General features: G+C 60.3%; 57 protein-coding genes and 1 pseudogene (1 of these 58 only partly in view). 31 read left to right on the top strand and 27 right to left on the bottom strand.

Features of this window, described 5'->3' with window-relative positions; all coding sequences use genetic code 11:
* The 12 genes from mdcE to pilG all read right to left on the bottom strand — a co-directional run.
* A protein-coding gene (gene mdcE / locus JJD74_RS22435; protein ID WP_200616853.1) for a biotin-independent malonate decarboxylase subunit gamma crosses the window boundary here: on the bottom strand, positions 1-53 show its start. The gene continues 733 nt to the left of window position 1, outside the view; 53 of the gene's 786 nt are visible here — the first part of the coding sequence; it begins with the start codon at positions 51-53; its stop codon lies beyond the left edge, outside the window.
* On the bottom strand, positions 50-901 hold the full coding sequence (locus tag JJD74_RS22430) for a biotin-independent malonate decarboxylase subunit beta (protein ID WP_200616852.1): 852 nt from the start codon (positions 899-901) through the stop codon (positions 50-52). Before JJD74_RS22430 ends, mdcE begins: the two co-directional genes overlap by 4 nt.
* The gene (locus JJD74_RS22425) at positions 894-1193 is read right to left on the bottom strand and encodes a malonate decarboxylase subunit delta (protein WP_150601960.1); all 300 of its coding nucleotides are present in this window, start codon (positions 1191-1193) and stop codon (positions 894-896) included. Before JJD74_RS22425 ends, JJD74_RS22430 begins: the two co-directional genes overlap by 8 nt.
* Entirely contained in the window at positions 1193-2065 is an 873-nt protein-coding gene (locus JJD74_RS22420; RefSeq protein WP_200616851.1) for a triphosphoribosyl-dephospho-CoA synthase, read from the bottom strand. The genes JJD74_RS22425 and JJD74_RS22420 overlap by 1 nt, the downstream gene beginning before the upstream one ends.
* Entirely contained in the window at positions 2065-3735 is a 1671-nt protein-coding gene (gene mdcA, locus JJD74_RS22415; RefSeq protein ID WP_200616850.1) for a malonate decarboxylase subunit alpha, read from the bottom strand. The genes JJD74_RS22420 and mdcA overlap by 1 nt, the downstream gene beginning before the upstream one ends.
* A gap of 293 nt (positions 3736-4028) precedes the next feature.
* Positions 4029-4394: a DUF6124 family protein gene (locus tag JJD74_RS22410; RefSeq protein ID WP_200616849.1), complete on the bottom strand. Its 366-nt coding sequence runs from the start codon at positions 4392-4394 to the stop codon at positions 4029-4031.
* 634 nt (positions 4395-5028) lie between these two features.
* Positions 5029-5499 carry a chemotaxis protein CheW gene (locus JJD74_RS22405; protein WP_200616848.1) on the bottom strand — a complete coding sequence of 157 codons (471 nt, stop codon included), beginning with the start codon at positions 5497-5499 and terminating at the stop codon, positions 5029-5031.
* Positions 5492-11404, bottom strand: coding sequence for an Hpt domain-containing protein (locus JJD74_RS22400; protein WP_200616847.1), 5913 nt, complete (start codon positions 11402-11404; stop codon positions 5492-5494). The genes JJD74_RS22405 and JJD74_RS22400 overlap by 8 nt, the downstream gene beginning before the upstream one ends.
* 11 nt (positions 11405-11415) lie before the next feature.
* Entirely contained in the window at positions 11416-13476 is a 2061-nt protein-coding gene (locus JJD74_RS22395; RefSeq protein ID WP_200616846.1) for a methyl-accepting chemotaxis protein, read from the bottom strand.
* A 154-nt stretch (positions 13477-13630) separates the two neighbouring features.
* Positions 13631-14170: a chemotaxis protein CheW gene (locus JJD74_RS22390; protein WP_042561531.1), complete on the bottom strand. Its 540-nt coding sequence runs from the start codon at positions 14168-14170 to the stop codon at positions 13631-13633.
* A 10-nt stretch (positions 14171-14180) separates the two neighbouring features.
* Positions 14181-14546, bottom strand: coding sequence for a twitching motility response regulator PilH (gene pilH / locus JJD74_RS22385; RefSeq protein ID WP_042561532.1), 366 nt, complete (start codon positions 14544-14546; stop codon positions 14181-14183).
* A 60-nt stretch (positions 14547-14606) separates the two neighbouring features.
* Positions 14607-15011: a twitching motility response regulator PilG gene (gene pilG / locus JJD74_RS22380; RefSeq protein WP_042561533.1), complete on the bottom strand. Its 405-nt coding sequence runs from the start codon at positions 15009-15011 to the stop codon at positions 14607-14609.
* Positions 15012-15236: 225 nt separating this feature from the next.
* Between pilG and gshB the strand changes: the two genes are divergently transcribed.
* From gshB to JJD74_RS22345, 7 genes are all read left to right on the top strand, one after another.
* Positions 15237-16208 carry a glutathione synthase gene (gene gshB / locus JJD74_RS22375; protein WP_042561534.1) on the top strand — a complete coding sequence of 324 codons (972 nt, stop codon included), beginning with the start codon at positions 15237-15239 and terminating at the stop codon, positions 16206-16208.
* 153 nt (positions 16209-16361) lie between these two features.
* Positions 16362-17261, top strand: coding sequence for an energy transducer TonB (locus JJD74_RS22370; protein WP_042561535.1), 900 nt, complete (start codon positions 16362-16364; stop codon positions 17259-17261).
* 173 nt (positions 17262-17434) lie between these two features.
* Entirely contained in the window at positions 17435-18007 is a 573-nt protein-coding gene (locus JJD74_RS22365) for a YqgE/AlgH family protein (protein WP_200616870.1), read from the top strand.
* Positions 18007-18444: a Holliday junction resolvase RuvX gene (gene ruvX / locus JJD74_RS22360; RefSeq protein ID WP_042561537.1), complete on the top strand. Its 438-nt coding sequence runs from the start codon at positions 18007-18009 to the stop codon at positions 18442-18444. The genes JJD74_RS22365 and ruvX overlap by 1 nt, the downstream gene beginning before the upstream one ends.
* Before the next feature lie 82 nt (positions 18445-18526).
* Complete coding sequence (pyrR, locus tag JJD74_RS22355) at positions 18527-19033, top strand: bifunctional pyr operon transcriptional regulator/uracil phosphoribosyltransferase PyrR (RefSeq protein ID WP_042561538.1); 507 nt, start codon at positions 18527-18529, stop codon at positions 19031-19033.
* A 27-nt stretch (positions 19034-19060) separates the two neighbouring features.
* Positions 19061-20065, top strand: coding sequence for an aspartate carbamoyltransferase catalytic subunit (locus tag JJD74_RS22350; protein WP_007913665.1), 1005 nt, complete (start codon positions 19061-19063; stop codon positions 20063-20065).
* Entirely contained in the window at positions 20062-21333 is a 1272-nt protein-coding gene (locus tag JJD74_RS22345) for a dihydroorotase (RefSeq protein ID WP_200616845.1), read from the top strand. The genes JJD74_RS22350 and JJD74_RS22345 overlap by 4 nt, the downstream gene beginning before the upstream one ends.
* Before the next feature lie 93 nt (positions 21334-21426).
* On the opposite strand, the pseudogene JJD74_RS22340 reads toward JJD74_RS22345, so the two are convergent.
* A pseudogene (locus tag JJD74_RS22340) lies at positions 21427-21861 on the bottom strand (NINE protein).
* A gap of 248 nt (positions 21862-22109) precedes the next feature.
* Here JJD74_RS22340 and JJD74_RS22335 point away from each other — a divergent pair.
* Positions 22110-22727, top strand: a complete 618-nt coding sequence (locus JJD74_RS22335; protein WP_042561542.1) for a C40 family peptidase — start codon at positions 22110-22112, stop codon at positions 22725-22727.
* Positions 22728-22833: 106 nt separating this feature from the next.
* On the opposite strand, the gene JJD74_RS22330 is transcribed toward JJD74_RS22335, so the two are convergent.
* Positions 22834-23868, bottom strand: a complete 1035-nt coding sequence (locus tag JJD74_RS22330) for a type IV pilus twitching motility protein PilT (RefSeq protein WP_007953348.1) — start codon at positions 23866-23868, stop codon at positions 22834-22836.
* 56 nt (positions 23869-23924) lie between these two features.
* On the opposite strand from JJD74_RS22330, the gene JJD74_RS22325 reads away from it, so the two are divergent.
* The 10 genes from JJD74_RS22325 (at position 23925) to JJD74_RS22280 (ending at position 30892) form a co-directional block, all read left to right on the top strand.
* Positions 23925-24611 carry a YggS family pyridoxal phosphate-dependent enzyme gene (locus JJD74_RS22325; RefSeq protein WP_200616844.1) on the top strand — a complete coding sequence of 229 codons (687 nt, stop codon included), beginning with the start codon at positions 23925-23927 and terminating at the stop codon, positions 24609-24611.
* A 23-nt stretch (positions 24612-24634) separates the two neighbouring features.
* Complete coding sequence (proC, locus tag JJD74_RS22320; RefSeq protein ID WP_042561544.1) at positions 24635-25453, top strand: pyrroline-5-carboxylate reductase; 819 nt, start codon at positions 24635-24637, stop codon at positions 25451-25453.
* A gap of 10 nt (positions 25454-25463) precedes the next feature.
* On the top strand, positions 25464-26054 hold the full coding sequence (locus tag JJD74_RS22315; RefSeq protein WP_042561545.1) for a YggT family protein: 591 nt from the start codon (positions 25464-25466) through the stop codon (positions 26052-26054).
* Positions 26051-26344, top strand: a complete 294-nt coding sequence (locus tag JJD74_RS22310; protein WP_042561546.1) for a DUF167 domain-containing protein — start codon at positions 26051-26053, stop codon at positions 26342-26344. Before JJD74_RS22315 ends, JJD74_RS22310 begins: the two co-directional genes overlap by 4 nt.
* A 186-nt stretch (positions 26345-26530) precedes the next feature.
* Complete coding sequence (gene metX / locus JJD74_RS22305; protein WP_200616843.1) at positions 26531-27670, top strand: homoserine O-succinyltransferase MetX; 1140 nt, start codon at positions 26531-26533, stop codon at positions 27668-27670.
* A 7-nt stretch (positions 27671-27677) separates the two neighbouring features.
* Positions 27678-28298: a methionine biosynthesis protein MetW gene (gene metW, locus JJD74_RS22300; RefSeq protein ID WP_042561548.1), complete on the top strand. Its 621-nt coding sequence runs from the start codon at positions 27678-27680 to the stop codon at positions 28296-28298.
* An 18-nt stretch (positions 28299-28316) separates the two neighbouring features.
* On the top strand, positions 28317-28751 hold the full coding sequence (locus JJD74_RS22295; RefSeq protein WP_200616842.1) for a DUF4426 domain-containing protein: 435 nt from the start codon (positions 28317-28319) through the stop codon (positions 28749-28751).
* Positions 28748-29344 (top strand): RdgB/HAM1 family non-canonical purine NTP pyrophosphatase, encoded by a 597-nt coding sequence (gene rdgB / locus JJD74_RS22290; RefSeq protein ID WP_042561550.1) that lies wholly within the window; start codon positions 28748-28750, stop codon positions 29342-29344. The genes JJD74_RS22295 and rdgB overlap by 4 nt, the downstream gene beginning before the upstream one ends.
* Entirely contained in the window at positions 29341-30546 is a 1206-nt protein-coding gene (gene hemW / locus JJD74_RS22285) for a radical SAM family heme chaperone HemW (protein ID WP_042561551.1), read from the top strand. Before rdgB ends, hemW begins: the two co-directional genes overlap by 4 nt.
* Positions 30547-30568: 22 nt before the next feature.
* Positions 30569-30892, top strand: coding sequence for a DUF3392 domain-containing protein (locus JJD74_RS22280; protein ID WP_007913629.1), 324 nt, complete (start codon positions 30569-30571; stop codon positions 30890-30892).
* A gap of 130 nt (positions 30893-31022) precedes the next feature.
* Here the strand turns inward: JJD74_RS22280 and trmB are convergent, their stop codons facing one another.
* From trmB to JJD74_RS22260, 4 genes are all read right to left on the bottom strand, one after another.
* Complete coding sequence (gene trmB / locus JJD74_RS22275) at positions 31023-31748, bottom strand: tRNA (guanosine(46)-N7)-methyltransferase TrmB (RefSeq protein ID WP_042561553.1); 726 nt, start codon at positions 31746-31748, stop codon at positions 31023-31025.
* A gap of 8 nt (positions 31749-31756) precedes the next feature.
* A complete protein-coding gene (locus tag JJD74_RS22270) occupies positions 31757-32551 on the bottom strand; it encodes a thiazole synthase (protein ID WP_042561554.1) in 795 nt (264 codons plus the stop codon).
* A 60-nt stretch (positions 32552-32611) separates the two neighbouring features.
* Complete coding sequence (gene thiS / locus JJD74_RS22265) at positions 32612-32812, bottom strand: sulfur carrier protein ThiS (RefSeq protein ID WP_162184594.1); 201 nt, start codon at positions 32810-32812, stop codon at positions 32612-32614.
* 80 nt (positions 32813-32892) lie between these two features.
* Positions 32893-33264: a DUF423 domain-containing protein gene (locus JJD74_RS22260; protein ID WP_042561555.1), complete on the bottom strand. Its 372-nt coding sequence runs from the start codon at positions 33262-33264 to the stop codon at positions 32893-32895.
* Between the two features lie 74 nt (positions 33265-33338).
* On the opposite strand from JJD74_RS22260, the gene mtgA reads away from it, so the two are divergent.
* The gene (gene mtgA, locus JJD74_RS22255) at positions 33339-34061 is read left to right on the top strand and encodes a monofunctional biosynthetic peptidoglycan transglycosylase (RefSeq protein WP_200616841.1); all 723 of its coding nucleotides are present in this window, start codon (positions 33339-33341) and stop codon (positions 34059-34061) included.
* 150 nt (positions 34062-34211) lie between these two features.
* On the opposite strand, the gene rpoH is transcribed toward mtgA, so the two are convergent.
* From rpoH to ftsY, 4 genes are all read right to left on the bottom strand, one after another.
* Positions 34212-35066, bottom strand: coding sequence for an RNA polymerase sigma factor RpoH (rpoH, locus tag JJD74_RS22250; protein ID WP_042561557.1), 855 nt, complete (start codon positions 35064-35066; stop codon positions 34212-34214).
* Positions 35067-35179: 113 nt separating this feature from the next.
* Positions 35180-36205: a permease-like cell division protein FtsX gene (gene ftsX / locus JJD74_RS22245; RefSeq protein ID WP_042561558.1), complete on the bottom strand. Its 1026-nt coding sequence runs from the start codon at positions 36203-36205 to the stop codon at positions 35180-35182.
* A complete protein-coding gene (gene ftsE, locus JJD74_RS22240; protein WP_042561559.1) occupies positions 36202-36873 on the bottom strand; it encodes a cell division ATP-binding protein FtsE in 672 nt (223 codons plus the stop codon). The genes ftsX and ftsE overlap by 4 nt, the downstream gene beginning before the upstream one ends.
* A complete protein-coding gene (ftsY, locus tag JJD74_RS22235; protein ID WP_200616840.1) occupies positions 36870-38378 on the bottom strand; it encodes a signal recognition particle-docking protein FtsY in 1509 nt (502 codons plus the stop codon). The genes ftsE and ftsY overlap by 4 nt, the downstream gene beginning before the upstream one ends.
* 343 nt (positions 38379-38721) lie before the next feature.
* Between ftsY and JJD74_RS22230 the strand changes: the two genes are divergently transcribed.
* The 5 genes from JJD74_RS22230 to JJD74_RS22210 all read left to right on the top strand — a co-directional run bounded on the left by JJD74_RS22230 (position 38722) and on the right by JJD74_RS22210 (position 44836).
* Entirely contained in the window at positions 38722-40077 is a 1356-nt protein-coding gene (locus tag JJD74_RS22230; RefSeq protein ID WP_115147105.1) for a M16 family metallopeptidase, read from the top strand.
* Complete coding sequence (locus tag JJD74_RS22225) at positions 40070-41560, top strand: M16 family metallopeptidase (RefSeq protein ID WP_200616839.1); 1491 nt, start codon at positions 40070-40072, stop codon at positions 41558-41560. The genes JJD74_RS22230 and JJD74_RS22225 overlap by 8 nt, the downstream gene beginning before the upstream one ends.
* The gene (gene rsmD, locus JJD74_RS22220) at positions 41560-42171 is read left to right on the top strand and encodes a 16S rRNA (guanine(966)-N(2))-methyltransferase RsmD (protein WP_042561563.1); all 612 of its coding nucleotides are present in this window, start codon (positions 41560-41562) and stop codon (positions 42169-42171) included. Before JJD74_RS22225 ends, rsmD begins: the two co-directional genes overlap by 1 nt.
* A 146-nt stretch (positions 42172-42317) precedes the next feature.
* Positions 42318-43568, top strand: a complete 1251-nt coding sequence (locus JJD74_RS22215) for a M16 family metallopeptidase (RefSeq protein WP_200616838.1) — start codon at positions 42318-42320, stop codon at positions 43566-43568.
* 263 nt (positions 43569-43831) lie between these two features.
* On the top strand, positions 43832-44836 hold the full coding sequence (locus JJD74_RS22210; RefSeq protein ID WP_200616869.1) for a hydrolase: 1005 nt from the start codon (positions 43832-43834) through the stop codon (positions 44834-44836).
* 60 nt (positions 44837-44896) lie between these two features.
* Here JJD74_RS22210 and JJD74_RS22205 read toward each other — a convergent pair whose 3' ends face one another.
* Positions 44897-45751, bottom strand: coding sequence for a sulfurtransferase (locus JJD74_RS22205; protein ID WP_200616837.1), 855 nt, complete (start codon positions 45749-45751; stop codon positions 44897-44899).
* 30 nt (positions 45752-45781) lie between these two features.
* Positions 45782-46453: a TetR/AcrR family transcriptional regulator gene (locus JJD74_RS22200; RefSeq protein WP_047303967.1), complete on the bottom strand. Its 672-nt coding sequence runs from the start codon at positions 46451-46453 to the stop codon at positions 45782-45784.
* Positions 46454-46600: 147 nt separating this feature from the next.
* On the opposite strand from JJD74_RS22200, the gene JJD74_RS22195 reads away from it, so the two are divergent.
* The 5 genes from JJD74_RS22195 to JJD74_RS22175 all read left to right on the top strand — a co-directional run bounded on the left by JJD74_RS22195 (position 46601) and on the right by JJD74_RS22175 (position 51245).
* The gene (locus tag JJD74_RS22195; protein ID WP_042561567.1) at positions 46601-48031 is read left to right on the top strand and encodes a coniferyl aldehyde dehydrogenase; all 1431 of its coding nucleotides are present in this window, start codon (positions 46601-46603) and stop codon (positions 48029-48031) included.
* Between the two features lie 32 nt (positions 48032-48063).
* On the top strand, positions 48064-48609 hold the full coding sequence (locus JJD74_RS22190; protein WP_200616836.1) for a twin-arginine translocation pathway signal protein: 546 nt from the start codon (positions 48064-48066) through the stop codon (positions 48607-48609).
* A gap of 91 nt (positions 48610-48700) precedes the next feature.
* Positions 48701-50296, top strand: a complete 1596-nt coding sequence (locus tag JJD74_RS22185) for a GMC family oxidoreductase (RefSeq protein WP_200616835.1) — start codon at positions 48701-48703, stop codon at positions 50294-50296.
* A gap of 115 nt (positions 50297-50411) precedes the next feature.
* Complete coding sequence (gene coaD / locus JJD74_RS22180) at positions 50412-50891, top strand: pantetheine-phosphate adenylyltransferase (protein WP_003229157.1); 480 nt, start codon at positions 50412-50414, stop codon at positions 50889-50891.
* Between the two features lie 102 nt (positions 50892-50993).
* Entirely contained in the window at positions 50994-51245 is a 252-nt protein-coding gene (locus JJD74_RS22175) for a YfhL family 4Fe-4S dicluster ferredoxin (protein WP_003195146.1), read from the top strand.
* Between the two features lie 150 nt (positions 51246-51395).
* On the opposite strand, the gene JJD74_RS22170 is transcribed toward JJD74_RS22175, so the two are convergent.
* From JJD74_RS22170 to JJD74_RS22160, 3 genes are all read right to left on the bottom strand, one after another.
* A complete protein-coding gene (locus tag JJD74_RS22170) occupies positions 51396-51719 on the bottom strand; it encodes a multidrug transporter (RefSeq protein ID WP_042561570.1) in 324 nt (107 codons plus the stop codon).
* A 70-nt stretch (positions 51720-51789) separates the two neighbouring features.
* The gene (gene mutM / locus JJD74_RS22165; protein WP_200616834.1) at positions 51790-52602 is read right to left on the bottom strand and encodes a bifunctional DNA-formamidopyrimidine glycosylase/DNA-(apurinic or apyrimidinic site) lyase; all 813 of its coding nucleotides are present in this window, start codon (positions 52600-52602) and stop codon (positions 51790-51792) included.
* A 12-nt stretch (positions 52603-52614) separates the two neighbouring features.
* Positions 52615-53427, bottom strand: a complete 813-nt coding sequence (locus JJD74_RS22160) for an HDOD domain-containing protein (protein WP_181818492.1) — start codon at positions 53425-53427, stop codon at positions 52615-52617.
* A 228-nt stretch (positions 53428-53655) separates the two neighbouring features.
* Here JJD74_RS22160 and JJD74_RS22155 point away from each other — a divergent pair, with 228 nt between their 5' ends.
* Positions 53656-54195, top strand: a complete 540-nt coding sequence (locus tag JJD74_RS22155) for a type 1 glutamine amidotransferase domain-containing protein (protein WP_042561573.1) — start codon at positions 53656-53658, stop codon at positions 54193-54195.
* A gap of 173 nt (positions 54196-54368) precedes the next feature.
* A complete protein-coding gene (locus JJD74_RS22150; protein ID WP_042561574.1) occupies positions 54369-55565 on the top strand; it encodes a class I SAM-dependent rRNA methyltransferase in 1197 nt (398 codons plus the stop codon).
* Positions 55566-56199: the final 634 nt, after the last annotated feature.

Below are 56199 nucleotides of genomic sequence, written 5' to 3'. Positions count from 1 at the left end.
CCAGCGCTCAACGCGTTGAACCAGTTCAAACCGCGCACGGAATAGCTACTCATGAGCGCTCTCCTTGATACAGATCGCGAACCACCGAAGGCTCGATTTGCTTGTCAGTGTCGAGGCTGGCCAGACGCTGCAGGAACCACTCGGCACGCTGACTGCGCTGTTGCGTCGGCAATCCTTGCTGCAGTAATTCGCCGACCTGCTGACGAATCTGCGCCACATCATCGGCGACATAACGATCCACCAACCCACTGGCGAAACGCTGCTCGCCACCGGTCAGGCTCCAGATAAATGGCCGGTCGCGAGAGTCGTATTCTTCGATCCCGGCTTCCTGCTCGATCACTTGCGGGCCGTTCAGGCCAAGGCGTGCTTCCTGGGTCACCAGCAGATAGCTGCACAGCGCAGCGGCAATCGACATGCCGCCAAAGCAACCTACGCTGCCCGCCACCACACCGACGACCGGTTGGTACTGCTGCAAATCGACAATTGCCGCGTGAATATCGGCAATCGCCGCCAAGCCGAGATTGGCTTCCTGCAAACGCACGCCACCGGTTTCCAGCAGCAATATGGCGCGGGTCGGGATGCCTTTGCGGTTGTCCTCGGCGGCCAGTTCCAGCGCGCCGGCAATTTTTGCCCCGCCGACTTCGCCGAGGCTGCCGCCCTGAAACGCGCCTTCGATGGCGGCGATCACCACCGGCAGGCCATCAACGCTGCCCTTGCCGATCACCACACCGTCATCGGCCTGCGGCACCACGCCCTGGCGTTCAAGCCATGGCGACATGACGCGCTGGAACGGGTCAAGCAATTCGCGGAAGGTACCGGCATCGAGCAAGGCTTTCGCCCGTTGCCGCGCGCCGAGTTCAACGAAGCTGTGTTTGTGCAAAAGCGCTGCGCTGTCAGTCATGGCCGATCTCCTCGAAACCTTGCTCCAGACGCAACCGCACCACACCCGGCGTCGCGCCGAAATCGTGGATATCGATGGCCATGGCGGGCGGCGTGGTGCCGTCGAACATCCGCGCAAACAAGTGCTGCCAGCGCTGCTGCGCGCCGTTGACCGAGGTCTGCACGTTGATCGTCAACTTGCCGGCCAGTCCCGGTTCAATCAGCACTTCCAGATCGCCCGAGCCAACACAACCGACCAGCGCGCGACCGCGTGGCGGCGGCCCGGCGGGGAATTCAAACGATAGGGTTTCCATCAAAACGCTCCCTGAAAGAGGCCGTCGCGCTCGATTCGGTCGAGCAGTAGCGTGGCGGCGAGCAAGTCGGCGGCGCCACCGGGCGAGGCATTCAATGCGATGAGTTGTTGATCCAGTTCGTGCAGTCGTCGGCGGCCGGTGAGGCTGGCGCTACCGCCGGCATCCAGCACCGCTTGCGCGCCTTGCTGCATGGCTTGCAACCCCGCTTCGCCGGCGCGATAGAGCACGCAGGTGTCGGCCAGGTCAGTCATGATCGCCAGCAAAGCGTCGAGCCGGGCGTTCTGTTCGCCGTGACCACGGGCGCGACTGCTTTTGAGTTGCGGCAAGCCGCGTTGCAGCACCGAAGGAAAACCCAGTTGCGCTTCTTCGCGAGCACCGCGTGCGCCGTACCGCAGTGCGACTTGTGCGCCGTGACTTAGCGGGCGCGGTGCGTAGCGATCATCGAGCAGCGCCAGACGTGCGGCCCTGACGCAAACAGCACCGGCCTTGCTGGATTTCGCGTCCAGTGCCGCCGCTGTCACGATCAGGCCCAACGCCCAGATCGCGCCGCGATGGGTATTCACGCCGTGAGTGGTTGCGAGCATCGCTTGCTCGCCTTCACGGCCAATCCGACCAACCGCTTCACGCAACGGCAAACCGACTTCGCCGATGTCGACAGCCGCTTCGGCCATCTCCTTGAACGCTGGCCACAATGACAGCGCCGAAGCGTGCATCAGGTCCAGGTGCAGATCGGTATGCGCGCCGTTGCCACGACGATCCACCAGTGCCGGTTTCGGTGACAGATCCGCTTCGTCGATCAATGCGTCGACCGCCAGATCCGCCAGTCGCTCGGCCAGGCTCAGAGGTTTCGTTTGCAGGTTGAATGCGTGCATTACCAGCTCCTGAACTTGGCGGGCGGGTTGTAGAGGCCGCCGGACCACTCGACCAGATCGGCCACGCTCTTCGCCGCCAGCAGTTCGCGGGTGGCGTCGGTGCGGCGGATGCCGAGGTCTTCGGGCAAGGCGATCAGGCCTTCGCGGCGCATGCGCTCGGTGTCTTTGGGGTTGTGGCGCAGGCCAATGGCGGTGACGCCCGCAACGGCTGCGATCATCGCTTGGCGCTCTTCCAGCGAACGCGCTTTATAGAGGTAAGCGATGCCTTCTTCGGTCAGCAGGTGGGTCACGTCGTCGCCGTAAATCATGATCGGCGCCAGCGGCATGCCGCTCTTCTTCGCCACTTCCACCGCATCGAGGGTTTCGACGAAGGTCGGTTTGCCGCCCTCCTGGAACGTCTCGACCATTTGCACCACGAGTTTCTTGCCGCGTTCGAGCATCGGTTGCAGCGAGTCGTCGTGGCGCATATCGAGCCATGCAGGCGTGCCGTGGCGGCGGCCACGCGGGTCGTGGCCCATGTTCGGTGCGCCACCGAACCCGGCGAGTCGGCCACGGGTAACGGTGGAAGAATGGCCGTCTCCATCGACCTGCAACGTCGCGCCGATAAACAGATCCACCGCGTACTGCCCGGCCAGTTGGCAGAACATCCGGTTGGAACGCAGCGAGCCATCGCGACCGGTGAAGAACACGTCTGGCCGCGCGGCGATGTAATTTTCCATGCCCAGTTCGGTGCCGAAGCAATGCACGCTTTCAACCCAGCCACTTTCAATCGCCGGGATCAGCGTCGGGTGCGGGTTGAGCGTCCAGTTGCGGCAGATCTTGCCCTTGAGCCCAAGGGATTCGCCGTAGGTCGGCAGGATCAGTTCGATGGCCGCGGTGTTGAAACCGATGCCGTGGTTGAGCGACTGCACGTTGTGTTTTTCGTAGATGCCGCGGATCGCCATCATCGCCATCAACACATGCACAGGCTTGATGTGACGCGGGTCGCGGGTGAACAGCGGTTCGATGTAGAACGGCTTGTCGGCCACCACCACAAAATCGACCCATGACGCTGGAATGTCCACGCGGGGCAGTTCGCTGACATCGTCGACCAGTTGATTGACCTGGACGATGACGATGCCGTCGCTGAACGCTGCCGGTTCGATCAGCGCCGGGGTGTCTTCGGTGCTTGGGCCGGTATAGATGTTGCCGGCACGGTCGGCCATGAATCCGGCCGAGAGCACGACGTTGGGAATCAGGTCCACCACCAGCCGTGCGTAGAGTTCGATGTAGGTGTGGATCGCGCCGACTTCCAGCAACCCGTCCTCAAGCAACTGACTGATGCGCAGGCTCTGGGTGCCGGCGAAGGAGAAATCCAGCTTGCGAGCGATGCCGCGTTCGAACAGGTCGAGGTGCTCGGAGCGGCCGACGCTGGGCATGATCATATGCAGGTTGTGGAGCTTTTCGGGATCAGCCTTGGCGAGAGAGCGAGAGAGGAAGTCCGCCTGCTTCTGGTTATTGCCCTCCAGCACTACACGGTCGCCGGGCAGGATCAACGCCTCAAGCGCCGCGACGATCTTGTCGGTGGGCAACACCACACCGTCGGCCAGCCCACGCACCTTGTCGAGACGGCGCTGCTTCTCATCGCGCCGCCGCGTCCAGCGCGAGTCGGGGGAAATTGTTGTTGTCATGCTCACTCCACGGGTTCGCTGTCGTGGAGCTAAGTTAGGCGTGTGAGTGGGGGGGCATCAATCAAGCAGGGTGGTGAAACGTTACGCTTGGCGTAATGATCAAGAGCCCCCTCTCCCTAGCCCTCTCCCGAAGGGAGATGGGACCGATTGGGGGATACTCAAGAAATATGCCGACCTGATTGTGCTTTACCGAATCCATAATCGACTCGGTTGTTCAGGTCGATGTAAAACGCGCTACACCTCGGTCGGCCCCCTCTCCCCCCGGGAGAGGGCTGGGGTGAGGGGCTTTTGGCTTACTCGGTTGGCACTAACGTGTCGAGCACCCGATTAACCGCCAGCTCCGCCAGCATCACCACTTGCGCGATGCCTTGCAGGGTTTTGCGGTGGGTGCCTTCGACCATCGCCACATGGTTGTGCAGCATGACGGTGGCCGAGCCGAGTGTTTCGCTGGCATCTGCCAGGAGAGACTCGGTATCAGCTTCGGGGGCGGTCATGTACAGCTTGTTGGGCTTGTAGGGTGCGGCCATGATTTCGGCGGTCGGTGGGCCGAGGTAATGGTCGAGGGCGCGCTCGGCGGCTTCGTGGAGTTTCTTGGAATCGGGCGATTCGTAGGGGGATGCCGGGTCTGTGACCGGCGGGTTAGGCGTTGGTTTAATCATCTTCAGGTTCCGGAATAAAGCTGGAACCGCTTCTCTGCTAAAAGAAGGGGTGGCAGCTGAACGCAGGTTAGCAGACCGGGGAACCTAAGGAAGCCGGCGCGCCGAAGCGCCCTGCGCACAGCCGCCATCGAACTCAGGCGTTGAGCCTGACTGATGATGTGTGTGCACCCTTAGATTAACCACGGGCTGCTAAACCCGATCACTGCGAATCAGTGACCCGATCCAAGTTACGCAGCCAGCCCTGGGCGCACAAGCCGGCGGATTCTGGTGCATGCGTAGGCAGCGGCGCAAGGATTTGTAGGCTCCCGGGCGTAACACCGAGTGTCTTTAAACATCTCGGATGCGAGTGGTTTATAGCGCTACAGAACTCAGGGATTTGCCTGTCAGATTTGGGTGATGCAGCTGCAGCCTTCGCGAGCAGGCTCGCTCCCACAGGGGATCTGGATCGTAAGCAAAATCGCTACAGAACTCAGGGAGTTGCCTGTCAGATTTGGGTGATGCAACTGCAGCCTTCGCGAGCAGGCTCGCTCCCACAGGGGATCTGAGTCGAAAGCAAAATCCGTGTTCACTGAAGATCCAATGTGGGAGCGAGCCTGCTCGCGAAGGCGTCAGTCAACACACCACAAATGCTGGATCAATGGACAAGCCCCGCCTCCACCAACAACTGCTCAAGTGCCAACAAATCCGGCACCTTCGCCACCTGCTCCCCCACCTGCACCGCTGCCTGCTCCAGCGCACACAACGGCACATCAACGTAACTCAACTGACTGTCGAGTTTGTAAGACCGAGGAATCCCCTGCACCAGCAGCGCAATGAACTTGAGCTCCGGCAACCCGCCCAGCGCATTGAGGATGACGATCCGCGCCCGCTCGCCAATCACGATTTTTTGCCCGCACGCAGATTCAAAACTCAACAGCGGAATCTGCCGCTCACGCCACATCACCCGCCCCAGATACCACGGTGGCGTATCCAGATCGAAGGCGCTGGCCTGATAGTCGATCAGCTCCGCGACTGCCACGTTCGGCAGGATCAAATTGCGATCCGCCAGTGGCAGCAGCAGCCCGGTAAGTTGGCTGGTGCGCGGGTTGTGCCGGCGCTCATGCATGTTTCTTGCTCCAGTGGGCAATGCTTTCGAGCAGCACCGATTCCTGGTACGGCTTGCCGAGGTAGTCGTTGACGCCGATGGCCATGGCGCGGTCGCGGTGTTTCTGCCCGGTGCGCGAGGTGATCATGATGATCGGCAGGTGTTGCAGGCGCTCGTCGTTGCGTACCTGGGTCGCCACTTCGAAACCGTCCATGCGCGGCATTTCGATGTCGAGCAGCATCAGGTCGGGCATGTGTTCTTCGAGCAGGAGCATGGCGTCGACACCATCCTTGGCGGTCAGTACGTTCATGCCGTGTCGCTCAAGCAAACGGCTGGTGACCTTGCGCACCGTCACCGAGTCGTCGACCACCATCACCAGCAGCGGTTTCTGCGACTCGCTGTCGATTTCCGGGCGCGTCGGATGCTGCGTAACGCGCGCCTGCATCGCGCGGATCGGCGCGAGCAAATCAAGAATCAACACGACCCGACCATCACCGAGAATCGTCGCGCCGGACACGCCCTGCACCGCCGCGAACTGCGCGCCGAGGCTCTTCACCACAATCTCGCGAGTACCCGCCATGGCATCAACCTGCACCGCAATGTGCCGGTCGTTGTAATGCACCAGCAGCACCGGTAACGGCAGATTCTGGCCGAGCAGTTTCGGCCGTGGCGCGGTTTTCAGCAGTTCGCCCAGATAGCACAACTCATAGCGTTGGCCGCCGTATTGATAGCTCGGCGGGTCGAGACGGAAATGCCCTTCGAGATCATTCGGCAAGACGCGGACGATGCCTTCAATGGTGTTCAGCGGAATCGCGTATTGATCCTCTGCGCACTGCACCATCAACGCGCGATTGACGGACACCGTGAACGGCAAACGGATGCGGAAGTGCACGCCCTGCCCCGGCACCGAGTCGATGCTCATGCTGCCGCCCAGTTGGCGGACCTCCTCGTGAACCACGTCCATGCCGACGCCACGCCCGGAAATCTGGGTAATTTTTTCCGCGGTGGAAAACCCCGGCTGAAGGATGAACTGCAACACATCGCGGTCGCTGATCTCGGCGTTGGGAGCCAGCAAGCCGCGCTTTATCGCCTTGCGCCGCACGGCTTCCAGCGGCACACCCGCGCCATCGTCGCGAATGTCGAAAACGATGTCGCCACCCTCGCGCGACAGGTCGAGGCTGATCTGTCCTTGCGTCGGTTTCCCGCAGGCCTGGCGTACCTCGGCAGATTCCAGACCATGGTCGACGGCGTTGCGCAGCATGTGTTCCAGCGGCGCGACCATGCGCTCGAGGACGTTGCGGTCCATCTCGCCTTCGGCATTGCCGACGACGAACGCAACGTCCTTGTCCAGCTCTTCAGCCACCTGACGGACGATGCGTTTGAGGCGCGGCAACAGACGTTCGAAAGGCACCATGCGTGTACGCATCAGGCCTTCCTGCAATTCGGTGTTGATCCGTCCCTGTTGTTGCAGCAGGTTCTCGGCGTCGTGGTTGCGTCGGTCGAGGGTTTCCTTGAGGTCGAGCAAGTCCGAGGCGGATTCGAACAGCGCTCGCGACAATTGCTGCAACTGCGAATGACGGTCCATTTCCAGTGGATCGAATTCTTCATAGCCAAGGCGCTCGGCATCGACCTGCTGCCGGCTGAGAATCCGTCCCTGGGTTTCGGTGTCGAGGCGACGCAGTTGATCGCGCATACGCTCGATGGTGGTTTCCATCTCGTTGAGCGCTATCTGCGCGTCGTTGACTTGCTGTTCGATACGCCCGCGGAAAATCGAGGTTTCCCCGGCCAGGTTGACCAGTTCGTCGAGCAGTTCGGCGGAGACCTTGACCATGTCAGCGCTGACGTCGACGGCAGGTGGCGCGGTCTCGCTCTTGACCGCAAGCGGCACCGGCGGCGGGGTTTCCAGCGCCGCTGGATGACTGAAATTCTGAATCGCATTGATCAGCCGATCCGCCGGCGGGCACGGTTGCCCGGCACGCACGGCATCGAGCATTTGCGCCAGTCGGTCGTGGCCGCGCTGGACCAATGCGAACAACTCGGTCGACGCTTGTAACGTGCCGGCGGAGAGACTTTCGTAAAGGTATTCCAGCTCATGGGCAAGGTCGCCGATCGGGCCGATCTCGACCATCCGCGCGCCGCCTTTGAGGGTGTGCAGATCGCGCAGCAGGGTTTCCACTTCCTGGCGATTGCCCGGTTCGGCCTGCCAACGCAGTAGCGCGGCGCCGGAGTTTTCGATGATGTCGAAACCTTCTTCGAGGAAGATTTCCAGCAACTCCGGATCGTGCCCGGCACCTTCGTGATCGACGGCAGGTTGCGCCGTTTCGACACTGGCGGACGAACCTTGGCGAAACTGCCGAATCGCCTCAATCAGATCCTGCGCCGGGTTCAGCGGCTGATGGTCTTGCAGCTGTTCCAGCAGCAGCGCCAAACGCTCATGGCTCTTGTGCAGCAAGCGACCGAGGGCTTCGCTGTGGCTGTGGCGCCGATCAACCAGGCCTTCGTAAAGGCTTTCCAACTCTTGGGCCAGATCCCCAATGGCTTCGACTTCAGCCATCCGCGCACCGCCCTTGAGGGTGTGCAAATCGCGCTGCAACGAGGACAGCGGCGCGGCGTTGTCCGGGTCGTTCAACCAGCGCTGCAAGGCTTGCCCGGCGCTGTCGAGAATGTCCACGGCCTCTTCGAGGAAGATGTCGACGATCTCGTCGTCAGGCGCTGGGATAGACGTGGATTGTGCAAGCTCAGCGGTCGCGGCGCCCAGTTCGCGGATGCTCAAGGTGCGGCTGCCGTCGCTGCGGATCAGGCCCATGGACGAGGGATCGAGACTTTCATCGAGCAAGTCGTGCAACGCACGAATCCGCGCAGGCTGCGGCGTGACTTCCTGGCCTGCGGCCAGCTCGTCGAGCATGTTGATCAGCGCTTCGTGGGCGTTCTGCGCCTCGTGGAAGAACCGGTCGCTGACCGCCAGGCTGCTTTCTTCCACAGCGCCATACAGGTCGAGCAAGGCTTCGCACAACACATCGACCGGCAGCAGATCCGCCAGGTGCGCGCCTTCGCCGAGGGTGGTCAGTTCATCCAGCAGCGCGCTCAATTCCTGCCGTTCGCCGGGGTGTTGCTGCCAGCGCTGCAAGAGGCTTTCGGCGTCGAGCAGGATGTCCATGCCTTGCGCAAGAAAGTTGTTGATCAGTTGCGGATCACGCTTGATCCGAAGGCCGGTGTTCGGCGCATTAAGGATCGATTCCAGACGCTCGGCGAGCAGCGCTTCGGTGCGTTTGATCAGTGACTGCGCGCCGACAATCGGCGCCAGCGGATCATGCTTGAGCTGACGTAATCCGACACGGAACAGGCCCTCGGCTTCGAGGAGCAATTCCACTTCATCGAGGTCGAGCGGCAGTTGATGCGCCTTGAACTCTCGGGCCAGTTGATCGAGCGGCGCGGCCAGTTCGGCAATCGGCAACACACCCGCCATCGACGCGCTGCCCTTGAGCGTGTGCAAGGCGCGCTGCAATTCGTCGCTGGCTTGCAGCGGCACGTGTTCAGCGGCCTGATCGAGAAAGCGGTTGAGGCTGGCGAGATGGGTTTCGGCTTCGTTGCGGAAGATCTCCAGCAACAATGGATCGAGCGCCGCGACGTCATCAACGTCCTCGGCGGAAAGTGGTTCGTCGCCCTTGGCCAAGGCATGGGCGCGCGCGGCGAGTTGATCGACATCGCTGCGCTGACGCTGGCGATTAGTGGCGAATTCGCTGATCAGTTCCGGCAGCAACAACACCGTGTCGGTCAGCAGTTGCTGGACCACCGAGCCGGGTTCGACGCTTTGTTCCAGCACGCGGTTGAGCAGGTTTTCCACGGCCCACGCCAGTTCGCCGAGAATCAGCGCCCGCACCATGCGTCCGCTGCCTTTCAAGGTGTGGAAAGCGCGGCGCAGTTCGGTCAGCGCGGCGTGATCCTGCGGATTGGCCGACCAGCGCGGCAGGTATTCGTGAAGGACATCGAGAACCTCGTCGGTCTCTTCGAGGAACACTTCGCGCAGTTCGTCATCCACCGGTTCTTCATCCGCCGGTGGCGGCATCAGGCTGCCGGGCGTGATCCGCGCGGGCGGGTTGAGCACCGACACCGGGCTGGCCAGGACCTCGGCCAGCGACTGTACAGTTTCAGGATCGTCCAGCGACTGCGCGTCCTGCATCACCAGTGCTTCGCTGGGACTGAGCACGTCGTCGAGCACCGGTACATGGACCTCACCGGGCTGCTCGCTGGGAAAGAAACCGAGGCTGGCGAGACTCTTCTGTGCGATATCCAGCAGTTGCTCGCCGGGCGCCAGCGGGTCGTCGGTCAAGCGTTCCAGATAGTACTCAAGACTGCTGATGACATCGGCCAGGTTGTCCAACTGCTCCCAACCCGGTTCATGCGGATCGAGCAACAGATGTTCGCGGATAAAACCGTTGCAGGCCTCGACCAGACTCGCCGCACGTGCAAGCGGAATCATCGCCAGTGCACCGCGCACTTGAGTCAGCAGTGCAGGCAGTGGTTGCAAGTGCTGGCGGTCCCAGTCGGCGTCGATGTAGTCGACGATCATGTCCTTGGCCTGTTGCAGGCAGATGCGTGCTTCCTTGATCACGATCTGATGAATCTGCGTGAGGTCGGTGGTCGGCAGGCGCGCGTCTTCCGGGCTTTCCGGTTCGACGGTGCCGACCATCCCGGCCAGGGTCGCTTCGACGTAGAGCAAGGCACCGGCGACGTCCATCAGAACGGCGTCGTTCGGTTCACGCTGGCCTTGGGCGATGCTCAAGACCACCGCCAATTGGTCGATGATGACTTTGCGCGGCTGGCCGAAACCGAGCACGGCCAGGGTATCGGCGATCTGCCGCAGTGGTGCCAGCAGACTTTCCAGATCGGACGTATGTTGGCGGTCGCTGCGCACGAACAGGTCGAGCCGCTCCTTGACCCGCACCAGTTCTTCGCACAGTGCCGCGAGCACCGAGCGCATCGCATCGCGGTCGGGACCGGCCAGGCGCGCGCGCTCTTCGTCGACCATCGCGCTGTCGGGCAAAGCATCATCCAGCGAGTAGCGATCTTTCATGGTCAGCATCTGCCCGGTGGGATTTTCGGCTTTGGCGATATAGAACAACAGGCTTTTGAGCAGCTCCGCAGGCGGCGGCTGATTGAGCCCTTGCAGGCCTTGTTCGAGCAGGCGCTTGAGCTCTTTGTCAGCATCCTTGAACAGGCTGCGTAGCGCCGGGCTGTTGGCGATCACACCCTCACGCATGCCTTCGACCAATGCCGATGCAACTTGCCACAACGGACTCAACGGCGCATCGCCGCTTAGCGCCTGGAGACGGCTGAAGACCTTGGCCAGATAATCGAGGTGAGTGTGATCATCCTGTTCACGCAGCAACCCGACCAGCGCCATTTGCAGCGTCTGGCGCAACTTGCGCAGTACGCTCGGCAGTTCGGCCGGTTCCAGCAGCGCCAGCGCCTCTTCACTCAGCGGCGCCAGTTCCGGCAGTTGCGGGCTGAACAGGCTGGTTTCCGAGAGCAGGCTTTCGCCGCGGGCGCTGCGCAAATCATTGATCAACGGCAAGACCACCAGCGGCAGATCGCGACGGGCGCTTTGCACACGCTCAAGGTAAATCGGCAATTGCCCCAAGGCTTGTAACAGCAGGTGCAGAGCTTCGTCGCGATGGCTGACGCGCTCGTGCTGGAGGGCTTCGACCAGATGTTCCATTTCTTCGGCGAGCAACGCCGCGCCGTAGAACTCGACCATCTGCAAACTGCCGTGGACCTGATGGATGTAACTCAAGCACTCGTCGAGCCCGGGAAAGGCCTGCGGATCATCGAGCACGGCTTCGATCGCCTGATGCGCCTGTTTCAGCGTTTCGGCAATTTCGCCCTTGACCCATTCGAGGGCCACGTAATCGTGCCGATCACCCATAACCGCTCCAATCACACTTTATCCGTCGCCGACGCGGACGCCGCCGGCAAGGTGAAACCGGACACCGAACGGCGCAACTGACTGGCCATTTTCGCCAGGTTGCCGATGCTTTCGGCGGTGGCCGTGGAGCCGGACGACGTCTGCGACGTGATCTGCTGGATCACGTTCATGGTCAGGGAAATCTGCCCCGCCGAAGACGTCTGCTGTTGCGCCGCGTTGGAGATGCTTTGAATCAGCGCCGCGAGCGTCTTGGATACGCCTTCGATTTCTTCCAGCGCCACACCGGCATCCTGCGCCAGTCGCGCGCCGCGCACCACTTCGGTGGTGGTCTGCTCCATCGAAATGACGGCTTCGTTGGTGTCGGTCTGAATCGCCCGCACCAGGGTTTCGATCTGGCGTGTAGCGGCAGATGAACGCTCGGCCAAGCGCTGCACTTCGTCGGCGACCACGGCAAATCCGCGCCCGGCATCCCCGGCCATCGACGCCTGAATGGCGGCGTTGAGGGCGAGGATGTTGGTCTGGTCGGCAATGTCGTCGATCAGGCTGACGATGTCGCCGATTTCCTGAGACGACTCACCGAGACGCTTGATGCGTTTGGCGGTGTCCTGAATCTGTTCGCGAATGTTGTCCATGCCGTGGATGGTGTTGTGCACCACCTCGTTGCCCTTGTTGGCGATTTCCACGGAACGCTCGGCCACCGCCGAGGATTCGGCGGCGTTCGCCGACACCTGATCGATGGACTCGGCCATATCGCTGATCGCCGTCGACGCTTCGGAAATCTGCTGGGCCTGATGTTCCGAGGCCTGGGCCAGATGCATGGCAGTGGCCTGGGTTTCCTGCACAGCGGCGGCGACCTGGCCGGCGGTGAGGTTGATGGTCGCCACCAGATCGCGCAGTTGGTCGACGGAATAGTTGATCGAGTCGGCAATGGTGCCGGTGAAGTCTTCGGTCACCGAAGCGGTCACGGTCAGGTCGCCATCGGCGAGATCTTCGATTTCGTCGAGCAAACGCATGATCGCGTTCTGGTTGCGCTCGTTCTTTTCCGCCGTTTCGCGCAGTTGCCGATTGGTCTCGCGCACCATCACCAGACCGATGAGGATGATCGAGGCCAGCGCCAGCAAGCCGAGCACGTAGCCGCCGATGGTGTCGGTGCTGCGCCCGCCGGCGAGGTTTTCGAAACCGTTGGCCAGGTGCGAGGCTTCGTCGAGCAGGGTTTGCGAGAGGCTGAAGATGTTGCTGGCCGACTCACGGACCTTGAACAGCTCCGGTGAGGTTTCGAGGATTTCATCCACAGAGCCGGAGACGAACTGGAACAGCTCGGAGATTTCACTCAGGCGAGCACGGGCGTCGCGGTCTTCGACCTGGCTGATTTTCAGCGCCGGGTTGCCCTGAAGCATGCCATTGAGCACCTGACCGAAACGCGTGGCATCGCGGCCGAAGGCGTCCGCTGCTTGTTGCGAATTTTCATCGCCAGCGAGCACGGTGTTGACCGCGCCGAGGATGCGCTCAGCCAACAGCGATTGACGCTGGGCCATCGCCACTTGCGCGGCGGGAGCGCCGCGCTGCAAGAGAATTTCGACGACTTTTTCGTATTCGATCTGCAACTGCGGCACGGTTTCGGCCAGGGTCGCGGCGACCTGATGCAGCGACAGCACGGTCTGTTCGCTGGAAAGAATGGCGTCGGTGTTTTTCAGCAGGCGTTCCCAATCGAGCTGCACGGCGCGCATTTCCGGGCGCACGGTGGACGGCGCCGGCGGCAGGCCGGTGGCCGGGTCGCCTTTTTTCAGATAACCCCAGCGCTGGGCGAAATCGTTGCGGGCGTCACTCAGCAATTTGAACGCGGCAGCCTTGCCGGCGGCGGCTTCGGTGGCGTTCTTGGCGATGCGTTGCGAGAGCACGCGCAATTCACCGGCATGGCCGATGTACTGTTTATCGTAATTCGCCTGGGTGTTGAGGTACGCGAAGTTGGCGAACAACAGCATGATGAACACGATCAATGCAATGAACAGCACGACGATCTGCGAGCGACTGCGCGATCCCTCTGCTGACTTGCCTGTTTTTGCTTTTGTCATCGGTCCTCGCCCTTAACCCACACCTTTGAGGCCTGCTGCAATCCCTGTGGGAGCGAGCCTGCTCGCGAAAGCGGTGGGTCAGCCAATATTTATCTTGCCTGACACGCCCTCTTCGCGAGCAGGCTCGCTCCCACAGGGGACGGTGCTGAATCTGTTATATCGCGACGCTCATGAACACCGGGGATCTGGCCAGCGCAAACAAACTGAACACCCGCCAGTTCTGCTCGCGCCGGAAATAACCTTTGACGAACTCGGCCTTCGAGCCCTGGCGTTTGCTGATCGACAGCGGTTCAAAACTGTCTTGTTCGAAGTGCTGCAAGCCGATGACTTCATCGACCATCAACCCGGCAAACACATCCTCATGCTCGACCACCAATACCCGCCGCTGTTTGCGTAGCGGTGACAGTTCATGCCCGAAGAAACCGCACAGGTCCATGATCGGCAGCAAGCGCCCACGCAGGTTGGCCACACCCTTGACCCACGGTTTGACTCCGGGCAGTTGGGTGAAGCGCGGTTCGTGCAGCACCTCGCTGACTTCGCCCATCGGCGCGACATACCAGTGTTCGCCGAGGCGAAACCCGATACCACTCCAGCGATCCTGGCGCGCGGGTTGCGACGGCAGGTCCGCCGCCAACAAGCGGCAGCGCTGGTCGATCTGCCAGAGCAGTTCGAACGCAGTCAGTGTTTCGCTCATGGCTGCGCGATCAACCGTTCAGCACGTTGTTCAGGGTTTTGATCAGAGTGTCTTCGTCGACCGGCTTGGTCAGGTAATCCTTGGCGCCCTGGCGGGTGCCCCAGACCTTGTCGGTATCCTGATCCTTGGTGGTGATGATGATCACCGGGATATGCCCGGTTTCCGGATCCTTGGTCAACTGACGAGTCGCCTGAAAACCATTGAGGCCGGGCATGACGATGTCCATCAGCACCGCGTCGGGTTTTTCCTGACGGGCCAGTGCGACGCCGTCGGCGCCGTTTTCGGCCTTGAGCACTTGATGGCCGTGCTTTTCGAGCATGCCGGTCAGTTTGTACATTTCAGTCGGCGAATCATCGACGATCAGGATACGTGCCATGGTCTTCCCCATTTTTCTTGTCGACACCCGGCCCGCTGGCCGAGCGTCTCAGTGCTTTTCTTACTGCGGCAAAACGGCGGCAAAGCCCGGAACATGGGCTTGGATCGCGCTGAGCAGTTCTTCCTTGCTGAAAGGCTTGGTCAAAAATTGATCGGAACCGACAATCCGCCCCTTGGCCTTGTCGAACAACCCGTCCCGGGACGACAGCATGATCACCGGCGTGGCCTTGAACGCATTGTTGTTCTTGATTAAAGCGCAGGTCTGATAACCATCCAGACGCGGCATCATGATGTCGACGAAAATGATCCCGGGGTGGTTGTCGGCGATCTTCGCCAAAGCGTCGAAACCGTCGATTGCCGTGATGACTTCGCAACCGACATTCTTCAACAAGGTTTCGGCGGTACGGCGAATCGTTTTCGAGTCGTCGATCACCATGACCTTCAAGGCGCTGGACTGCTGTTCCATAAGAGGGCTCTACCGTCGCCTTTGCGAATCAAATTGTCCGTTTTGCTATCAGTAATGGCCGGAAACCCTTGATGTTCAAGGGCCGGCACTGCATGGCAGCCTTTTTAGCACAGTCTCCAGATGCAATCTATCGACGGGTTTTCCCTTGACCGAAAACCCTGCCGGCGCCACTCTGGCGGCACTTTTTTCATACCGATCCGGTAGCCAATTTTCGAGGAAAACCCAATGAGCGTTCGCGTCGGGATTGTCATGGACCCTATCGCCAGCATCTCCTATAAAAAGGATAGCTCGCTGGCCATGCTGCTGGCCGCGCAGAAGCGCGGCTGGGAACTGTTCTATATGGAACAGCGCGACCTGTATCAAGGTGAAGGTCAGGCACGGGCGCGCATGAAGCCGCTGAAAGTCTTCGCCAACCCGGAAAAATGGTTCGAACTGGACGCCGAGCAGGACAACCTGCTGAGCGATCTGGACGTGATCCTGATGCGCAAGGATCCGCCGTTCGACATGGAGTTCGTTTACTCCACCTACCTGCTTGAACAGGCCGAAACCGCTGGCGTGCTGGTGGTCAACAAGCCGCAGAGCCTGCGCGACTGCAACGAAAAGCTGTTCGCCACACTGTTCCCGCAGTGCACGCCGCCGACCGTGGTCAGCCGCCGCGCCGATGTGTTGCGCGAATTTGCCGCGAAACACGGCGACGTCATCCTCAAACCGCTGGACGGCATGGGCGGCACTTCGATCTTCCGTCACCGCGCTGGCGATCCGAACCTGTCGGTGATTCTGGAAACCCTGACCGCCCTCGGCGGCCAGCAGATCATGGGCCAGGCCTATCTGCCGGCGATCAAGGACGGCGACAAGCGCATCCTGATGATCGACGGTGAGCCGGTGGATTATTGCCTGGCGCGGATTCCGGCCCAAGGCGAAACCCGTGGCAACCTGGCGGCTGGCGGCCGCGGTGAAGCCCGTCCGTTGACCGACAAGGATCGCTGGATCGCTGCTCAAGTCGGCCCGACGTTGCGTGAAAAAGGCCTGCTGTTCGTTGGCCTCGATGTGATCGGCGAGCATCTGACCGAAATCAACGTCACCAGCCCGACCTGCATCCGTGAAATCGACAACGCTTTCGGCACCGACATTGGCGGGATGCTCATGGATGCTATTGAAAAGCAGCTGCAAGCTATTAGCCGCAAGCCACAAGCCTGAAGCCAAGCGACAAGCTTCTAACTTGCAGCTTGTAACTAGTAGCTTGCAGCTGCCCCTGTGCATCTTGTCGCTTGAAGCTAGTCACTTGCAGCTAAAAACCAACATTGCGTTATCATGCCGTGCCTTTAAAAACGCGATGTTGGTTTTTCTGTCATGACCCTCCCGTCCGATCTGCCCGCTGAACTCGCCCATCGTGGCGTGCGCCCGGCCGATCGCCTCGGATTTACCCTATTCCTCGCCGCGCTGATTCATTTGGCGCTGCTGCTCGGCGTCGGTTTCACGATGGTCGAGCCGAAACAGATCAGCAAAACCCTGGAAATTACCCTCGCCACCTTCAAGAGCGAAAAGAAGCCCGAAAAAGCTGACTTTCTCGCTCAGGAAAATCAGGAAGGCAGCGGCACGCTGGACAAGAAGGCGACGCCGAAGACCACCGAGATCGCGCCGTTCCAAGACAATCAGGTCAAAAAAGTCACCCCGCCACCGGCCGCCAAGCCGCAAGTGCAGGAAGCCGCGCCCAAGGCTGCCGTGACTACGGTTGCGCCGACGCCGAAAAAGGCGCCGACCAAGAAAGAAGAAACCAAAACCGAAGTCAAACCATCGGTCGACGCGCCGACGTTCGACAGCTCGCAGCTGTCCAGCGACATCGCCAGCCTTGAAGCCGAGCTGGCCAAGGAACAACAGCTGTACGCCAAGCGCCCGCGAATCCACCGTTTGAGCGCTGCCTCGACCATGCGCGACAAGGGTGCCTGGTACAAAGACGACTGGCGCAAGAAGGTCGAACGTATCGGCAACCTCAACTACCCCGAGGAAGCACGGCGCAAGCAGATCTACGGCAATTTGCGCCTGATGGTGTCGATCAACCGCGACGGCTCGCTGTATGAAGTGCTGGTGCTGGAATCGTCCGGCCAGCCGCTGCTGGATCAGGCCGCGCAGCGCATCGTGCGACTGGCGGCGCCGTTTGCACCGTTTACCGGGGATCTGTCGGATATCGACCGACTGGAAATCATCCGTACCTGGAAATTCGCCCGGGGCGACAAGCTGTCCAGTAACTGAATACACCGCAGCACCCCTGTGGGAGCGAGCCTGCTCGCGAATGGGGGTGGATCAGCCACATCAATGTTGAATGACACACCGTATTCGCGAGCAGGCTCGCTCCCACATTTGATCTGTGCTGTTATCTGATCCTCAGCTTGTCAGTTCGCCCCTTGAACGCCACACTAGCGCACATGAAAAACGTCAGCCCCAGCTACCTCAAGCATCAATTCCTGATCGCCATGCCACACATGGCCGACCCGAACTTTGCCCATACCTTGACCTACATCGTCGAGCACACGGCCAATGGCGCCATGGGGATCGTGGTCAATCGACCGCAAGAGCTGAATCTGGCTGACATCCTCGAGCAATTGCGCCCGGACATCGATCCGCCGGCCCTCTGCCAGCACGTGCCGATCTTCATCGGCGGGCCGGTACAGACCGATCGCGGCTTTGTCCTGCACCCGGCGGGCAAGACCTTCCAGGCCACCGCCGAGCTTGAGGGCGACCTGGCACTGTCCACCTCGCAGGACGTGCTGTTCGCCATCGCTGACGGCATGGGGCCGGCAAAAAGCCTGATCGCGCTGGGTTACGCCGGTTGGGAAGCCGGGCAACTGGAGGCCGAAATGGCCGACAACGCCTGGCTGACCTGCCCGTACGACGCCGACATCCTGTTCAACACCCGCAGCGAACTGCGTCTGGAAGCGGCGGCCAGGCACTTGGGGATCAACCTCAACCTGCTGACCAGCCAGGCAGGGCACGCCTGATGGCCCTGCGCCTGATTCTCGGCTTCGACTACGGCACCAAGCAGATCGGCGTAGCGGTCGGCCAGGTGATCACCGGCCAGGCCCGCGAGCTGTGCACCTTGAAAGCGCAGAACGGTGTTCCTGACTGGAACCAGGTCGAAGCGCTTATAAAGGAATGGAAACCCGACGCCGTCGTCGTCGGCCTGCCGTTGAACATGGACGGCACCCCCAGCGACATGTGCGTGCGCGCCGAGAAATTCGCCCGCCGCCTCAACGGCCGCTACAACCTGCCCTTCTATACCCACGATGAACGCCTGACCACGTTCGAAGCCAAGGGCGAGCGCCTGGCGCGTGGCGGTCAGAAGGGCAGTTACCGCGACAACCCGGTGGACGCCATCGCTGCCGCTCTGCTGTTGCAGGGCTGGCTCGATGAAAACACTGCTTTATTTGAATCCTGACAAGCGCTACGGCGCTTTTCTTTTGGCTAAAACCTCGAGCCACCTCCGGCAGGACGGAGCTCGGGTCGAAGAAGGAGCAACCATGAGTCTGCCCAATCCCGCCGATCTGATCAGCCAGATGGCGATCCGCCTCAAGGCGCACCTTGCTCAACGCGGCATCAGCGAACCGCGTTACATCGGTATCCGTACCGGCGGCATCTGGGTCGCGCAGGCGCTGCTCAAGGAACTGGGCAGCGACGCGCCGCTGGGCACGCTGGATGTTTCCTTCTACCGCGACGACTTCAGCCAGAACGGCCTGCACCCGCAAGTGCGCCCGTCCGCCCTGCCCTTCGAGATTGAAGGCCAGCATTTGGTGCTGATCGACGACGTGCTGATGAGCGGGCGCACCATCCGCGCCGCCATGAACGAATTGTTCGACTACGGCCGCCCGGCCAGCGTGACGCTGGTGTGCCTGCTCGACCTGGAAGCTGGCGAACTGCCGATCCGCCCGAACGTGGTCGGCGCGACCCTGTCGCTGGCCGCTCACGAGCGCGTGAAGCTGTCCGGTCCCGAACCGCTGACGCTCGAACTGCAAGATTTCACCCTTTAATCCGCCCTATTGAGAGTCCCCCTCGCGATGACGCCTCTAGATACCAAGCGCCCGCTGCAGCTCAATGATCAGGGCCAGCTGCGCCACTTCCTCTCACTCGACGGTCTGCGCCGCGAGTTGCTGACGGAAATCCTCGACACTGCCGACTCGTTCCTTGAAGTCGGCGCCCGGGCGGTGAAAAAAGTCCCATTGTTGCGCGGCAAGACCGTGTGCAACGTGTTCTTCGAAAACTCCACCCGCACCCGCACCACCTTCGAACTCGCCGCCCAGCGGCTGTCGGCGGATGTGATCACCCTGAACGTGTCGACCTCGTCGGCAAGCAAAGGTGAAACCCTGCTCGACACCCTGCGCAACCTGGAAGCGATGGCCGCCGACATGTTCGTCGTGCGCCACGGTGATTCCGGCGCTGCGCACTTCATCGCCGAACATGTTTGCCCGCAGGTGGCGATCATCAACGGCGGCGACGGCCGTCACGCGCACCCGACGCAAGGCATGCTCGACATGCTGACCATCCGTCGGCACAAGGGCGGTTTCGAAAACCTCTCGGTGGCCATCGTCGGCGACATCCTGCACTCGCGGGTGGCGCGCTCGAACATGCTTGCCCTCAAAACCCTCGGCTGCCCGGACATCCGCGTGATCGCGCCGAAAACCCTGCTGCCGATCGGCATCGAGCAATACGGCGTCAAGGTCTACACCGACATGACCGAAGGCCTGAAAGACGTCGACGTGGTGATCATGCTGCGCCTGCAACGTGAGCGCATGACCGGCGGCCTGCTGCCGAGCGAAGGCGAGTTCTATCGCCTGTTCGGCCTGACCACCGCGCGCCTGGCCGGGGCCAAACCCGATTGCATCGTCATGCACCCGGGGCCGATCAACCGCGGGGTGGAAATCGAGTCGGCGGTGGCCGATGGCCCGCACTCGGTGATCCTCAATCAGGTCACCTACGGCATCGCGATTCGTATGGCCGTGCTGTCCATGGCCATGAGCGGGCAGACTGCCCAGCGCCAATTCGAGCAGGAGAACGCCCAGTGAAGCTCAGCATTCTCGGCGCACGCGTCATCGATCCAAGCAGTGGCCTGGATCAAATCACCGACATTCACATTGAAGCCTGCAAGATCATCGCCCTCGGCGCGGCGCCGGCCGGTTTCAGCGCGATGGAAACCATTGATGCCACAGGCCTGGTGGCCGCTCCGGGCCTGGTCGACCTCAACGTCGCCCTGCGCGAGCCGGGCTACAGCCGCAAAGGCTCGATCGCCAGCGAAACCCGCGCCGCAGCGGCCGGCGGTGTGACCAGCCTGTGCTGCCCGCCGCAAACCAAACCGGTGCTCGACACCTCCGCTGTGGCCGAACTGATCCTCGACCGCGCCCGCGAGGCCGGTAATACCAAAGTGTTCCCGATTGGCGCCTTGAGCAAAGGTCTGGACGGTGAGCAGCTCGCCGAGCTGGTTGCCCTGCGCGACGCCGGTTGTGTGGCGTTCGGCAACGGTCTGGAGAGTTTCCGCAACACCCGCACCCTGTGCCGGGCGCTGGATTACGCGGCAACATTCGACCTGACGGTGATCTTCAACTCGCAGGATCACGATCTGGCCGAAGGTGGCCTGGCCCATGAAGGCGCGGTGGCCAGTTTCCTCGGCCTGCCGGGGATTCCGGAAACCGCTGAAACGGTGGCGCTGGCTCGGGACCTGTTGCTGGTCGAGCAGACCGGCGTGCGCGCGCACTTCAGCCAACTGACCAGTGCTCGCGGTGTTGCGCTGATCGCTCAGGCTCAGGCCCGTGGTTTGAAGGTGACGGCGGATGTGGCGCTGTATCAGTTGATTCTGACCGACGAAGCGCTGATCGACTTCAGCAGCCTCTATCACGTGCAGCCACCGCTGCGCACCCGCGCTGACCGCGATGGTCTGCGCGAAGCAGTGAAGTCGGGGGTGATCTCGGCTATTTCCAGCCATCACCAACCCCATGAGCGTGACGCCAAACTGGCACCGTTTGGCGCGACTGAACCGGGCATCAGCAGCGTAGAACTGCTGCTGCCGCTGGCGATGACGCTGGTTGAGGATGGTTTGCTCGATCTGCCGACCTTGCTGGCTCGCCTGAGCGCCGGCCCGGCCGAGGCACTGCGACTGCCGGCGGGCAAACTGGCGGTGGGCGGTGCGGCGGATATCGTACTGTTCGATCCGAAGGCATCGACGGTGGCCGGTGAGCACTGGCTGTCGAGAGGCGAGAACTGCCCGTTCATGGGTCACAGCTTGCCGGGTGTGGTTCGCTATACGCTGGTGGATGGGCGGATCAGCCACCAGGCTTGATACCGCGTCGCCCCATTCGCGAGCAGGCTCGCTCCCACATTGGATCTGTGAACGACACAAATCCTCTGTGGGAGCGAGCCTGCTCGCGAAGACTTACTGGAAGGCGCCTCTGCCTTCAGCGTTGCGCACCGAGACCTGATCATTCAGTGTCCAGAAGTCATACAGCACGCCAATGAAGAACAACCCGCCGGTCAGCAGGTACAACAAGCCGGTAATCCACTTGCCCTGGTACATCCGGTGTACGCCCAGCACGCCGAGAAACGTCAGCAGAATCCACGCCACGTTGTACTCGATCGGCCCGTCGGCAAAGCGCAGATCTGCTTCGCGATCCATTGCCGGGATCAGAAACAGGTCGATCAGCCAGCCAATTCCCAGCAAACCGAAGGTGAAGAACCAGATCGTCCCGGTCACAGGCTTGCCTTAATAAAAGCGGTGGGCACCGGTAAATCCGAAGATCCACAGCAGGTAACCGATGATTTTGCTGTGGGTGGTTTTTTCCTTCACACGGGGTAGCTGATAGCTGTTCATGAAGACCTCGATGCACTCGATAGATAAATATTCTTGAATTCTTTGTGACTTTTTTACAGGTACCCGACGTATGGCAAATGTTACCGTCGCTACCGTGAAAGCCTTATAGCACCGGACCTCTGTCCGACAATCGCGTCAATTTGCCGCTTATTTGGTTCCGTTGCCTCCCGTTTGAATCGACCAACGGCCTCGGAAGTCACAAAAAAGCTGTTATAAAGTTGCGCGCTATCACTTAAGAGCCACGCCTAATGCGACCATTTTTCAAGACATGGCTAACTATTTGCCTATTAATGCCACTGGCCGCCCACGCCACCAATCGTGAGCAACGTCTTCCTAACGTTAACGGCTTTACCCCTAAATCCCACGCTTCAGCCCCATCGAGCAAAAGCAAACAAAGCAAAATCACCACGCTGAGCAGCAAAAGCCGCAGCAGCCTGGTACCGCCGATGGCGAGCAAGGAAAGCAGCAATGTCCTGAGCCGCGCCGTAAACGTCCTCGGTACTCCTTATCGTTGGGGCGGCAGCAGCCCAAGTAAAGGCTTTGATTGCAGCGGCCTGGTGAAATACGCGTTCAACGACGCCACATTCGACCTGCCACGCACCTCCAATGCCATGGCCAGCGGCCACGGTGAGAAAGTCGACCGCAAGGATTTGAAACCGGGCGACCTGATTTTCTTCAAACTCAAGAGCCGTCGGGTCAATCACGTTGCCATCTACATGGGCAACGACCGCTTTATCCACGCGCCACGTCGTGGCAAGTCGGTGAGCATCGATACGCTGAACAAGCCGTATTGGCAGAAACATTACGTGGTTGCCAAGCGTGTATTACCGAAAGAGCAAAGCCAGATGCGCGTGGTTCAGCGCTAAGGGTCAAAAGATCGCAGCTTTCGGCAGCTCTTACAGGATTTTGTGTTCATCCCCGATATGTGGACGAACTGACCTGTGTAGGAGCTGCCGAAGGCTGCGTTTGCTTTTAAAAGTTATCCGGCGTACGCGCCTTCTCCCGCGCATGCTCGCGACTGATCAAGCCCTTGGTCACCAGATCTTTCAGGCACATATCCAGTGTCTGCATCCCCAGCGACCCACCGGTCTGAATCGCCGAATACATCTGCGCCACCTTGTCCTCGCGGATCAGGTTACGGATCGCTGACGTTCCCAGCATGATCTCGTGCGCCGCCACCCGCCCGCCGCCGATCTTCTTGATCAACGTCTGCGAGACCACTGCCAGCAGTGACTCCGACAGCATCGAACGCACCATGGATTTCTCGTCACCGGGGAACACGTCCACCACACGGTCGATGGTTTTCGCGGCAGACGTCGTGTGCAGCGTGCCGAATACCAGGTGCCCGGTCTCGGCGGCAGTCAACGCCAGGCGAATGGTCTCCAGGTCGCGCATCTCGCCCACCAGAATCACGTCCGGGTCTTCACGCAGCGCTGAACGCAGAGCCGTGGCAAAACTACGGGTATCGCGGTGGACTTCACGCTGATTGATCAAGCATTTGCGCGACTCGTGAACAAACTCGATCGGGTCTTCGATGGTCAGGATGTGATGGTGGCGATGGGTGTTGAGGTAGTCGATCATCGCCGCCAGCGTGGTCGACTTGCCGGAACCGGTCGGCCCGGTGACCAGCACCAACCCGCGCGGAGCATCGGTGATCTTGCGGAAGACGTCGCCCATGGCGAGGTCTTCCATGCTCAGCACTTTCGAGGGAATGGTGCGGAACACGGCACCCGCGCCACGATTCTGATTGAAGGCATTGACCCGAAAGCGCGCCACGCCGGGGACTTCGAAGGAAAAGTCGGTTTCCAGATGTTTCTCGAAGTCGACCCGCTGGGTGTCGTTCATGATGTCGTAGATCAATTCGTGCACTTGCTTGTGGTCCAGTGCCGGCAGATTGATCCGCCGCACATCGCCATCGACGCGGATCATCGGCGGCAGACCGGCCGACAGGTGCAGGTCGGAAGCGCCCTGTTTGGCGCTGAAGGCCAGCAGTTCAGTGATATCCATAGCGCTCCTCAATTCCAGTAGAATGCCGCGAACCTTCAGACCCACGGCGCCTCTTGATGTCCACGATAGCAGACAACATCCTTCAGGTTAGTTCGCGCATCCAGGCCGCCACCGCTGCTGCCGGACGCGTTGAAAACAGCGTGCAGTTGCTTGCCGTGAGCAAAACCAAACCTGCCGAGGCGCTGCGCGAAGCTCATGCCGCCGGTCTGCGGGACTTTGGCGAGAACTATCTGCAAGAGGCCCTGAGCAAACAGCTCGAACTGGCCGACCTGCCCTTGATCTGGCACTTCATCGGCCCCATTCAATCGAACAAGACTCGCGCGATTGCCGAGCATTTCGAATGGGTGCACTCCGTGGATCGTCTGAAAATTGCCCAGCGCCTGTCCGAACAGCGCCCGGCCGACCTGCCGCCGCTGAACATCTGCATTCAGGTCAACGTCAGCGGTGAAGCCAGCAAGTCCGGGTGCACCCCGACCGACCTGCCGGCGCTGGCGAATGCCATCAGCGCCCTGCCACGCCTTAAGCTGCGCGGCTTGATGGCGATTCCCGAGCCGACTGAAGATCGCGCCGAACAAGACGCCGCGTTTGCTGCCGTGCAACGTTTGCAGGCCAGCCTGAATCTGCCGCTCGACACACTTTCCATGGGCATGAGCCATGACCTTGAGTCGGCCATTGCCCAAGGCGCCACCTGGGTGCGGATTGGTACCGCCCTGTTTGGCGCACGCAACTATTCCCAATCTTGAAATTTTCCAGATAAGGACCTGACATGAGCAACACACGTATTGCCTTCATCGGTGCCGGCAACATGGCCGCCAGTTTGATCGGCGGCCTGCGGGCCAAGGGTCTGGAAGCTGCACACATCCGCGCCAGCGACCCGGGCGAAGAAACCCGCGCCAAGGTCAGCGCCGAACACGGCATTGAAACTTTCGCCGACAACGCTCAGGCCATCGAAGGCGTCGACGTTGTCGTGCTGGCGGTCAAACCACAGGCGATGAAAGCCGTTTGCGAAGCGATTCGCCCGAGCCTCAAACCCGATCAACTGGTGGTCTCCATCGCGGCGGGCATTACCTGCGCGAGCATGACTGCATGGCTAGGCGAGCAGCCGATCGTACGCTGCATGCCCAACACCCCGGCGCTACTGCGTCAGGGCGTGAGTGGTCTGTACGCCACCAGCGAAGTGACTGCCGAACAACGCCAGCAAGCCGAAGAACTGCTGTCCGCCGTCGGCATCGCACTGTGGCTGAATGAAGAACAACAACTCGATGCAGTGACCGCTGTATCCGGTTCCGGCCCTGCGTACTTCTTCCTGCTGATCGAAGCCATGACCGCCGCCGGCGTCAAACTCGGGCTGCCGAAAGAAACCGCTGAACAACTGACCCTGCAAACCGCACTGGGCGCCGCGCACATGGCAGCGGCCAGTGACGTCGATGCTGCCGAACTGCGTCGTCGCGTGACCTCGCCGGCCGGTACCACCGAAGCCGCGATCAAATCGTTCCAGGCCGGGGGCTTCGAAGCTCTGGTGGAAAAAGCACTCGGCGCCGCCGCGCACCGCTCGGCCGAAATGGCCGAACAACTGGGCAAATAAGGAGCCTTACATGATTGGATTGAACACTGCAGCGGTTTACGTGCTGCAAACCCTCGGCAGCCTGTACCTGCTGATCGTGCTGCTGCGCTTCGTCCTGCAACTGGTGCGGGCGAACTTCTACAACCCGCTCTGCCAGTTCATCGTCAAAGCGACTCAGCCGCTGCTCAAGCCACTGCGCCGGATCATCCCGAGCATGTTCGGTCTGGACATGTCGTCGCTGGTGCTGGCGATTCTGGTGCAACTGGCGCTGATGGCGCTGACCCTGCTGCTGACTTACGGCACCATCGGCAACCCGCTGCAACTGCTTATCTGGTCGCTGATCGGCGTGACTGCGCTGTTCCTGAAGATCTTCTTCTTTGCCCTGATCATCAGCGTGATCCTGTCCTGGGTCGCTCCGGGCAGCCACAACCCGGGCGCTGAGCTGGTCAACCAGATCTGCGAGCCAGCCCTGGCGCCGTTCCGCAAATTCCTGCCTAACCTCGGTGGTCTGGATCTGTCGCCGATCTTCGCCTTCCTCGCGCTGAAGCTGATCGACATGCTGGTGATCAACAATCTGGCGGCGATGACGATGATGCCGGAAATCCTCCGTCTGCTGATGTGAGCTGGTTTCGTTGGGACGGTGACGACCTGATTCTGGAGTGTCACCTGCAACCGGCAGCCCGTAGCGATGATTTCTGCGGGCTGCACGGTGATCGCCTGAAAATCCGCCTGACTGCGCCACCGGTCGAGGGCAAGGCCAATGCGTATCTGATGGGTTTTCTGGCCAAGGCTTTTGGGGTGTCCAAGAGCCAGGTCAGCTTGCTCAGTGGCGAGTTGAACCGGCAGAAACGGGTGAAGATTTGCTCGCCGAAGAAGTTGCCGGATTTGCCAGATCTAATGCGTCCGACCTGATCCACCGAGTCGTCCCATTCGCGAGCAGGCTCGCTCCCACATTGAAACGCAATCCCCTGTGGGAGCGAGCCTGCTCGCGAATGGCGGCACCTCGGTCCAGAGCGAACACATGAGGGCCAGATGGTTGCTTGCCGCTAACCCCCCCGGTCTTTAGACTTACGCCTCATTTCAACGAGAGCAGGGTCGATGCCAACTGCCTTTCCCCCCGATTCTGTTGGTCTGGTGACGCCGCAAACGGCGCACTTCAGCGAACCTCTGGCCCTGGCCTGTGGCCGCTCGCTGCCAGCCTATGACCTGATCTACGAAACCTACGGCACGCTGAACGCACAGGCGAGCAACGCCGTGCTGATCTGCCATGCCTTGTCCGGCCATCATCACGCCGCCGGTTATCACAGCGTCGACGACCGCAAACCCGGTTGGTGGGACAGCTGCATCGGCCCCGGCAAACCGATCGACACCAGCAAGTTCTTCGTGGTCAGCCTGAATAATCTGGGCGGCTGCAACGGCTCCACCGGCCCGAGCAGCATCAACCCTGAGACCGGCAAACCGTTCGGTGCCGACTTCCCGGTGCTCACCGTGGAAGACTGGGTGCACAGCCAGGCGCGTCTCGCTGACCTGCTCGGCATCGGCCAGTGGGCCGCGGTGATCGGCGGTAGCCTCGGTGGTATGCAGGCGCTGCAATGGACCATCACTTATCCGGATCGCGTGCGTCACTGCGTGGCCATCGCCTCGGCGCCCAAGCTGTCGGCGCAGAACATCGCGTTCAATGAAGTAGCGCGCCAGGCGATTCTCACTGACCCGGAATTCCACGGTGGTTCGTTCCAGGAAGCGGGTGTAATCCCCAAGCGCGGCCTGATGCTGGCGCGCATGGTCGGCCATATCACCTACCTGTCCGACGATTCGATGGGCGAGAAATTTGGCCGTGGCCTGAAGAGCGAGAAGCTCAACTACGACTTCCACAGTGTCGAGTTCCAGGTCGAAAGCTACCTGCGTTATCAGGGCGAAGAGTTCTCCGGACGCTTCGACGCCAATACCTATCTGTTGATGACCAAGGCGCTGGATTACTTTGATCCGGCGGCGAACTTCGACGATAACCTGGCGAAAACCTTCGAGAACGCCACGGCCAAGTTCTGCGTGATGTCGTTCACCACCGACTGGCGCTTCTCCCCGGCGCGCTCGCGTGAGCTGGTGGATGCACTGATGGCGGCGCGCAAAGACGTCAGCTATCTGGAAATCGACGCACCGCAGGGCCACGACGCCTTCCTGATTCCGATCCCTCGCTACTTGCAGGCGTTCGGCAATTACATGAACCGCATCACGCTGTGAGAAAGCCATGAGAGCTGATCTGGAAATCATCCAGGAATGGATCCCCGCCGGCAGCCGCGTCCTCGACCTCGGTTGCGGTGACGGCGAACTGCTGACCTGGCTGCGCGACAACAAGCAGGTCACCGGTTATGGCCTGGAAAACGATGCTGACAACATTGCCCAGTGCGTGGCCAAAGGCGTCAACGTCATCGAGCAGGACCTGGACAAGGGCCTCGGCAACTTTGCCAGCAACAGTTTCGACATCGTCGTCATGACCCAGGCCCTGCAAGCCGTGCACTACCCGGACAAGATCCTCGACGAAATGCTGCGGGTCGGTCGTCAGTGCATCATCACCTTCCCCAATTTCGGCCACTGGCGCTGCCGCTGGTATCTGGCGAGCAAGGGGCGTATGCCGGTGTCGGAGTTTCTGCCCTACACCTGGTACAACACGCCGAACATTCACTTCTGCACCTTCGAAGACTTTGAAGAACTTTGCCGCGAACGTGACGCGAAGGTCATTGATCGGCTTGCCGTGGATCAACAGCACCGCCACGGGTGGGCCAGTAAGCTATGGCCTAATCTGTTAGGTGAGATTGGTATCTACCGCGTCAGCAGCCCGGTACTGGCAGATCACCAAATCGCGGTCTGACATTCGAGGAGAACGAGCATGAGACGTTTGATTGGCACGCTGTTGGCAGCATGTCTGAGCTTTTCGGCGGTCGCCGCCGACGCGATCAAGGGCGAGCGCAAGGAAGTGTTTGGTGATGTCACCGTTCACTACAACACCTTTAATTCCACCTTTCTGACGCCTGACATCGCCAAGGCTGCCGAACTGATCCGCAGCAAGAACCAAGGCGTGATCAATGTCTCGGTGATCAAGGACGGCAAACCACTGGTCGCCAATGTCACCGGCACGGTCAAAGACCTGACCAGCAAAAGCATGCCGCTGAACTTCCGCCAGGTCACCGAACAGGGCGCGATCTATTACATCGCCCAGTACCCGGTGGAACAGCAGGAAACCCGCACCTTTGAAATCAAGGTGCAGAATGGCGACAAGATCAACACCATCAATTTCAACCAAGAACTTTTCCCCGGCGAATGATGAACCTCAAGCAGCTCGTACTGGCCAGCCACAACGCCGGCAAACTCAAGGAACTCCAGGCCATGCTCGGCGAGTCGGTGCAACTGCGCTCGATCGGTGAGTGGAGCAACGTGGAGCCGGAAGAAACCGGTCTGTCGTTCGTCGAGAACGCGATCCTCAAGGCGCGCAATGCCGCACGCATTTCCGGGCTGCCGGCGCTGGCCGATGATTCCGGTCTGGCCGTGGATTTCCTCGGCGGTGCGCCTGGCATCTACTCGGCGCGTTATGCCGACGGCAAGGGTGATGCGGCGAACAACGCCAAACTGCTTGATGCCTTGAAGGACGTTCCCGAGGCCGAGCGCGGCGCGCAGTTCGTTTGTGTTCTGGCACTGGTGCGTCACGCCGACGATCCGTTGCCGATCCTCTGCGAAGGCCTGTGGCACGGGCGCATGCTGACGGCGGCCAGCGGCGAACACGGTTTTGGTTACGACCCGCTGTTCTGGGTGCCGGAGCGTGATTGCTCCAGTGCCGAGCTGACGCCTGCCGACAAGAACCAGATCAGCCACCGCGCCCGTGCAATGGATCTGCTGCGCCAGCGTCTGGGCTTGAAATGACCCGTGACTCTTCTGCGTCGTCGCTGATAGTCGGCGGCGCCGCTTCTTCGCCACGGGCGCCGTTGCCGACGTTGCCGCCCCTGTCGTTGTACATCCACATCCCGTGGTGTGTGCGCAAATGCCCGTATTGCGACTTCAACTCGCACACCGCCAGCCCGGTGCTGCCGGAGCAGGAGTACGTCGACGCGTTGCTGGCCGACCTCGATCAGGATCTGCATGCGGTCTACGGTCGCGAAATCAGCTCGATTTTCTTCGGTGGCGGTACGCCGAGCCTGTTCAGTGCCGAGGCGCTCGGGCGTTTGCTGGAGGGCGTCGAGCAGCGCATTCCGTTTGCTCACGACATCGAAATCACACTGGAAGCCAACCCCGGCACCTTCGAGCAGGAGAAGTTTGTCGCGTATCGCAAGTTGGGGATCAATCGCCTGTCGATCGGTATCCAGAGTTTCCAGCAGGAAAAACTCAAGGCCCTCGGCCGTATCCATAACGGCGACGAAGCGGTACGTGCGGCTGGCATGGCGCGGCAGGCCGGGTTCGATAACTTCAATCTCGACTTGATGCACGGCCTGCCCGATCAGTCGCTGGACGATGCGCTGAGCGATCTGCGCCAGGCCATCGAACTGAATCCCACGCATATCTCCTGGTACCAACTGACGCTGGAGCCGAACACCGTGTTCTGGAATCAGCCGCCTGTGCTGCCGGAAGACGACACGCTATGGGACATTCAAGAAGCCGGGCAAGCGCTGCTGGCCGAGCACGGCTACGCGCAATACGAAGTGTCGGCCTATGCCCAAACCGGCCGCCCGGCGCGGCACAACCTCAATTACTGGAGTTTCGGCGACTTCATCGGCATCGGCGCGGGTGCGCATGGCAAGCTCAGCCATCCGGACGGGCGCATCGTGCGCACCTGGAAAACCCGTTTGCCGAAGGACTATCTCAACCCGGCCAAAAGCTTCCAGGCTGGCGAAAAAGCCCTGACCAATGACGAGATGCCGTTCGAGTTTCTGATGAATGCTTTGCGCCTGACCGCTGGCGTCGAATCGCGCCTGTATCCGCAGCGCACGGGGCTGTCGCTGGAAAGCCTCGCCGAAGGCCGGGCAGCCGCAGAACAAAGCGGTCTGTTGCAGGTCGAACCGTCACGTCTGGCGGCCACCGAGCGCGGACAGCTGTTCCTCAATGACTTGCTGCAACAATTTCTGAACTGATTTCAGTGCTAAGGGAAAACGCATGGATTTGATACTCGACCTGCTCGCCACCGTCTCCCGCTGGAGCCGCAGCAACCTCTCGGAAATCGCCCTGGCGCTGGTGGGCTGCCTCCTGGTGCTGTTCGGCGCCGACTTCAAAGGCTGGGTCGAGCAACGCCTGGGCAGCATCGCCGGCGCCCTGCGGGTGCCACTGATGGCCCTGCTGTGCGTGATCGGCAGCGGCGCAGCGCTGATTTACGCCACGCCGTGGGTAATCAAAGGCCTGAGCCAGTTCAACAACTACAGCCTGGCACCCGTCCTGCTGGTAGTCCTCGTCCTCATCGGCGTAGTCGCCGACCGCCGCTGAATTCGAGCCATACACAAAGCAAATGTGGGAGCGAGCCTGCTCGCGAAGGCGTCATGACATTCAACTTCATCGTTGACGGTCAGAGCGCTTTCGCGAGCAGGCTCGCTCCCACATTGTTACTGCGTAAGGCTTACGACTGCTTTTCGAACTTCAGATCCCACACACCATGCCCAAGACGTTCGCCGCGGCGTTCGAACTTGGTGATCGGGCGTTCGGCCGGGCGCGGTACGCACTTGCCGTCTTCGGCGAGGTTGCGGTAGCCCGGGGCGACGTTCATGACTTCCAGCATGTATTCGGCGTACGGCTCCCAGTCGGTAGCCATGTGCAGAATGCCGCCGACCTTCAACTTGCTGCGCACCAGTTCAGCGAACGACGCCTGGACGATACGACGCTTGTGGTGACGGCTTTTGTGCCACGGATCCGGGAAGAACAGCATCAGGCGGTCGAGGCTGTTGTCGGCGATGCAGCGGTTGAGCACTTCGATCGCGTCGCAATCGTAGACCCGCAGGTTAGTCAGGCCTTGCGTCAATACGCCATTGAGCAGCGCGCCGACACCCGGACGGTGAACTTCAACGCCGATGAAATCCTGATCCGGTGCAGCGGCGGCCATTTCCAGTAGCGAATGGCCCATGCCGAAACCGATTTCCAGCGAGCGTGGTGCCGAACGGCCGAAAACCTGATCGTAATCGACCGGCTCATCGGCCAATGGCAGCACGAACAGCGGTGCGCCTTGATCCAGGCCTTTCTGCTGGCCTTCGGTCATGCGCCCGGCGCGCATCACGAAACTCTTGATGCGGCGGTGTTGGCGCTCGTCGCCCTCTTCCGGCTGGATAGGCGTGTCGTTCGATTCAGTCATCTTGGCTCTTACTTGATCAGACCATCCAGCGGCGAAGAGGCGCTGGCATAGAGTTTTTTCGGCATGCGGCCGGCGAGGTAGGCCAGACGGCCCGCGACGATCGCGTGTTGCATGGCTTGGGCCATCATCACTGGCTGACCCGCGTGGGCAATGGCCGAGTTCATCAGCACTGCGTCACAGCCCAGTTCCATGGCGATGGTGGCATCGGAAGCGGTGCCGACACCGGCGTCTACCAATACCGGAATCTTTGCTTCTTCAAGGATGATCTGCAGGTTGTATGGATTGCAGATACCCAGGCCAGAACCGATCAGGCCGGCCAGCGGCATGACGGCGATGCAGCCGATTTCCGCCAGTTGACGGGCGATGATCGGGTCATCACTGGTGTAAACCATCACGTCGAAACCTTCCTTGACCAGTGTTTCGGCGGCCTTGAGGGTTTCGATCACGTTGGGGAACAGGGTTTTCTGGTCCGCGAGTACTTCCAGCTTCACCAGATTGTGACCGTCGAGCAGCTCACGGGCCAGGCGGCAAGTACGCACGGCTTCGATGGCGTCGTAGCAACCGGCGGTGTTCGGCAGGAAGGTGTAGCGATCCGGCGACAATACGTCGAGCAGGTTCGGTTCGCCTTCGATCTGCCCGAGGTTGGTGCGGCGCACGGCGAAGGTGACGATCTCGGCACCCGAGGCTTCGATGGCCTGGCGGGTTTCTTCCATGTCACGGTACTTGCCGGTACCGACCAGCAAACGCGACTGGTAAGTACGACCGGCCAGCACAAAAGGCTTGTCGCTACGAACGATGCTCATGGGGAATCCTCTTTAGGGGTGAGGGTCTTGCAGAATTCTGTGCCCTTGTGGGCCGCGCGATTAGCCGCCGCCGATGGCGTGAACCACCTCGACGTTATCGCCGTCGTTTAGCGCGGTGTCGGCATGCTGGCTGCGCGGGACGATATCCAGATTGAGTTCGACCGCCACCCGGCGTCCGGTCAGATCCAGACGGGTCAGCAGGGCCGCAACGGTTTCACCGTCGGGCAGTTCAAGGGATTCACCGTTCAACTGAATGCGCATGCGCAATGCCGCCATCATTTTTAGGGGCTGGCATTCTAGCCCGATCATGACCTAAAGGTCAGCACCAAGCGTCAAGCGGTTCATTGCAAGCGCCAGGCAGCCAGGCCCAGGCACACCCAGCCGACGAGAAACGCCAACCCGCCGAACGGGGTGATGATGCCGAGCTTGCTGATGCCGGTGGTGGTCAGCAGGTACAGGCTGCCGGAAAACAGCAGGATACCGACAGTGAACGAGATACCGGCCCAAGTGACCAGTCGCCCCTGAATCTGCGTAGCCAGCAATGCCACACCGAACAACGCCAGTGTATGCACCAGTTGATAGGTGACGCCCGTGTGGAAAATCGCCAGATACTCAGGTGTCAGACGGCTTTTGAGGCCGTGGGCGGCAAACGCACCCAGCGCGACACCCGTGAAACCAAAAAAAGCGGCCAGCATCAAAAAGCCACGCAGCATTGGGAACTCCAGTCAGACTCGATCGGCAGGGTCTGTATAATGGCCCGCTCCACGGGTTCGGCCAAGCCATCTCTATGTTGCGTTCAATTTTCCGTCGTCTCACGAAGGCCCTGCTCTGGTTCGCGGGGGGCAGCGTATTGCTGGTTCTGGTATTTCGCTTCGTACCGCCGCCGGGCACCGCGCTGATGGTCGAGCGCAAGGTCGAATCCTGGATCGACGGCGAGCCGATCGACCTGCAACTCACCTGGAAGCCGTGGGATGAGATTTCCGACGACCTCAAAGTGGCGGTCATGGCTGGCGAAGACCAGAAATTTCCCGAGCATTGGGGCTTTGATTTCAGCGCAATTCAGGCAGCGCTGGCGCACAACGAACTCGGCGGCTCAATTCGCGGCGCCAGTACGTTGAGCCAGCAAGTGTCGAAAAACCTGTTTCTGTGGGCGGGGCGCAGCTATCTGCGTAAAGGCCTGGAAGCCTGGTTTACTGCGCTGATCGAAGTGTTGTGGCCCAAACAGCGGATTCTCGAGGTGTATCTGAACAGTGTCGAGTGGGATGACGGCGTGTTTGGCGCCGAAGCCGCAGCGCGACATCATTTCGGCGTGAGCGCGAAGTCGTTGTCCCGACAGCAGGCGAGTTATCTGGCGGCGGTGCTACCCAACCCGCGGGTGTGGAGCGCGAGCCATCCGACGGCTTATGTCGCACGTCGGGCCGGGTGGATTCGACAGCAAATGAGTCAGCTGGGTGGGACGAGTTATCTGCTGAGTCTGAATGATTCGCGGCGTGCACCGTGGGCGCAGTGACTTCAAGATCAAAGGATCGCAGCCCTCGGCAGCTCCTACAGGTGAATGCGGGTCCCGTGTAGGAGCTGCGGCACGCTGCGATCTTTTGATTTTCAAACAAAAATGCCCCGATCATCGCTGATCGGGGCATTTTTTGTTGTCAGGGGCCGGTTATGCGGCAATCGACAATTTGAGCTTGTTCATCGCGCTCTTTTCGAGCTGACGGATTCGCTCGGCCGACACGTTGTACTTCTGCGCCAGGTCGTGCAGCGTGGCTTTCTCTTCTGCCAGCCAGCGCTGGTAGAGGATGTCGCGGCTGCGTTCGTCCAGCACTTCCAAAGCTTCGTGCAGGTTGTTGTTGGAGTTGTCGCTCCAATCGGCATCTTCCAGTTGACGCGCCGGATCGTACCGGTGGTCTTCCAGATAGTTGGCCGGCGACTGGAAAGCGCTGTCGTCGTCCGCTTCCGCAGCCGGGTCGAAAGCCATGTCATGGCCGGTCAGGCGACTTTCCATCTCGCGCACTTCACGCGGTTCGACGCCGAGGCTTTCCGCCACACGGTGGACTTCCTCGTTATTCAGCCACGCCAGACGCTTCTTCTGGCTGCGCAGGTTGAAGAACAGCTTGCGCTGGGCCTTGGTGGTCGCGACTTTCACAATGCGCCAGTTGCGCAGGATGAACTCGTGAATTTCCGCCTTGATCCAGTGCACTGCGAACGACACCAGGCGCACACCCATTTCCGGGTTGAAGCGCTTTACGGCCTTCATCAGGCCGACGTTACCTTCCTGGATCAGGTCAGCCTGAGCCAGACCGTAGCCGCTATAGCTACGGGCAATGTGTACGACAAAACGCAGGTGGGCGAGCACCATCTGCCGAGCCGCCCCCAAATCCTGCTCATAATAGAGACTCTCGGCCAGTTCACGCTCCTGCTCCGGCGTCAGCAATGGAATGCTGTTCACGGTGTGCACATAGGCTTCCAGGTTTGCGCCTGGAACCAACGCGTACGCAGGTTGCAAAGAATTGGTCATACGAAAAAACCTCCGACTTACATACTCGTGCTTCTCAGCACTGCGAAAAATTGACCGGGAACTCAGGTACAAGTTCCCAAAAACCGTAAGGCCAATCACGCGCAAAAAAGATTCTACTTCGGCGCCAGCTCCCTGAGATGACGTGCGACTGCAATCCATGCACCGATATAACCCAACAGCACCGCGCCAAGCAAGAGCGACAGACCATCGGCAACTGGCACTCCGGCCAGCGCGAAATCACTGCCGTACAAGCCGGCCAATCCAACCACCGCATCGTTCAGCCAGTCCAGGCCGAACGCCAATACGCCCCAGGACAACAGCCCCGCACCGAAGCCATACAACGCGCCCATATAAAGGAAGGGGCGCCGCACATAGCTGTCAGTGCCGCCGACGAGTTTAATCACTTCTATCTCTGTGCGGCGGTTTTCAATATGAAGACGAATGGTATTGCCTATCACCAAAAGTAATGCAGAAACCAGCAGTACCGTCAGACCGAAGACAAAACGATCGCCGAGCTTGAGGATGGCGGCCAGACGCTCGACCCAGACTAGATCAAGTTGTGCCTGTTGTACCTTCGGCAGCTCGGAAAGTTTTTGTCTTAATGCTTCCAGGGTGGTCTTGTCGACCTCGTTCGGCGTCACCAGCACCACGCCCGGTAGCGGGTTTTCCGGCAGCTCGCGCAGGGCTTCGCCCAAACCGGACTGCTGTTGAAACTCTTCCAGCGCCTGATCGCGCCCGACATATTCAGCATCAGCTACGCCGGGCATGCCTTTGATCTGTTCGCGCAACGACTCGCCCTGCTCCGGGCTGGCGTCGAGCTGCAGGTACAGCGAGATCTGCGCCGCACGCTGCCACGATCCGCCGAGACGCTCGACGTTATTGAGCAACAGCGAAAGACCCATCGGCAGGCTCAGCGCCACCGCCATCACCATACAGGTGAAGAAACTGCCGATCGGCTGCTTGCCGAGACGACGCAGGCTGTCGAGCAGGCTGGCGCGATGGCTTTCGACCCAGGCGCGAAACAGCGTGGCGAAGTCAGGGCCGTCGTCATCGTCGTGTTTTTTCTTTTTGGCCGGTTGCGGATCGGCGGCTTTCGGGGCCACGCGCTCGGAAACCTTCGGACTGCGAGTGGCACTCATACCCCGGCCTCCCCGTCGCCGATCAATCGGCCACGCTGCAAGGTCAGCATGCGGTGACGCATACGGGCGATCAGCGCCAGGTCGTGACTGGCGATCAGCACGCTGGTGCCCAAGCGGTTGATGTCTTCGAACACACCCATGATCTCGGCCGCCAGACGCGGGTCGAGGTTACCGGTCGGTTCGTCCGCCAGCAGCAGGGCCGGACGATGGACGATGGCGCGGGCGATGCCGACGCGCTGTTGCTGACCGGTGGACAAGTCGCCCGGGTACAGATCGGTTTTATCCGACAGCGCCACGCGCTCCAGCGCCGAATCGACGCGCTTGGCGATTTCGGGCTTGGACAGCCCGAGAATCTGCAACGGCAACGCGACGTTGTTAAACACCGTGCGATCGAACAGCAACTGGTGGTTCTGGAACACCACACCAATCTGCCTGCGCAGGAACGGAATCTGCGCATTGCTGATGGTGCTCAGGTCTTGCCCGGCGAGCAGCAGCTTGCCGCTGGTCGGACGCTCCATTGCCAGCAACAGGCGCAATAGCGTGGATTTACCGGCACCGGAATGGCCGGTGACAAACAAGAACTCGCCGCGACGGACTCGAAAGCTCAGCTCATGCAAGCCGACGTGTCCGTTCGGGTAGCGTTTACCGACCTGTTCGAAACGAATCATGAACGCTCCCGCTCGGCAAAGAGTGCCTGGACAAAGGGTTCGGCTTCAAAGGTACGCAAATCGTCGATGCCTTCGCCGACGCCGATATAGCGAATCGGCAGACCGAACTGCTTGGCCAGGGCAAAGATCACCCCACCTTTGGCGGTGCCGTCGAGTTTGGTCAGCGCCAGGCCGGTCAGCTCGACAGTCTGGTTGAATTGCTTGGCCTGGTTGATGGCGTTCTGGCCGGTACCGGCGTCGAGTACCAGCAGCACTTCGTGCGGCGCGTCGGCGTCGAGCTTGCCGATCACACGGCGAACCTTTTTCAGTTCTTCCATCAGATTGTCTTTGGTGTGCAGACGGCCGGCGGTGTCGGCGATCAACACGTCGATGCCACGCGCCTTGGCGGCTTGCACAGCGTCGAAGATCACCGAAGCGGAATCGGCGCCCGTGTGCTGGGCGATCACCGGGATCTTGTTGCGCTCGCCCCATACCTGCAACTGCTCAACAGCAGCAGCGCGGAAGGTGTCACCGGCGGCCAGCATGACTTTCTTGCCTTCCAGTTGCAGCTTCTTCGCCAGTTTGCCGATGGTGGTGGTTTTGCCGGCACCGTTGACGCCGACCACAAGGATCACGAACGGTTTGTTCTGCGAAACGATTTTCAGCGGCTGCTCGACCGGTTTGAGCATCGCAGCCAGTTCGGCCTGCAGGGATTTGTACAACGCATCGGCGTCGGCAAGTTCCTTGCGAGCGACCTTTTGGGTCAGGCGCTGGATGATCTGCGTGGTGGCTTCGACGCCAACGTCGGCGGTCAGCAGACGGGTTTCGAGGTCATCCAGCAGCTCGTCATCAATGGTTTTGCGGCCCAGGAACAGGCTGGCCATGCCCTCGCCAATGCTGGCACTGGTTTTCGACAGACCTTGCTTGAGGCGGGCAAAAAAACCGGCTTTGGTTTCTTCGGTGCGCGGGGCTTCGGTAACCACTTCGACCGGCAAGACTGGAGCAGCAACCACGGGGGCAGGTGCTGGCCCGGGCTGTTGAACGATTGGAGCAACAGGGGCAGGAACGACCGGAGCAACAGGCTCGGAAGCGATAGGTTCAGGGACAGGCTCTGAAACAACGGGCGCAGCCACCACAGGAGCCGGAGCGACCTCTGGAACAAACGCAGCCGGCGCAGGAATCTGCGGGGTGATATGCGGCGCAGCCTCTTCAACCAGCGCCACCGGCTCTTCCGCCACTGGCAAGGTCAGCCATGGCTCAGCCGCCGGAGTCAGCGGCAGCTCAACGGCCACAGGCGCTGCAGGCTCCGGTTCTGGCTCAACCGGTTGCAACACCGGTTCGGCATTCGGCAGCACAATCGGCGTCGGCTCTTCTTCTATTAAAGGAGCAGGCGCCGGGGCCGGTTCAGGAATCGCGGGCGGCTGTTCGACGACGGGTTCCTGCGGTTTCTTACGCAGCCATCCGAACAGGCTTTTCTTCTCGCCAGCCGCAGCTGGGGTCTTCTTGTCGTCGTTGGAACCAAACATGGAGGACGGCTATCTCACGGTAGCGACGCGCCATAAGGGCGCCCCGGCAAATAAATATTCGATGCAGAACAGACTGTGTTTCACCCAGCTTGTTCACGCGCAACATTTTGTCGAGGCGCCAGCGGCACCCCAAAGATTCGTATTAACGAAGGACTAAACCGGAAAAATCGGCGAAAAAGCGAAGTCTAGTCGATAAACCGCTGCTTTCTGCCGCCAACCTATACAGCCGCATCAGGCCTGAAAACCTGATAGGCGTGGTCGCCGGTAAAACGGATCAGTATCCTAGCACCTCCTCGCCCGCCGACGCTAAGACCAAGCGGGCAGCTCAACAGGTTAAAAAAGAATGAATGCTCTAGCCCGCCGCGCTGCAGGCCTGCTGTTCAGCACAGTCTGCCTGCCCCTTTCGGCCCTGGCGGCCGACCCGCAACCGACCCACGAATTCACCCTCGACAACGGCCTGAAGGTCGTCGTGCGCGAAGACCACCGCGCGCCGGTGGTGGTGTCGCAGGTCTGGTACAAGGTCGGTTCCAGCTACGAAACCCCGGGCCAGACCGGTCTGTCTCATGCGCTTGAGCACATGATGTTCAAGGGCAGCGAGAAAGTCGGCCCCGGCGAAGCCTCGCTGATCCTGCGCGACCTCGGTGCTGAAGAGAACGCGTTCACCAGCGACGACTTCACCGCTTATTACCAGGTGCTGGCGCGCGACCGTCTGGGCGTGGCCTTTGAACTGGAAGCCGATCGCATGGCCAACCTGCGCCTGCCGGCCGACGAGTTCGCCAAGGAAATCGAAGTCATCAAGGAAGAGCGCCGTCTGCGCACCGATGACAAGCCGATGTCCAAGGCTTACGAGCGTTACAAGGCGATGGCTTACCCGGCCAGCGGTTATCACACGCCGACAATCGGCTGGATGGCTGACCTCGACCGGATGAAGGTTGAAGAGCTGCGTCACTGGTATCAATCCTGGTACGTGCCGAACAACGCCACGCTGGTGGTCGTCGGCGACGTCACCCCGGACGAAGTCAAAACCCTCGCCCAACGCTACTTCGGCCCAATCGCCAAACGCGACGTACCTCCGGCGAAACAACCGCTGGAACTGGCCGAGCCCGGCGAGCGCAAGATCACCCTGCATGTGCAGACACAACTGCCTAGCCTGATGCTCGGTTTCAACGTGCCGAGCATCGCCACTGCCGAAGACAAACGTTCGGTTAACGCGCTGCGGTTGATTTCGGCGCTGCTCGATGGCGGTTACAGCGGGCGCATTCCCACCCAACTGGAGCGCGGCGAAGAGCTGGTGTCCGGCGGCTCGTCGAGCTACGACGCCTACACTCGCGGCGACAGCCTGTTCACCCTCTCGGCCACGCCCAACACGCAGAAGAAAAAGACCATGGCGCAAGCCGAGGCCGGTTTGTGGAAGCTGCTGGAGCAGTTGAAAACCACCGCGCCGTCCGCCGAAGAACTGGAACGCGTGCGTGCGCAAGTGATTGCCGGCCTGGTCTACGAGCGTGACTCGATCACCAGCCAGGCCACGGCCATCGGTCAGCTTGAGACCGTCGGCCTGTCGTGGAAACTGATGGACACCGAACTGGCCGATCTGGAGAGCGTCACGCCGCAAGACATCCAGAACGCCGCCAAGCTGTATTTCACCCGCGAACGTCTCAGCGTCGCCCACGTACTGCCACTGGAGACGACTCATGAGTGAGCGCAAAACCCCACGCCTGTTGTTGCTTGGTCTGATCGCTGTCGCGGTGATCGGCGCCACCGCTTTCTATCTGTCGCCAGGCGCTGACAGCAAGGCGAGCGAAGCACTGGACAACGCCAAGTCCGCGCAGAAGCTGCAATCGCTGGCCGAACTCGACGGCAAGGCCCCGGCTAGCCGCAAACTCGACGTGCAAACCTGGAACACCGCCGAAGGCGCCAAGGTGCTGTTCGTCGAAGCCCACGAACTGCCGATGTTCGACATGCGTCTGATCTTCGCCGCCGGCAGCAGTCAGGACGGCAACGCGCCGGGTCTGGCGGTGCTGACCAACGCGATGCTCAATGAAGGCGTGGCCGGCAAGGACGTCGGTGCTATCGCCCAAGGTTTCGAAGGCCTCGGCGCGGATTTCGGCAATGGTGCTTTCAAGGACATGGCGCTGGCTTCGCTGCGCAGTCTGAGCGCCGCTGACCAGCGCGAACCGGCATTGAGTCTGTTCTCGGAAGTCGTCGGCAAACCGACTTTCCCCGCCGACTCGTTCGCGCGCATCAAGAATCAGATGCTCGCCGGATTCGAATACCAGAAACAGAACCCCGGCAAACTTGCCAGCCTGGAGCTGATGAAGCGCCTGTATGGCGATCACCCGTACGCGCATTCGAGCGACGGCAACGAGCAGAGCGTGCCGAAGATCACCCTCGCGCAACTGCGTGAATTCCACGCCAAAGCCTACGCTGCCGGCAACGTGGTGATCGCGCTGGTCGGCGACCTGTCCCGCGCTGACGCCGAGGCGATTGCCAATCAGGTGTCCGCTGCCCTGCCGAAAGGCCCGGCAATGGCGAAAATTGCCCAGCCACAGGAACCGCAAGCCAGCGTCGGTCACATCGAATTCCCGTCGAAGCAGACCAACCTGATGATCGCGCAGTTGGGCATCGATCGTGATGACCCTGACTACGCGGCATTGTCGATGGGCAACCAGATACTCGGCGGCGGTGGTTTCGGCACCCGGTTGATGAGCGAAGTTCGCGAGAAACGCGGGCTGGCCTATGGCGTGTATTCCGGATTTAGCCCGATGCAGGTTCGCGGCCCGTTCCTGATCAACCTGCAGACCCGCGCTGAAATGAGCGAAGGCACTCTGAAACTGGTGCAGGATGTACTCGCCGACTACCTGAAAACCGGCCCGACCCAGAAAGAACTCGACGACGCCAAACGCGAACTGGCCGGCAGCTTCCCGCTGTCCACCGCGAGCAACGCCGACATTGTTGGCCAACTTGGCGCCATGGGCTTCTATAATCTGCCGTTGAGCTACCTGGATGACTTCATGCGTCAGTCCCAGAGCCTGACCGTAGAGCAGGTCCGCAGCGCACTGAACAAACACTTGAGCACGGACAAAATGGTCATCGTCACCGCTGGCCCGACCGTGCCGCAAAAGCCGTTACCGGCCCCATCTGATAAACCTGCCGAGCAACCGCTCGGGGTTCCGGAGCATTAATGGCTACTCGTCCAAAAAAACCTGTTCACAACGTGCACAACGGCGTGAATCAACTGCGCATCATTGGTGGTGAATGGGGCAGCCGCAAGCTGAGCTTCCCCGATGCGCCGGGTCTGCGCCCAACGCCGGACCGCGTGCGTGAGACCCTGTTCAACTGGCTCGCACCTTACGTGGAGGGGGCCAAGGTATTCGATCCGTTCGCCGGCAGCGGCGCGCTGTTTCTCGAAGCACTGTCCCGTGGCGCCGCCATGGGCCAGGCGCTGGACGCCAGTAATATCGCCGTTTCAAGCCTCAAGGAACACCTCGGCACCCTGCGCTGCACCAACGGTCAGGTACAAACTGCCGACGCCCTGCGCTATCTGGAAACGCAAACTGCCACCGCGTATGACCTGGTGTTCCTCGACCCACCGTTCAACCAGAACCTGCTGCCCACCGTGTGCACATTGCTCGAAGAGCGCCAGTGGCTGGCCGATGACGCCTGGGTTTACACCGAAAGCGAAAGCGCCCCCTCGACCCTCGGCCTGCCGCAAAACTGGCGTCTGCATCGCGAGCAGAAATCCGGTCGCGTGTATTACGCGTTGTGGCATCGCCTGGCAGAAACAATCGCTTGACCACGCCTGAGCAGACAACTTAATTGCCCGAGCCTCCAGCTCGGCTTTTAATTAAGTTGCAATAGTTCAGCAATAGCGAGAGACCTCTGTTTCATCCATCTTGTGCAAGCGAAATTAGTCGCCTAAACATCATGGATGAAACTTTAATGAATACAAACACCCTCGAATACACCCCTAATCCGCTTCATGAGTTCACGCTCGACAATGGCTTGAAAGTTGTAGTGCGAGAAGATCACCGAACACCTCAAGTTGCACTAACACTGACTTTCGCCAGCCGCGGTGACGAGCGCCCTGAAGAGTTCGGGACGGGCAACGTGCTACTGCGTGCACTGCGATATCTAAAAAACGATTACGAGGCCTTCATTACAGAAAGCGGAGGTACTCGGTTCCGTTACGGCGATTCCCCTGGCTCTGGCCAACTGACTGACTCGCTATTGGTACCGGTAGAACACTTGGAAAGCGCGCTCAAGCTCCAGTCGAAGCTGATGACAACCGATCCGCCGGACGAATCGCTGCAAAATGCTCTGAATATCACCAGAGACAGGAACAAGAAGGAATCCTTCTTCTTATCACCGATATGGTACAGCCCAGAAATCGAGTGCCTGGTGTACGCAGGCAGCAGGCACTACAGATCCCATCAGGCGGTTTCGGCCAACCTTGAAAGATTGTCTCCCGATCGCATACGGAACTTGCGGCGGAGTCGGCACTGCCCCGACAACGCACAGCTGGCAATCACTGGCGATATTGGAATTGAAGAAGCCCGGCGCTTGGTCGAACGCCACTTCGCAGATATCCCACGAGGTGAGCCTTCGTTCAGATCTGCGGTGCAAGTTCCGGCAGCGCCCGGCTATCGCCGGATAACGCAGTACCTGGATACTCAACACCCCGAGTATTCCATGATGATCTTCATATTCAACACACCGCTGGTTTATGAACTGGAAGTATTAGGCTCCTTGCTTGAAGGCGATACCCTGCCACGTTTGGCCGCACTCCAGGAAAAGCGTGGTGGAGTTGTACCGAGGTTCATTGGAGACAATCAAGGCAATACAATTCTCGGCCTTGCTTTTTATATCCACGGCGACCCACAGGAAGCCGAAGAGAACTTCTGGAAGTTTCTGGATGAAGTGAAGCGTTCCCCTTTCTCTGCTGAAGAGATCGACTCCGCCGTCAACAAAGCCTGTTCGCTGCCTCAAGTCTGGAACAGCTCACTAGAGCACCAGGCAGAAGCGCTCTCCTATTTGTATGGATCAGGTCAGCCTTTGCAGTTGCTTGACGATAAAGTCGGGCTGTTGCGCAGCATCACCCCTGAGGACGTTCATGTTGCAGCCAACGCCTACCTCACCCGCGAAAATGCCACCGTCGTTTGTGCATTGCCGATCGGAACAAAACCGAAGTAACGCTTTAAACAGTCTGCGACTGTAGCGGTTCGGTTTTTTTAAACCGCTCACTAGCAGCGTCAAGCAACGCAGTGCCTGACGCTCAAGCAATAAATGAAACAGTGAAACGCCACCGGTCTGCTGATCGGTGGCGCCTGGTAACCGTCAGGGTGATGTCGCGTCGAAACAGGCTTTGTGGCAAGTTAGGTTCTTTCATTGAAAGCGTCAGCGCCTGATACGCCCGCCGCTTTGCGCAAGACCTGTCGAGAGTTGCCGTGCCGTCACTGAACCCAACATCAAGCCCCCGTTTTACGCCAGCCTTCGGCCTCGGCAACCCGCACTTGCAAACCTTGTGGGGACCGCTCTGGCGCAAAACCACCCACCTGGACCGCGAACGTGAACGTGAACGCTTGTGGCTTGCAGACGGTGACTTCCTCGACCTCGACTGGCACGGCCCGCACAGCGCCGATGCGCCATTGGTGCTGGTGTTGCACGGCCTGACCGGTTCGTCCAATTCGCCTTATGTCGCCGGCCTGCAAAAAGTGCTGGGCGCTCAAGGCTGGGCCAGTGTGGCGCTCAACTGGCGTGGCTGTTCGGGCGAGCCGAATCTGCTGTCGCGCAGCTATCACTCCGGGGCCAGCGAAGACCTCGCCGAAGCCATTCGGCACCTGCGCGCCAAGCGACCACTGGCGCCGCTGTATGCCGTCGGCTATTCCCTGGGGGGCAACGTGCTGCTCAAGCACTTGGGCGAAACCGGCAGCGCCAGCGGCGTAATCGGTGCCGTGGCGGTGTCGGTACCGTTTCGGCTCGACCAATGCGCCGACCGTATCGGACAAGGCTTTTCGAAGATCTATCAGGCGCATTTCATGCGCGAGATGGTCGGCTACATCAAGAACAAGCAACGGCAGTTTCAGCACGATGGCCGCGAAGACAGTCTGGCCGAGCTGGCCGCGCTCGGCTCACTGGAAAATATGCGCACATTCTGGGATTTCGATGGCCGGGTGACGGCGCCGCTGCACGGATTTACCGATGCGCACGATTACTACCGCCGTGCATCGAGCCGCTACTTTCTTGGTGAGATTCGTACGCCGACATTAATTATCCAGGCAGCGGACGATCCTTTCGTCTTCCCTCACAGCTTGCCGAGCGCTGGAGAGTTGTCTGCCTGCACGCAGTTCGAATTGCAGCCCAAGGGTGGCCACGTCGGTTTTGTCGATGGCACGCTTCGCCGACCGGATTACTACCTTGAACGGCGCATCCCGCAGTGGCTGGCGCGCCTTGCGTCTTGAACGATCAAGGCAGTCGATCCCTTTCTGGCAAACCGCACCGCAGACGGTGATCTTTTGAGCTTATTCGCCGGTGGCAATACCGCGCGAAGGCTCGTTGATCCACTCACTCCAGGACCCGGCATACAACGAAGCCAATGGATACCCGGCCAGACACAGCGCAAACAGGTTGTGACATGCCGTCACGCCTGAGCCGCAATAGGCGACCAGTTCCGACGGCGAGCGCTCGCCAAGCTTCGCGGCAAAGTGCTGTTTGAGCTGATCGGCTGGCAGGAATCCTCCATCACTGCCCAGGTTGTCGGTGAACGCCGCGCAATGCGCGCCGGGAATGTGCCCGGCGATCGGGTCGATCGGTTCCACTTCGCCCTTGAAACGCGGCAGGGCCCGCGCATCGATCAGGGTCAACGCGGGTTGACCGAGGCGTTGTTGTAATTGCTCGGCACTTAGCAGCAGGCTCATGTCCGGCTGACCACTGAAATGACCAGGCGTGAGAGTCGGCGCATCCAGACTCAGCGGCAGACCCGCCGCATGCCAGGCCTTGAGCCCGCCATCGAGAATGAACACGCCGTCGCGCTTGCCCAGCCACGCCAGCAACCACCAGGCACGCGCTGCGTAGGCACCGGGGCCGTCGTCATACAAAACCACGTCGCTGTCGGCATTGATGCCCCAGGCTTGCAGGCGCTCGACCAGTGCTGTCGGCTCGGGCAAAGGATGACGCCCGGTCACGCCTTTGACCACTTTGCCACTGAGGTCGCGCTCCAGATCGGCAAAGCCCGCCCCGGCAATGTGCCCCTCGGCATAACTGCGCTGCCCGTAATCCGGGTCATCGAGGGCAAAACGACAATCGAGAATCACCAGCCCCGGCTGTTCCTTGCGGGCATCCAGTGCGTCGGGACTGATCAGTTGCGCAATCGGCATAACGGGCTCCTGTGAATTCAACGAAACGGTTTACTTCACGTCATCGAGGGCCTGGGCCAGCGGCACGTAAAACTCCTCGAACAGCGCATTGACCTCTTCACGCGCCTGCGCGGTGACAAACCCGGCCTCCAGTACCAGCACCTGGTACACGCCACGCTTGATGGCTTGCTCGCTGAGGTGATTGGAGTTTTCCCGAGTGGTGCACAGAAAGCGCACCCAGGACGTCAGGATGATCCAGGCATTGAGGGTCAGGGATTCGATCTGCACGCGGTCCATGTCGAGGATCCCGGCGGCAACAAAACCTTCGTAGATCGCCCCGCCCTGGATCAAGCAGCGCTGGGAAAAACGCCGATAGCGCGCGGCCAGCTCCGGGTCGCTGTCGAGCAGATGCTCGAGGTCGCGGTGCAGAAAGCGATATCGCCACATCGCCGAGAGCAGCTCCTTGAGATAGAAACGCTTGTCTTCGACGGTCGCGGCGCGCCCCTGCGGCGGGCGCAGGAAGCTGTCGACAAGGCTCTCGTACTCACTGAACAACACGGCGATGATCGCCTGCTTGTTGGGGAAGTGGTAGTAGAGGTTGCCCGGAGAAATCTCCATGTGGGCGGCGATGTGATTGGTGCTGATGCTGCGCTCGCCCTGTTGATTGAACAGTTCGAGACTGTTCAGCACGATACGCTCGCTGGTTTTTATTCGTGGGGCCATGGGCTTGAGCTTTAATTCAGAGTGCGTTGAGGAGCATCTTACGACCTAACCGGAAATGGATAAAACACTGCTGTGCATGGAAGTCATTTGACTTTCTAGAGCATAGACTCTAAAAAGTGCCTCATTATAATAAATCCGGAGCCGACCATGACTGCCGATATTGCCTACCTGCAAACGCTACAAGAGCCACTGCAAGCACTTGATCGGCAGTTCAATGCGCAAAGGGCCGCGTACGCCGCCAACCCGATGCCACCTGCTGCCCAGCGTCAGCAATGGCTCAAGGCTCTGCGCGATTTGCTCAGCAACGAGCGTCAGGCTTTGATCGAGGCAATCAGTGCCGATTTCAGCCATCGCAGCGCCGATGAAACGCTGCTTGCCGAATTGATGCCGAGCCTGCATGGCATTCACTACGCCAGTCGCCATCTCAGAGGCTGGATGAAAGACTCGCGACGCAAGGTCGGCATGGCTTTCCAGCCAGCCTCGGCGAAAGTGGTTTACCAGCCGCTGGGCGTGATCGGCGTCATCGTGCCGTGGAATTACCCGCTGTATCTGGCCATCGGCCCACTGGTCGGCGCGTTGGCGGCGGGCAACCGGGTGATGCTCAAACTCAGTGAATCGACCCCGGCCACTGGCCTGTTGCTCAAGGAACTGCTGGCGCGGATCTTCCCCGAAGATCTGGTCTGTGTGGTGCTTGGCGAAGCCGACATCGGCGTGGCGTTTTCCCGTCTGCGCTTCGATCATCTGCTGTTCACCGGCGCCACCAGCATCGGCAAGCACGTCATGCGCGCCGCAGCAGAAAACCTCACGCCCGTGACGCTGGAACTGGGCGGCAAATCCCCCGCCATCGTCTCCCGTGATGTGCCGCTCAAGGATGCCGCCGAACGCATCGCCTTCGGTAAAACCCTCAACGCCGGGCAGACCTGCGTCGCCCCCGATTACGTGCTGGTGCCGGAAGACCGGGTCGGCGGCTTCGTCGAAGCCTATCGCCAGGCCGTACAGGGTTTTTATCCGACCCTCACCGACAACCCGGACTACACCGCGATCATCAACGAACGCCAACTGGCCCGACTCAACAGTTACGTCAGTGATGCCACCAGCAAGGGCGCGCTGCTGATTCCGCTGTTCGATCAGGGTCAGGGCCGGCGCATGCCGCACAGTGTGTTGTTGAATGTCAGCGACGAAATGACGGTCATGCAGGATGAAATCTTCGGCCCGCTGTTGCCGATCGTGCCGTATCGAGATCTGGAGCAGGCATTCGCTTACATCAATCAGCGGCCTCGACCTCTGGCTCTTTACTATTTTGGCTACGACAAACGCGAACAGAACCGCGTGCTGCACGAAACCCATTCCGGCGGCGTGTGCCTGAACGACACGTTGCTGCATGTGGCGCAGGACGACATGCCCTTCGGCGGCATCGGCGCGTCGGGGATGGGCCATTACCATGGTCACGAAGGGTTCCTGACCTTCAGCAAAGCCAAAGGGGTGCTGATTAAACAGCGCTTCAATGCGGCCCGACTGATTTACCCGCCTTATGGCAAATCGATTCAGAAGCTGATCCAGAAGCTGTTCATCCGCTAAACGTTCGTCATCGCCGCCGGGTAATAAAAACAATGCACCCAAGCCTGACCGATACACCTGCACTGTCGCGCCGTGGCCTGCTGAAATTCAGCCTCGGCGCCACGGCATTTCTCGCCACCGCCGGACTCGGCGCCAGCCTCAGCGGCTGCTCGTCGAGCGTCGCAGCCAATGGCTTCGTCTCGTTACGCGACGGCGACCTGCTGTTTCTGCGCGCACTGATTCCGGTGATGCTCGATGGCGCCGCGGCTCCAGAGAAAATGCCGGACGCGGTGGCTGGCACTCTCAAGTCGCTGGATTACAGCCTCGATCACCTGTCGCCGGAAATGCTCAAACTCACACGACAGTTGTTCGACGTGCTGGGCATGACCGTGACGCGCGGGCCGCTCACCGGGATCTGGGGCAGCTGGGAAAACGCCAGTCCCGACGCAATGCGCAGCTTTCTTGATCGCTGGGAAAACAGCTCGTTGAGTCTGCTGCGCATGGGCCACAGCTCTTTGCAGCAGATGGTGCTGATGGCCTGGTACAACCGCGGCGAATCCTGGACGCACTGCGGTTATCCCGGCCCGCCCACGGTCTGAACATCACGCTAGACCTGTGGGAGCGGGCTTGCCCGCGATAGCGTCAGTCGCCGCACAGTCGAATCAAAAAATAATAAAGAGAGCCTGATCGATGCCCGTACCCGACCCCTTCCGCGAAGGCCTCGCCCGAGGCTGGAAAACCTACAATGGCGCGCAACTGGCCGATGATCTGACCCTTGAGGCCGATGTCGCGATCATCGGCAGCGGTGCCGGTGGCGGTACCACCGCGGAAATCCTCAGCGCCGCCGGCTATAAAGTGCTGCTGATCGAAGAAGGCCCGCTGAAAACCAGCTCCGACTTCAAAATGCTTGAGGACAAGGCCTACAGCAGCCTCTATCAGGAAGGCATCGGCCGCATGAGCAAGGACGGCGCGATCACCATCCTGCAGGGCCGCGCGGTCGGCGGCACGACGCTGATCAACTGGACATCGAGCTTCCGCACCCCAGAGCCAACCCTCGAACACTGGGCCACCGAGCACAACGTCAAGGGCCACAGCCCTGCCGACATGGCGCCATGGTTCGAAAAAATGGAGCAGCGCCTCGGCGTCGCGCCGTGGATGGTTCCACCGAACCCCAACAACGACGTGATCCGCAAAGGCTGCGAGCAACTCGGCTATAGCTGGCACGTGATTCCGCGCAATGTGCGCGGCTGCTGGAACCTCGGCTACTGCGGTATGGGCTGCCCGACCAACGCCAAGCAATCGATGATGGTCACGACCATTCCGGCCACCCTGGAAAAGGGCGGCGAACTGCTGTACCTCGCCCGCGCGGAAAAACTGCTGATCAACGGCGACAAAGTGACCGGCCTGCACTGCGTGGCCATGGATGAACGCTGCGTCGAGCCGACCGGACGCAAAATCACCGTCAAGGCGCGGCATTACATATTGGCCGGCGGTGGTATCAACAGTCCGGCCCTGCTGCTGCGCTCCGAAGCGCCGGATCCGCATCAGCGAGTGGGCAAACGCACGTTTCTGCACTTGGTGAACATGTCCGCCGGACGCTTCGACGAGGTGATCAACCCTTTTTACGGTGCGCCGCAATCGATCTACTCCGACCACTTCCAATGGAAGAACGGTGTCTCCGGGCCGATAGGTTACAAACTGGAGGTGCCGCCACTGCACCCGGCGCTGGCGGCCACGCTGCTGGGCGGATTTGGTCAGGAGAGCGCGCAGCACATGGCCGATCTCCCACACACCCACGCGATGCTGGCGTTATTGCGCGACGGTTTTCACCCGGACAGCCCGGGCGGCAATGTCGAGTTGCGCGGCGACGGCTCGCCGGTGCTCGACTATCAGGTTTCGCCTTACGCCTGGGAAGGCTTGCGCCGCGCGTTCCACAACATGGCCGAGATCCAGTTCGCCGGTGGCGCCAAAGCGGTGATGCCAATGCACGCCGACGCGCGTTACGTGAAGACGCTGGCCGAGGCGCGCAGCCTGATCGATGGTTTGAGCCTTGAGTTGTATCGCACACGGCTGGGCAGCGCCCACGTCATGGGCGGCTGCGCGATGGGTGAAGATCCGAAAACCGCGGTGACCGACAGCCTTGGACGCCATCATCAACTGAGCAATCTGTCGATTCATGACGGCTCGCTATTCCCCACCAGCATTGGCGCCAACCCGCAATTGTCGGTGTACGGTCTGACTGCACAATTGGCCACTTCCCTCGCCGACAGGCTGAAAAATCCGTGAAAAAGCAGGATATTCCGATCGTCTATAGTGCTTTCTTACCCAACAGGCGACTTGGCCGACCGGGACGGCTGCGATACCATCCGACTCCCCAACGGACTCCCGCCAGGACGACGCGATGAACCGAGTGTTGTACCCAGGTACCTTCGACCCTATTACCAAGGGCCATGGCGATCTGGTCGAACGCGCCTCGCGCCTGTTCGATCACGTGATCATTGCGGTCGCCGCCAGCCCCAAGAAGAACCCGCTGTTCCCGCTGGAACAACGAGTAGAACTGGCTCGTGAGGTCACCAAACACCTGCCGAACGTGGAAGTGGTCGGTTTCTCGACGCTGCTGGCGCACTTCGCCAAAGAGCAGAACGCCAATGTCTTCCTGCGTGGTTTGCGCGCAGTGTCGGACTTCGAATACGAGTTCCAGCTGGCCAACATGAACCGCCAGTTGGCGCCGGATGTGGAGAGCCTGTTTCTTACCCCGTCCGAGCGTTATTCGTTCATTTCCTCGACGCTGGTGCGGGAAATCGCCGCGCTGGGTGGCGATATCAGCAAGTTCGTTCACCCGGCCGTGGCCGATGCCCTGACCCTGCGCTTCAAGAAGTAACGACCGTTCAAACGGCGCCCGCGTGCACTGCGGGCGCCAATGCGGCACAATTGCGCGCATTGGTTTATAGCGCCCGGGCCTACCGCCCCGGCTGGAGTTAGCATGTCCCTGATCATCACCGACGATTGCATCAACTGCGACGTCTGCGAACCCGAGTGCCCGAACGCCGCCATTTCCCAAGGCGAAGAGATCTACGTGATCGACCCGAATCTGTGCACCCAGTGCGTCGGCCACTACGACGAACCGCAGTGCCAGCAGGTCTGCCCAGTGGATTGCATTCCATTGGACGAAGCGCATCCGGAGACTGAAGAACAGTTGATGGAGAAGTACCGCAAGATCACCGGCAAGGCCTGAGTTCTTCAGCGCCGCTGGCGACGCCATCGCGGGCAAGCCCGCTCCCACAGGGTTCTGTGGTGGAACAAAAATTGTGTGAACACCATAACCTTGTGGGAGCGGGCTTGCCCGCGATGAGCCCATCGGCAACACCGCAAAACCCGGATCAGCTCACTCGCGCTGCTCAAAACCCTCCCCGACACACCCCAGACACCGCACAAACGCTGCCCTCGCCGGATCAACCACCAGCGCCTGCCCTGCATCGCCAATTCCGCCACCCAGCGCGGTAAACGGCAACGACACCACAAACGCCCCCGCACCGATCACCGTCGCCACCACCAGCAAAGGTCGGGCGATCAGCAAGTCGCCAAGCATGGCGTAGGCCGGTGGGTTCTGGATGGTGTAACGCGGATCACCGCTGCCGGTTTCCGTGGCCTGGACAGCCAGGCTGGAACACAGCAGCAGTGCGGCACAGAGGACTTGCAGGGATTTCATGGCACGATCCTTCGGGCTAGGCAGTGAGACAACTCACTATAGACCGTAGGATGTTTTCGAACGGTTTACCTCAGCTTTGACAGCGCGGGCAGAAAACACTGGCGCGCTGGCCAAGCTTCACTTCGCGCAGCCCGGTGCCGCAGACCTTGCAGTGTTCACCACCACGGCCATAGACAAACAGCTCCTGCTGGAAATATCCCGGTTGCCCGTCGCCGCCGATAAAATCACGCAACGTGGTGCCGCCACGCTCGATGGCGGCGGCAAGGATGCGTTTGATCTCGATCGCCAGTTTCAGATAACGCGTCCGGGAAATGCCCCCGGCCTCGCGACGCGGATCAATCCCGGCAGCGAACAGCGCTTCGGTCGCATAGATATTGCCGACCCCGACCACCACCGCGTTGTCCATGATGAACGGCTTGACCGCCATGGAGCGTCCGCGCGACAGCTTAAACAACCGTTCACCGTCGAACAGATCGGTCAACGGCTCCGGCCCGAGACGAATCAGCAATTCGTGATTGAGTGGATCGGTACTCCAAAGCATTGCGCCGAAACGCCGCGGATCGGTGTAGCGCAGGGCCAAACCGGATTCCAGCTCGATATCGACATGCTCATGCTTGAGCGCCGGCAACCCGACCTCGACCAAGCGCAAATTACCTGACATGCCCAGATGGCTGATCAACGTGCCGACTTCTGCATTGATCAGCAGATACTTGGCCCGCCGCTCGACCAGCATGATGCGCTGGCCCGACAGACGCACATCGAGGTCTTCGGGGATGGGCCAGCGCAGACGGCGGTCGCGCACGATCACACGGCTGACGCGCTGGCCTTCCAGATGCGGAGCAATGCCCCGGCGGGTGGTTTCGACTTCCGGCAATTCAGGCATGGCGTCCTCGAATCAATGCGCGCCGAGGTCGCGAATCGTTTGTTTTAGGGATTCGAAGTCGTATTCCGACAGGCCGACATAATCAAGCACCAACGGGCCGACCGCGTTCCATTCGAAATCTTCGGTCTGGTTGCCCAGTACCCGATAGGACGCGCAGATGTGCTCGGCCATCTTGAGGATCGCCAGCAGGTTCTTCAGTTGACTGTTGCGGGACGACTCGTCGCTGAAAATCGCCAGCGCATTGTGGTGGTTGGCGATCGCTGCACTGACGTGTTCCGGCAGGCGCCAGGACTTGGCCGTGTAGTAGCCGACCACGGCGTGGTTGGTGTTGAACGCGTTGTTTTCGGTGTCCACCACCCGGCATTCGGCGCTGGCCTGGGCGTAGGCTTTTTCCAGAATCGACATGTAATTGGGGAAGCGCTGCAACATCAACGGCACCCCGCAATCGTGGAACAGGCCCAAGGCGTAGGCTTCGTCGCCGGCCTGAGTGCCGATGCGCTTGGCCAGCGTCAGGCACGTCATCGCCACGTCCTGGGCGGTATCCCAGAAACGGTTGAGCGTGACGATGGTGTCATCGTTCATCTCGCCCTTGATCGACTGCGCGTTGATCAGGTTGATGATCGAACGACTGCCCAACAGGTTCACCGCGCGCTGGATCGAAGTGATCTTGTTGCTCAAGCCGTAATACGGCGAGTTGACGATTTTCAGCAGCGAGCCGGAGAGGCCAGGATCCTGGGCGATCAGCTTGGCGATCACCTCCAGGTCCGGGTCAGGCATGTACTGCTCCATTTGCAGATCCACCATGATCTGCGGCTGCGCGGGCACGCTGATGCCTTGCAGGGATTGTTGGATCTGTTCGGCGGTCAGCTCTTGGGACATAAGTACACACTCTGGGACAGGCGGCGATTCTACCCTCTAAAAACCGCAGGACGACACACCAGTGGGCAATTGTCAGGAACTTTCATTCAAGCGCCGGCTTCGGATTCATTAATGCCCAACGGATCATTCAGGTCCCATGAGGCGGTAAATTCCCACAGACTCAGGAGCTTATCGATGGCTACTCAACTCAACGGCAAGCGCGTCGCTTTTTTGGTAACTGATGGTTTCGAACAGGTTGAATTGACAGGTCCCAAGCAAGCGCTCGAACAGGCCGGCGCTCAGGTCGACATTCTTTCGGCCGAAGAAGGCACGGTCAAAGGCTGGAACCATGACAAACCGGCGGATGACTTCAAGGTCGACCGGACCTTCCAGGCCGCCAGCAGCGAGCAATATGACGCGATCGTATTACCCGGTGGCGTACAGAATTCGGACACCATCCGCATCGACCAGGATGCCCAGCACCTGGTCAAGACAGGCACCTCGGCCGGTAAACCGATTGCGGTGATCTGCCATGGCGGCTGGCTGTTGATTTCGGCGGGGCTGGTGAATGGCAAAACCATGACCAGCTACAAGACGCTCAAGGATGATCTGGTGAATGCCGGCGCCAACTGGGTCGATCAGGAAGTGGTCAAAGACGGCCACTTGATCAGCAGCCGGCAGCCGGATGATATTCCGGCGTTCAGTCGTGAGTTGATCGGCGCCCTGTCGGCGTAGCATTCCAGACCGCTTGCGCGAGCAATCTCGCTCCCACAGGGGATTTGTGATCACCACAAGCCCGATGTGAGAGCGAGTCTGCTCGCGAAGGCGTCACCAGCGTTTCATCGCACGCCAAACCCGGCACAAGTCTCAACACGCTATACTCCCGCTCTTTTTTCCGGAGCGACGTCATGTCCCTGCCTAGCTTGCGCCTCAAAGCCAACGCCGACCGTCGCCTGCGCGCCGGTCACCTGTGGGTCTACAGCAACGAAATCGATGTAGCCGCCACGCCACTGCACGGCTTCAATGCCGGCGATCAGGCGATCCTCGAAGCTGCCGGCGGCAAGCCGCTGGGCATCGTGGCGATGAGCCCGAACAACCTGATCTGTGCACGCCTGCTGTCGCGCGACACCAAGGTGATGCTGGACAAATCCCTGCTGGTGCATCGCCTCAACGTAGCGCTGTCGCTGCGTGATCGCCTGTTCGACAAGCCGTTCTATCGTCTGGTGTACGGTGATTCCGACCTGCTGCCGGGTCTGGTCGTTGACCGTTTCGGCGACATCCTCGTGGTCCAGATCGCCTCGGCGACCATGGAAGCGCATAAAGATGACGTGATCGCCGCACTGACCCAAGTGCTCAAGCCAAGCGGCATTCTGTTCAAAAACGATTCCGCTGCGCGTGACGCCGAAGGCCTCAACCGCTACGTCGAAACCGTATTCGGTCTGGTACCGGAATGGGTCGCACTGGAAGAGAACGGCGTGAAGTTCGAAGCGCCGGTCATTCAGGGTCAGAAAACCGGTTGGTTCTATGACCACCGCATGAATCGCGCACGCCTGGCGCCGTATGCCAAAGGCAAGCGTGTACTCGACCTCTATAGCTACATCGGTGGCTGGGGCGTGCAGGCTGCCGCATTCGGCGCCAGCGAAGTGTTCTGTGTCGATGCCTCGGCCTTCGCCCTTGATGGGGTCGAGCGCAACGCTGCATTGAACGGCTTCGCCGACAAGATGACCTGCATCGAAGGTGATGTCTTCGAAGCCTTGAAAGAGCTGAAGGCAAGCGAAGAACGCTTCGACGTGATCGTGGCCGACCCGCCAGCGTTCATCAAACGCAAGAAAGACATGAAGAACGGCGAAGGTGCTTACCGTCGTCTGAACGAGCAAGCCATGCGCCTGCTCAACAAGGACGGCATTCTGGTCAGCGCTTCGTGCTCGATGCACCTGCCGGAAGACGATCTGCAAAACATCCTGCTGACCAGCGCCCGCCACCTGGATCGCAACATCCAGTTGCTGGAGCGCGGCGGTCAGGGCCCGGATCACCCGGTCCACCCGGCGATCGCCGAAACCCGCTACATCAAGAGCATCACCTGCCGCCTGCTGCCTAACAGCTGATCAATGCGGATGACGGGGAGCCACCAGGCTCCCCGTTTGCTTTACGCCTGAATCTGACGGCCAATCAACCTACTTTTACCTTCGTTATTGCGACTTCCTACACTTGCGTCCGACTGACGTGCAGGACGTTTCCTTACGCCCTTAAATTATTGAAACTTGCCCTACAAAGTCCATCTCTTTCTAAAGATCGCTCCGACAAAATTACTGGAATATTCCTACTTAATATCCACTTGCCAATAATCCATTACAAACTATTATGAAGTTGTCACCACGAGGTGACTTCGCTTATCAATGAACAAGGAGTTCAAATCATGAAAAACATTTCTCTGGAAACCAACAAAATCGCAAACCTAGCTTTTCTGGTTGCGCCTAAAGCCCGTTAAATAAGTCTGGACGCTGCGGAGTGCCGGCCCCTCGGCGTCCTTTCGACTTTATCCAGAGTGAATGAACCACATGTACATCAACCCTTATTTGTTTATATTGCCGCGCTCGCCCGGACAAATAGTCTGGGCGGTTACAGGAGCTGAGTGCAACACGGTTATTGAATTGAAGCTGGAGCATCATGCCGCATAGCCATAGCTTCCTGCATCACCTCGTCCATAACCTCGATCGGACACTTGAAGTCGAAGCGCTT

The organism is Pseudomonas sp. MF6776 (assembly GCF_016613125.1).
Classification (GTDB): domain Bacteria; phylum Pseudomonadota; class Gammaproteobacteria; order Pseudomonadales; family Pseudomonadaceae; genus Aquipseudomonas; species Aquipseudomonas iridis.
This window is presented reverse-complemented; position numbering and strand designations above follow the sequence as displayed.

Coding starts and splice junctions, on each gene's coding strand:
- trmB (WP_042561553.1), bottom strand. CDS start 31,748: ATGACTGAATCGAACGACACGCCTATCCAGCCGGAAGAGGGCGACGAG.
- JJD74_RS22395 (WP_200616846.1), bottom strand. CDS start 13,476: ATGACAAAAGCAAAAACAGGCAAGTCAGCAGAGGGATCGCGCAGTCGC.
- gshB (WP_042561534.1), top strand. CDS start 15,237: ATGAGCGTTCGCGTCGGGATTGTCATGGACCCTATCGCCAGCATCTCC.
- pilG (WP_042561533.1), bottom strand. CDS start 15,011: ATGGAACAGCAGTCCAGCGCCTTGAAGGTCATGGTGATCGACGACTCG.
- mtgA (WP_200616841.1), top strand. CDS start 33,339: ATGTTGCGTTCAATTTTCCGTCGTCTCACGAAGGCCCTGCTCTGGTTC.
- JJD74_RS22200 (WP_047303967.1), bottom strand. CDS start 46,453: ATGGCCCCACGAATAAAAACCAGCGAGCGTATCGTGCTGAACAGTCTC.
- JJD74_RS22150 (WP_042561574.1), top strand. CDS start 54,369: ATGTCCCTGCCTAGCTTGCGCCTCAAAGCCAACGCCGACCGTCGCCTG.
- proC (WP_042561544.1), top strand. CDS start 24,635: ATGAGCAACACACGTATTGCCTTCATCGGTGCCGGCAACATGGCCGCC.
- JJD74_RS22230 (WP_115147105.1), top strand. CDS start 38,722: ATGAATGCTCTAGCCCGCCGCGCTGCAGGCCTGCTGTTCAGCACAGTC.
- JJD74_RS22280 (WP_007913629.1), top strand. CDS start 30,569: ATGGATTTGATACTCGACCTGCTCGCCACCGTCTCCCGCTGGAGCCGC.
- JJD74_RS22425 (WP_150601960.1), bottom strand. CDS start 1,193: ATGGAAACCCTATCGTTTGAATTCCCCGCCGGGCCGCCGCCACGCGGT.
- JJD74_RS22225 (WP_200616839.1), top strand. CDS start 40,070: ATGAGTGAGCGCAAAACCCCACGCCTGTTGTTGCTTGGTCTGATCGCT.
- JJD74_RS22400 (WP_200616847.1), bottom strand. CDS start 11,404: ATGGGTGATCGGCACGATTACGTGGCCCTCGAATGGGTCAAGGGCGAA.
- JJD74_RS22270 (WP_042561554.1), bottom strand. CDS start 32,551: ATGAGCATCGTTCGTAGCGACAAGCCTTTTGTGCTGGCCGGTCGTACT.
- JJD74_RS22315 (WP_042561545.1), top strand. CDS start 25,464: ATGATTGGATTGAACACTGCAGCGGTTTACGTGCTGCAAACCCTCGGC.
- JJD74_RS22330 (WP_007953348.1), bottom strand. CDS start 23,868: ATGGATATCACTGAACTGCTGGCCTTCAGCGCCAAACAGGGCGCTTCC.
- metW (WP_042561548.1), top strand. CDS start 27,678: ATGAGAGCTGATCTGGAAATCATCCAGGAATGGATCCCCGCCGGCAGC.
- JJD74_RS22430 (WP_200616852.1), bottom strand. CDS start 901: ATGACTGACAGCGCAGCGCTTTTGCACAAACACAGCTTCGTTGAACTC.
- metX (WP_200616843.1), top strand. CDS start 26,531: ATGCCAACTGCCTTTCCCCCCGATTCTGTTGGTCTGGTGACGCCGCAA.
- JJD74_RS22390 (WP_042561531.1), bottom strand. CDS start 14,170: ATGAGCGAAACACTGACTGCGTTCGAACTGCTCTGGCAGATCGACCAG.
- ftsY (WP_200616840.1), bottom strand. CDS start 38,378: ATGTTTGGTTCCAACGACGACAAGAAGACCCCAGCTGCGGCTGGCGAG.
- JJD74_RS22350 (WP_007913665.1), top strand. CDS start 19,061: ATGACGCCTCTAGATACCAAGCGCCCGCTGCAGCTCAATGATCAGGGC.
- ftsX (WP_042561558.1), bottom strand. CDS start 36,205: ATGAGTGCCACTCGCAGTCCGAAGGTTTCCGAGCGCGTGGCCCCGAAA.
- JJD74_RS22190 (WP_200616836.1), top strand. CDS start 48,064: ATGCACCCAAGCCTGACCGATACACCTGCACTGTCGCGCCGTGGCCTG.
- JJD74_RS22420 (WP_200616851.1), bottom strand. CDS start 2,065: ATGCACGCATTCAACCTGCAAACGAAACCTCTGAGCCTGGCCGAGCGA.
- rpoH (WP_042561557.1), bottom strand. CDS start 35,066: ATGACCAATTCTTTGCAACCTGCGTACGCGTTGGTTCCAGGCGCAAAC.
- JJD74_RS22205 (WP_200616837.1), bottom strand. CDS start 45,751: ATGCCGATTGCGCAACTGATCAGTCCCGACGCACTGGATGCCCGCAAG.
- rsmD (WP_042561563.1), top strand. CDS start 41,560: ATGGCTACTCGTCCAAAAAAACCTGTTCACAACGTGCACAACGGCGTG.
- JJD74_RS22405 (WP_200616848.1), bottom strand. CDS start 5,499: ATGCATGAGCGCCGGCACAACCCGCGCACCAGCCAACTTACCGGGCTG.
- JJD74_RS22335 (WP_042561542.1), top strand. CDS start 22,110: ATGCGACCATTTTTCAAGACATGGCTAACTATTTGCCTATTAATGCCA.
- JJD74_RS22185 (WP_200616835.1), top strand. CDS start 48,701: ATGCCCGTACCCGACCCCTTCCGCGAAGGCCTCGCCCGAGGCTGGAAA.
- rdgB (WP_042561550.1), top strand. CDS start 28,748: ATGATGAACCTCAAGCAGCTCGTACTGGCCAGCCACAACGCCGGCAAA.
- JJD74_RS22370 (WP_042561535.1), top strand. CDS start 16,362: ATGACCCTCCCGTCCGATCTGCCCGCTGAACTCGCCCATCGTGGCGTG.
- coaD (WP_003229157.1), top strand. CDS start 50,412: ATGAACCGAGTGTTGTACCCAGGTACCTTCGACCCTATTACCAAGGGC.
- pyrR (WP_042561538.1), top strand. CDS start 18,527: ATGAGTCTGCCCAATCCCGCCGATCTGATCAGCCAGATGGCGATCCGC.
- JJD74_RS22215 (WP_200616838.1), top strand. CDS start 42,318: ATGAATACAAACACCCTCGAATACACCCCTAATCCGCTTCATGAGTTC.
- JJD74_RS22295 (WP_200616842.1), top strand. CDS start 28,317: ATGAGACGTTTGATTGGCACGCTGTTGGCAGCATGTCTGAGCTTTTCG.
- ftsE (WP_042561559.1), bottom strand. CDS start 36,873: ATGATTCGTTTCGAACAGGTCGGTAAACGCTACCCGAACGGACACGTC.
- JJD74_RS22260 (WP_042561555.1), bottom strand. CDS start 33,264: ATGCTGCGTGGCTTTTTGATGCTGGCCGCTTTTTTTGGTTTCACGGGT.
- hemW (WP_042561551.1), top strand. CDS start 29,341: ATGACCCGTGACTCTTCTGCGTCGTCGCTGATAGTCGGCGGCGCCGCT.
- thiS (WP_162184594.1), bottom strand. CDS start 32,812: ATGCGCATTCAGTTGAACGGTGAATCCCTTGAACTGCCCGACGGTGAA.
- mdcA (WP_200616850.1), bottom strand. CDS start 3,735: ATGACAACAACAATTTCCCCCGACTCGCGCTGGACGCGGCGGCGCGAT.
- JJD74_RS22365 (WP_200616870.1), top strand. CDS start 17,435: ATGAAAAACGTCAGCCCCAGCTACCTCAAGCATCAATTCCTGATCGCC.
- mutM (WP_200616834.1), bottom strand. CDS start 52,602: ATGCCTGAATTGCCGGAAGTCGAAACCACCCGCCGGGGCATTGCTCCG.
- JJD74_RS22175 (WP_003195146.1), top strand. CDS start 50,994: ATGTCCCTGATCATCACCGACGATTGCATCAACTGCGACGTCTGCGAA.
- JJD74_RS22170 (WP_042561570.1), bottom strand. CDS start 51,719: ATGAAATCCCTGCAAGTCCTCTGTGCCGCACTGCTGCTGTGTTCCAGC.
- ruvX (WP_042561537.1), top strand. CDS start 18,007: ATGGCCCTGCGCCTGATTCTCGGCTTCGACTACGGCACCAAGCAGATC.
- JJD74_RS22155 (WP_042561573.1), top strand. CDS start 53,656: ATGGCTACTCAACTCAACGGCAAGCGCGTCGCTTTTTTGGTAACTGAT.
- pilH (WP_042561532.1), bottom strand. CDS start 14,546: ATGGCACGTATCCTGATCGTCGATGATTCGCCGACTGAAATGTACAAA.
- JJD74_RS22195 (WP_042561567.1), top strand. CDS start 46,601: ATGACTGCCGATATTGCCTACCTGCAAACGCTACAAGAGCCACTGCAA.
- JJD74_RS22325 (WP_200616844.1), top strand. CDS start 23,925: ATGTCCACGATAGCAGACAACATCCTTCAGGTTAGTTCGCGCATCCAG.
- JJD74_RS22410 (WP_200616849.1), bottom strand. CDS start 4,394: ATGATTAAACCAACGCCTAACCCGCCGGTCACAGACCCGGCATCCCCC.